We start from the raw sequence: 57,671 nt of genomic DNA, 5'->3' as shown, positions 1-57,671 counted from the left end.
GTAGTTCCACTGCCAATGTATCAAATGAAATCGTACGGTCCTCTGGTACCGGGTTCGGACTGAAAGATGCTCGTTCTGTCCGTACATGCAACCAGCTCAGATCGGTGTCGCGTAATTTTTTGCCATAATACAAGTGCACCAAATACCCTGAAGGCAGTACCTGAAATACGTAACTGGCCTCACGGGTCTGTAAATGAAACTGAAGTTTCTCCTGATTGATGTAAATGCTCATATGTCTCCTCCACCTCTATATATAAAAGTCTTTTGGGTAAACGGTTTCTCAGGTTTCATTATAACGAAAAGATTGAAAATGTTCTACGCTTTCATCAAGCTTTAATCAAAAGAGCGCACAACAGCCCGAAGGATGCCGTACGCTCTTTTGATTACAGTCTGAAATTAGTGTGTTCCCTTACAGGAACATCCATTGCCTACGGATGGCAGAGTAGTGTACAAGACGCTACCTGATGCCTTAAAAATCGATTAAACCAAGGCTGATCTGTAAGGCTTCGTTGACCAATTTCATGGTCTCCTCATCCAGATGGGTAATCTTGTCAGTCAGCCTCTGCTTATCAATTGTCCGTATTTGTTCGAGCAAAATAACCGAGTCCCGGTCAAAGCCGTGTGCCGCCGCATCAATTTCCACATGCGTTGGCAGCTTTGCCTTCTGGATCTGGGCGGTGATAGCCGCCACAATACAAGTTGGACTGAACCGGTTGCCGATATCATTCTGAATAACCAGAACCGGCCTGACTCCACCTTGCTCGGAACCGACAACGGGAGAAAGATCCGCAAAAAAAACGTCACCACGTTTTACGATCAATGTCTACACCCCGCTAACTAAGCGGTCCAGAGTGCTGTCCGCATCTTCCTCCGCATGAAAGGCTTCGGATGCCATGGTCAGATTTATTTTAGCCATCTCCATGTATCCGCGCTGCATCGTTTCACGGATGTAACGTTTCTTACGCTCCGTCAAATACAGCTTCATAGCCTGCCTAATCAATTCGCTGCGGTTGGAATTCTCCAGCGCTACGATGCCATCCACTTCCTGCAAAAGATAATCAGGTAAACTGATCATGATCCGCTTGGTGTTCTGCAAGTTGGCCACCTTTCTTCCACCCCCACAAACCTTTCGCCATTGTGAACCAGTATTACGTTTTTCCAGAACTTTTATACAAAGGAATATATATGCCCCGAGTATATCAAGTATGCTGTACTCCATTATAAACACGGGGAACAATATTCGTACAGACCAAACATCTCAATTCAGGAATTAAATCCTTACCGTCATACATAATTCGAGATGCTCCGACAGTTTTCCTTCTGTTCTGAAAAAAAGTTTATTGGTAATGACGTCCAGTTTACCTGTCAGAATGTCAAAAGTGGATTGATTCTGGCGACTACTGCGCCCCCGCGGGTATATACCCGTGGAATGCGGTGCGCCATCATGCAGATCACTTCATAAGCAATCGTACCGAGCTGGGATGCCACCTCGTCTGCGGTTATTACGCCACCAGACTGATGACCGATGAGGACAACCTCCTCGCCGACTTGAATTTCTTCCGCCTCTTCCGCGAAAGATTGTAACGACACCATACACTGATCCATGCAGATTGTACCGACGACAGGGACGCGGCGGCCGCGTACAAGCACTTGTGCTTTACCTGTCAGCATTCTGGAGAATCCGTCTGCATATCCGATCGGCAGGGTCGCTATTCGTTCGTAACCTTGCGTAAAATAACGGGTTCCGTAACTGATCCCCCAATGGGGTGGCAGTGTTTTGACCAGAACCGCTTTTGTCTTCAGCGTCAATACCGGGGACAGCTTCACCACCTGATGATTCACCTCAGCCGAAGGATACAGTCCGTACAGGCTTATTCCCACACGTACCATGTCATAGGACAATTCCGGTGTATCAATGGCAGCGGCGCTGTTCGCCGTATGTATAATCGGGATGGAACATCCCTGATCCCTGAGCGCATGAACCACGCTTTGGAACCGTCTATACTGCTCCAGTGTATAGGTTTTGTCTTCTTCATCTGCTCTGGCAAAATGGGTAAACATGCCTTCCAGCATCACCTGATTGAGCGAAGCTACTTCCTGAATGAAAGCCAATGCCTCATCGCCAGGCAACAGACCTAATCGGCCCATGCCGCTGTCGATTTTAATATGAACCTTCAGTTGGTTAGCGAATGTGCTGGCATCCAGATGTCGAATGGCGTCAAGCACTTCCCTGCTGAACAGTGTGACGGTCACATCATGTTGCCATGCAGCAGCGATCCCTTCAGGCGGCGTATAACCCAAAACCAGAATTGGAATCGTAATCCCATGTTGTCGCAGTTCCAGAGCTTCGTCAAGAAAAGCCACACTTAAGTAATCCACACCCACTCGTTCCAGTTCTCTGGCCGTCTCCACCGCTCCGTGTCCATAGGCATTAGCCTTCACACAGGCGAGGAATTTCATGCCCTGAGGCAGTGCCTCGCGGAAAGCTTCTACGTTAGTGCACAAATGATCCAAATTGATCTCCGCTTGGGTCGGCCGATATTGTCCTTGCACGTTAAGTCACCTTCTCTAATCATCTTAATCCGGCTCACGTCAGACTCCATCGTAATGCTCCAGCATGTGACTGTCAAATGAACCGAAGTTTCGCATTCCAAAACACATGCAAGGTGCGCCGTTTGAGGAATAGATGCGAACACAGAAGAAGACCGATAAGCAAGATTGTCAGGGCAAAATTTCACTCTCCACCCCAGCGAATATCTGCTTATATCGATTATTTACCCGGTTCCCTCTACATAGAAGCGCGTTTTGCATTATTGGTTGATCTTAGGATACGATGCATGCCTCTTCAGTCTATTTGTCGCACTTTGGACAGACGTTCCGGTCTTGTTCTGGATAAGAAAAACAAGCTCCAAGGATGTACATCCTTTACAACAAGCAAAGCACCGGAGAAAAGGTCTCCGATGCTTCTTAGCATTCCTTATGTTTATGCTACTATTCGTTCATTTGTTCAAAAATCATTTGCCTGACTCTTCCTGCATGGATGTTGCAATGCGTACCATTTCGTTATCAGGCAGGTCGGCACTGGTGATCCGATATTCTATGCCATCTGTCGTCCATGTCAGTGTCTGCAGTGCATCTCCGCTGACCATCCCTAGTGTGAATCCCAGATCCAGTACACGGGATGGGGCAAGCGACACAGCACGATCCTGCGGTCTGGCTTCGAATATCGTGTAATTGTAGGTTCCTTCATAACGAAGCATGACGGAATAGTCTCCTGCTTCCTCCAAAATCTGATCATCCTTGAGCTGCACACCTTCCGGCGCATAGGTCGGCTGAATCACACCAAAGCTGTCTGCACCTTCCGGCTCTGCGAGTGTTGGCTCTTCGCCTTCCTGACCTGTTGCAGCACCTTCTGTACCTTGCTGCTCTGTGTCACCACCTACACCGGTCTGTCCATCAGTGACAGCTCCGTCAGGCTCAGGCGCAGTCTGAGGATTGGCTGGTTCTTTGCTGCCGTCCTCACCTGTTTGCTCCGCAGGAGTCACACCGGAGTCCGTTCCTGTTTGGCCGCCTTTTTCTGTAGCGGCTGTCATGTTACGTTGCATGTCAAAGGCATCTTTTTCAAATTCAGTCCCGAATTTGAAGGAGTCGAATTTCACATCCACGACAACATTGGCATTGGAGTCGGATACCTCCACCTGTTTAGGTGCGTAATCCGATTTGTTCAGCCAGATTTTCTGTCTAACAAGTGCATGTGTATTATAATTGGCAGCTACATCAAAAACATAGCTCTCCTTCTCATCCGCAAACTGACGGGTTGTATCCCCTGTAATGCTCCGAATCAATGTTTCGTAGAGGTATACCTGTCCTTGGTTGTCTGGCCAATTGCTCTGAAAACGGAAGCTTTTGTTCTGGCTCGGCGTCAGAACAAACACACCCTCATCATTACGCAGTACAATCTGCGTTACATCTTTTTTTGCATTGGTTAACGCAATACGATAATAGGAAGGCTTCTGATGCCATACCTCGACCTTGTACTGCTGCGGCGAATCTCCGGTATGCAGCGTCATCACGCCTGCCCCCTGGTAACTTTCCATCTCTCCTACGACTTCGTTCAGATCTTTGACCACAGCTGCCGCATCCTTCTTCCCGCAGGCGGCAAGCAAGACCGATAAGACCAATACCATGGCAAGCATCCATGATATTCGGCGCATGACATCATCCCCTTTAGCACATGTTTTCACTTCAGGATTTTGCTTGCAGCAGAACCCCTACTTGATTAGTACATGTCTATGAGGGACTTGTTCGATATATGCGGACTAGTTTGACAAGCTTTCAGTGAAGTCAGTTAATACGGCATTGCTACGCTCGCATAGTCCTACCACAACGGAATATACACTGGATAACTCGTATCCTCTTCCTCGGCACCTGGGATTCTCTTCACCCACAATTGGCGCAGATCAGGCAAGCTATGTCCCGCGACACAATAATTACGAAGAGAAGCATGATGAGCGTGTTCTTCCCTGAAGCTGTATGTGGGCAGAAGCAGTGCCTCGTGAATAAGTCGATCTTCCAGTTGAATCAATCTATCCAACCGTTCAGCAGGTTCACGGATCATGACAATTCGTCCGCATTCCTGTTCCAGTTCATGTCTCCATGAATCATTCATTGCAATCAGAAATAGAGTATTCTGGAAGGTATACATGGTCACAAGACTCAGCATGACATGTTGATCGAACACTTCTCCTGTATAGATTAAATCACAATCCCTGAATCCATCCTGATAGACCGCGTGGACCGGGTCTCTCGGGATAATGGTTATATGTAAGCCGATTTGTGTACACCTCTCTGCAAACCAGATCATATCTTCCTCCATTTTCTCGCCTTCTTCCACCCACAGAGATAAGGTCTGTCCTTGGTAAGAGCTACGTCGTAATAATGCTGCGGCCCGTGCCAGTGAGGACTCCACGGAAGGTGCTGGTTCAGCAGAACCTTCGGAATGTTCCGATTGCGGTTTCCACAGCTCCCCTTGGTCCAAATTCTCCGTTAAATGCTGCTTCTGTACTCGTCCTCGAATCAAACTAAAGGCAGCCTGCGTATTCGAATTCCCGAGCGCCTCCGACAACTCATCTGCATTCAATAACTGTTGAACCGCCCGGCGAAAATTCACATCATGCTGTGGCCCTTCCTTTTGCATATTAAACGTCATATACATGCCACCTTGCATCTCATGCTGCACGGCACGAGGCTCCGCATCCGGAAATAAATTATGCTTGATGACGGACTCCACCCTCCCAGAGTGGGGAAGTTGCCATACTTCAACGCGGTCAATATATGCTCGGCCTCGGAAGTAGGAAGGGAATACTTCCAACACAAGCAGCTTGGAATCATGACGCGCCAACCGATAAGGTCCTGTTCCAATCGGATGGAGCGGGTTCATCTCCACATCCCTCGGTAAGATCGATGCAGACATACTGCTCATCAGATCCGGGAACATGAAGTTTGGCTTGTTTAACACAAAACGTACAGTCAATTCGTCCAACGTCTCTATCCTCTCAATAGATCCAAACAGAGGCCTGCACGGGTTACTATTGTCAGAGAGAATGCGATCAAAGGTAAACTTCACGTCCTCTGAATCCAATACCCTGCCATGATGAAATGGTATACCTTTGTGCAGATAAAAGGTCCACTCCCTCCCCTCCAAATGACTCTCCCATGCCACAGAAAGACTTGGTTCACAGACCTGGTGTTCAGCATTAAAGCGAACCAAACGATCGAAAACCTCCGCAATAATAAAAACTTCTCCCCACATGGCCGTCTGCGTGGGGTCCAATGTCTTAAAAGGGGTATTCTGTGGAATTCGCAAGGTGTCCACTCTGCCTCTGGCTCCTTCATTCGAACGTAGCCCGAATTGGTTCTGTAACTCCCGCATCAATTGTTCTCGCATTGTGAATGGCAGTATTGAAGTCAATTCGTAGGCGTCTTCCATTCTGTTCGTATTCAGGAGATGTTCAAACCGCTCACGTGCCACTTCAAGCAGCGGCACACAAAAGACAAGCAACGATGTTTTACCTCTGCCGCGCTGCGGGTTCCACCTTATCCATCCGTTATCCATAAATTTGTTCATAATCAGGTTCATATTACGCATGGTACAACACAAATGATGGGCAAGCTCACCCACTGTAGTATGTATTTCTTGTTCCTCATGTACATGTAGAAAGTTCAACCGCAGTTGAATGTAATGTTCTGAAACGTCCATATATGCCCTTCTTTCTTCTAACTTCTATCTTTCATCTTTCTGCCTCTATCTGCTAAAATACGAAATCCATTCGATTGCTTCTACAGTTTTTCTTCAGGTTTTCCTCCATTATACTCAGTAACAGCAACATGACCAGTGGGAAGGAAGAAGAACACTTATGAAATACGCCGATTTGCACCCGAACATCAGAATACGTATCATTACTGATTTTTTCACCGATCTGACCCAGAAATCCATCATCCCATTCATGGCGATCTATCTGAGTGTTCAGATCGGGGCAGGCTTGGCTGGATTATTGCTGACCGTTAATATTGTGGCTTCCATGATTATAGGATTGTGGGCAGGATATTGGTCTGACCGGATTGGAAGAAAGAAATTAATGGTGATTGCACAAACTCTGCAGGTCGTGGCTCTACTTGGTTTGGCCATCGCCAATTCGCCGTGGATGGATTCGATCATTGTCACTTGTCTCATGTTTCTGCTCAGCAGTCTAAGTTCAGGGATCACAGTGCCGATTGCTAATGCGATGATTATCGACGTAAGCAGTGAATATGAACGTCATTATGTGTACGGATTGCAATATTGGACAACAAACATCGCTGTGACCTTTGGTGCCCTGATGGGCGGGTTATTTTTCGAATCTTTTCGTTTTCTATTGTTTAGTCTGGTATGTATAGAAAGTATGATTACCCTGTTCATTCTGGTCTTTATGATTCGCGAAACAATGGACAAACGTGTGCTTGGTTATGGCGATGCTCCCATCCAGAGGAACATACTGAAAACGTACTGGGCGGTCTTTCAAGACAAACGTTTCATGATATTTTTCACAGCAACTGTGCTTGCCGTCTCCTTGGAATTCCAGCTTGATAAATACATCGCTGTCCGTCTAAAAGGTGAATTCACCTCACAACTGTTCGGTTTGGATCTTTCTGGTCTTCATATGTTCAGCCTGATCATGGTCATCAACACCGTAATGGTTGCCTTGGTTGCCATTCCATTCTCCAGATGGATAGGTCGCTTCCAGTCCCGATCTATTATGACTGTTGGTATGCTCCTCTATACCGCAGGTTTCACCGTACTTGCTTTCAGCAACTGGGCCTGGTTACTCATCTCATCTGCTATACTCCTGACCATTGGAGAACTAATGTACGCCCCTGTTCGTCAGGTCATGCTCGCTGGTATGATTCCCGATTCGAACCGTGCTGCCTACATGGCTGCTGATGGGTTAAGCTATAACGTGGCTGCACTCCTCGGAAGTCTTGGGTTAAGCATCGGGGCCTTTTTGCCTTCATACGCAATGGCTGTTCTCTATGGCCTAATGGGGCTTGGAGCGCTCGTCTATTTCCGAATGTCACTTCGGAAGGCAGATACACAGAATGAACATCTGACATATACAGATGCATCCTGATTTCACTTTTCCGGCAACAAAATAATCATCCAGGGGAGCCCAGCAGGCTCTCTTTTTCATGTCCATTATCAACGTTTAAAAGTAAATGATCATAAACATTTTGTATATTATAGTTTACATTTAGTTAAATATCATGTACATTATGTTCATGGAGGTGAGTAAGTGGAAGAATTACACAATCACGTTCGGGAGTTAAGAGCCAGAGACCGTCTGTCCCAAGCGGAACTAGCCAAGCTCATCGGCGCATCCCGTCAAACCATTGCCCTGATTGAACGTGGAGATTACTCTCCGTCGGTTGTCCTGGCACTAAAAATAGCACATGTATTTCGTGAACCAGTCGAAAAAATATTTGAATTGAAAGGTGGAGATTAGAATGAAAAATTCATCATCTTCGTCCATCAAAAAGCGGTTGCGTCTTCCCTTGTATGCAGCAGGTGGCGCTGTAGTTGGTTTTCTCGGAGCTAGCGGAGTCAGTAAAGTCCCTTCTGACTTGAACTGGACGTTGTCCGTGTACTATGACTATGATCTTTTATTCGCAATCCTGGCGGCTCTTGTGGTAGTTATGACGGTGTGGAACATCTTCAGTCTCTCACGCACGCCTTCTGTCCCTCCCAAGGAAGACGATGCTTATGGAGATACTGATTCACTAATCTCTCCAGCAGAGCGCTCCCTCGGAAAAGCGATGATACTCAGCGGATTCAGTGTTATTGTTACATTTACCTGGGCAGCACTTGCCTTGTCCTTGTATGCATCCAACCGAACGATGCCGAATTCTCCAGAACTGTTTAACCTCTTGAATCTCGTTGCTTCGTGTATCTCCATTATCATCGTCGTGGTAGTGCAAACTCTGACTGTGAAGCGATACAACCGTTATTATCCTGAGCGCACTCTGGATCTGAACTCGCGCAATATGAAGAAGGATCATTTTGAGAAGCTGGATGAAGGCGAGAAATGGCTTGTGTATCGCGCAGCCTATCGTTCTTTTCAGATGATGAATGTACTTCTTGGTGTCGGAATGGTCTCTATGGTTCTATATTCGATGCTCTTTACCTTTGCTCCATTCCCGATTGTAGTGCTCTCCGTGATCTGGATTGCCAACATTGGAATCTATTATCGTGAAACCTATCGGGCGAGTAATCAGTAATACATGGGTAGGTAACTATTTTGTAAATATTTTCATAAAGGAGTGTTTGCATGCATTTATCCAAACGAAACACCCGCTTCAGGTTCACCTCCCTAACAGGAGCTTTCATGGCCGTGGTTCTGTCTCTCAGTCTGTCGGTACCCGCAGTTCAGGCGGAGACCCCGACTTCTGTAGCTGCTGAACAGGGTAAGACGAAAGCGCTGACAACTGAATCGGCTACAACATTTCTGGATTCATTTTTCGATTTACCTGAGGCAAAGCCCCATTATGTGGGAGCCTCCGTGGTTGTTGTGAAAGATGGCAAAGTACTGGCGGAAAAAGGATATGGCTTCTCCGATGTGGAGAGCAAAACACCGATCGATCCGAAAAAGACTGCCTTTCGTGTAGCCTCTGTCTCCAAAACGTTCACGTCAGCAGCTGTAATGCAGCTGGTCGAGCAAGGTAAAGTTGATCTGCAAGCTGATTTTCAGACCTATGTGAAAGGGCTCGAATTCGATAATCCTTTTGACAAGCCTGTAACTGTGGAAAACCTGCTCACACACACGACCGGATTCGAGATCCGTGATCCGCAGCAGGAAGATATCCATACTGATTTCGACAAGTACATAGCGATGGAGGATTACGCACAGCAACACATGCCTCCTGTCGTTCGAGAGCCTGGTAGCGCCTACATGTACGATAATTTCTCGTTTTTGCTGCTTGGCATGATTGTTGAAAATGTAAGCGGTGAGCCCTTTGAATCCTACATGCAACAACATATCTTCAAACCGCTGGGAATGGATAACAGCAGTTTCATGCTGGACAAAAAGTTCCAAAAGCAGTTGGCTACTGGCTATGATGCGGCACACAATCCGCTTGATCTGTACACCATCGCTCCAACACCTATGCCTCAAGGCGGCATGTTGTCTACAGCAGAGGACATTGGGAAGTTCATGATCGCTTTCCTGAATGATGGCGTGAAGGACAACGAGCGGATTCTCAAGGAATCCACGGTGAAAAGCATGGAACAATACCGTTCTTCCATTCACCCATTGTTACCGGACACCACCTATGGATTTGAAGCAGCATTTCAGATTCCCGGTGCAGGAAGTAGTCCAAAAGTTATTACGAAAGCAGGCGACCTGACCGGATTCAGCTCTTATCTCTTCCTTATTCCCGAGCAAAATACAGGCGTCTTCCTGACGTATAATCAGAATGGAGCACTTCGTAATCTGTTCTACCCGGCATTCATTCAGAATTTCTTCCCGCAATATGCGGAGCCTGTGCAATTCAAGGAATACACGCCGCAATCAGCAGCTGAGCTGCAACGCTTCACCGGATTGTACGCAGATCTTCGACTTAGCACGATTGTAAGTTCCCTGAAAGGTGGCAGCGATAAGCCAGGACAACTGAGCATTAACGATGTGTTCCTCGGTCAACGCAACCTGATTCAAGTGGAAGATAATCTCTTCAAAGATGAATTGACTGGTCAATTCACAGCATTCAAAGAATATGCAGATGGTACCACATACCTGAAAGAACCTTACCTCAACCCTATGGGTTATGAGAAAAAAGGGCAAAAGCCTATGGGCTTCCGGGATGTTCGTGAGAACAGTCCTTATGCTGAGGCTATCAATGGATTACAATCACTCGGACATTATGTGAATGATGCAAGCGAATCCTTTCAACCAAAAACGGCAGTAACTCGAGCTGAATTTATTGAGAATGTCCTTAAATTGAGCGGATTGAAAGCGAGCAAAACGACACCACCTACGGGTACCGATTGGGCCGATCATGCTGCAGCTGGATATATTCAGCTTGGGTATGAATCTGGCATGATTACAGGCACGGATCAACTACAGTTTAAACCAGATCAAGTTATCACCAGACAGGAAGCGATGGTAATGATATGGAGATCTCTGCAACTGCAATATCCTAATGAACTGTTCACGGATGTCCAACTTGCAGGACACACGGACCCATGGGCTGTACCAGCCGTTCAGATGATGGCGAAACTTGGTATCCATGGACCTGAGGTGAAGGTATTGGAGGATGGTTCTGTTGATTTCCTTTCCCGCAAACCTCTAATTCGTCAGGAAGAGGCTGCGATCATGTATGCGCTGCTTACCCAACCAACAGATCAAATCGTCGCTGAACTGATGGCTGCTCAGCAGCCGCAAGCAGAACCTGCTGAAGAAGCCGAAGCTGCAGAGGAGACATCTGAAACTGCACCGGTTCCAGTACCAGCGCCGGTCCCTTCTGCGACTTCAACACAATAAAAATGAAACATCTTCATACCGATTAGATTTATCATGCTTATGATGGAAGAAAAAAACAGGCTTGTTCAGAAGGGTACGATCCTTCTTGAACAAGCCTGTTTCGTTCCTTTTCCTAACTTATTATAAAAATCTGTTACTCAGTTACATCCGTCTCTATTCGATCAACGAAGATACATGGCGATTCCCGTTGCGCTGATCAAACTTGGCTGCAGCGGTCTGAGCATGCTCCGCAAAGTAATCGGCCAGCTTGAGCAGGTCGCCTGGATCGCCTTCATACGGGAAGGACGCTGGCAGACGCAATCGGTATTTCGGAGATTCTTCCGCCCAGCGGCGAAGCAACGATGCTGCTCTGGCGTAGAACAACATTTTGGCGTAAGGATCTTCATGATCGGCAGCGAACACCAGTGTTTCCTCCAGCACATCAATACCTTTCGCCGGATTCGTACGTGTGAGATAATCCATCTGCTCCGCAAAACTCTGCACAAAATCGTTCTGGCCTTTAATCATGCGATATCCCTTGGTCTGATGTTTATCTGCTTCCGCAGTCCGTCCCAACCGATATAACGGCATCAAAATTTCAGACAAAGTCAGATGTGGAATCTCCGCACAGCTCATACGCCCTTTCAGGATAGGCTGTGCCACCTCCAACACCTTCTCATCGTCTCCTTTTAACAAGAAATAACGCATAATCTCATCCTGCTCACAGGCTTCGCAGTCACTCATAAAGTCACGATCCATCGTTCTGAATCGATCATAACTGCGTCCCGCTTCCTCCAGCTCCCCAAAATCCATAAAGATCCGGAACCGATAATACCAGTAAGAGCGTTCGCTGTAACCGTAGGACTTGAAACGCCGTCCGAAATCCTCCAACAGCTCCAGGATCTTCTCGCGTGATATTTCCGGGAAGTCGGGCATCTTGCCCAATATCCATTTGTACGACCACATTAACGTTTCTTCATCATATTCTTCGGGCTGTTGGTCGAACTTGCCCAGCTGCCAGGAAAAAGCAATCAGTGCTTTCATCGGATAACCGCAGAATGTTGCTGTCTCCACAATCTCCGATCTTGCTTCGTATGCCTCTTCCTCCATGCCGTTCACATCGGCAACTCTTGCCGCTTCCTCCAGCATACCGAGCTTCGCCGAACCATTGGGCAAGCCATAGGCCTCGTCCATCAGTTCTTCAAAATCCATCTCTGTCTTCATCAGGCATCCCCCTTACGGTCTGTATTTGCACGCAAACCCCAATCAATAAAACGAACAATGCCCTGATTTAACACTTCAAGCTCTTGCTTGCTCATGGCATAATGCCCCATCATCAGTGCATTGACATACAGCATCTCAATGGCAATCGGCGTCATCTGGGCATCCGGTGACGTTAACACACGCTGAATAACCGGATTGTTCACATTCAAGTACAAGGTTGAATATCCTGCCGAACTAATGCCAGAGGATAAGGAGCCAAGCACAGATGAAAATAATTCAGTGCTCTCTTCGCTCGCTTTTTCCAGCGCACGCAGGGTAGAGGATTCCTGAGACAGCGTGAACAACACCGGCAGATCCGATGGCTTGAAACCTTTGACCTCAGCCCGACATCTGAAACGCTGCAAAGCGGAATCAGCCAGTCGCAAAGCATCATAATACGGATTGCGTTCAGCGGGTGGCACATCGGTGAAACTCATCGAGACCTGATCCGGCTGTAGCCCCTCCGTGTGCACGTTGTGCACGGTCATCGGCAGTGTAGCCATCAAATCGCTGTCATAGATGTAACCACCGTTAATAACCAGCATCGATTGTGCGGATGCCACATGATGAATCTGACGGTACTCATCAACAGAGGACGTGAAATACAACGTCTCTCCTTCATCGATCAGCTCACCCAGTTCACGGTGACCCCTCGTACTCTCAAAAGGCAGCCAGCGATGAATCATCGCGTAGAATGCTTGATCCTGCACAGCCAGTGCCTTCATGGACAGAGCATGCAGGCGAATCAGCTTCTGCAGCCGTTCCGTCTGGCTCTCAGCCATGTCGGCCAGTCCCTTGCGAAGTGCGTCTCCGAGTTCGGAGCGAACTTCCTCCAGCTTCTCATTTTCATAAAAATGTTCCCGTGATGCCGTCGGTTGAAGCTCATCTGTCCAGATCAGGCATTTCACGAAGAAAGCCCACTCTGGCAAAATGTTCTCAGCCTTCTCCGAAATCAGCATTCGCTTCAGGTAAACCCGGTGAGAACGCTTGGCATTGAGATTAACCGCGTGTGGCAGTACAAAAGCAATACCTCCGGTACGACCTGAAGCTGTCGTCAACGGAATGAAGTCCTGGAACTGCTCGCCAAGCAGACGTTCACCAAAAGCCAGTACCTCCGCTCTGCGTGAACGTGCGAGTACAGGGTCCATCAGCCAGATCGGTGTCTCGCTATTCACCACATGTTGCGCACCGTCATGATGCAACGTGACTGGATACGGCAATAACGCTCCGTAATAGAACAGAGCTTCTTTCACATAATCCGGTTCAAAGTAGTGCGCCGCGTCCGGTGTGCAACGCAGATATACTTTGGTCCCTGGGGACAGTTGTGTATCCAGCTGACGGATCGTATACGTGCCATCCGGCTTGCCCCGCCACTCCATCGAAGGGCCGCCCTTCGCTGATTGTGTCAGCATGACGATTTCGTGACTCACCATGAAACAGGATAACAACCCGATCCCGAAACGTCCGATAAACGAAGACTCTCCATCCAGCAGCGCTTGCTGTCCGCGCTTCGAGGATTGTCCAATCATGGCCAGGAATTCATGGATATCAGCTTCAGTCAAGCCGATGCCGTTGTCCTCCACCATCATGGTCAGCTGGTCACCTGTTCCTGTCAATTCTACACGCACTGTACCCTGATATCCGGGCTCTGCCTCTGTTCGTGCAGTAATCGCATCCGTCGCATTCTGCATCAGTTCGCGCAAGAACACTTTCGGACTGCTATATAGATGGTTGGACAAAATCTGGATCATGCCGCTCAGATTCACTTGAAAACGATACTCATTGGATGCTGTCATGACTCACTCACCTTCCTCTACGTCCAAACACAATATGTACTCATATGATGTATTCATATGGATGTGTTAGACGAATTCATTATGTAATTGTTAGAAACAGACGTTCCCCGTGACAGGGGACGCCATAACATCACGTCAAGCCGGCCCTGGATAACCAAGACCGGCGTTAGATGCATATTTCAGGCATGCCTGAGATGTTAGCCCTTATATTTCATTACCACGTCAACATTAGCAATGAAACGGATATTCTATCCTTCTCATAAGGATACATGGTACAAGTCATAGTGAAAACAAACCATAGACCCGATTTGAAGGGGAATCGGGGATATGTGTGCACCCTCCATCCGGGACTATTGACGGAGAGATTCATCTTTTTTTATCATCCATTTGAACGATATGCGCCTACCGGACGTATAATCTCCAAACTCAGATCGGACGGTGAATGTACATGATCGAAGTACGCAATATATCCAAGCAATTCAAGGCGCATCAAGCACTAAATGATGTCAGCTTCACAGTTAAGCAAGGCAGCGTCACTGGGCTGATTGGCCCCAACGGTTCGGGCAAAACCACACTGATCCGTATCATGAACGGTGTCTTGGGTGCCTCAGGTGGACAGGTAACCATTAACGGATTGGACGCGGCTCGTGAGGCGGAGAAAGTGCTAGCCATGTGTGGCACCCTTACCGAACAAAGTGGATTATATGAAAATATGAGCGGGCGTGACAATCTGACTTTCTTCGCTGATGCATTCGGCCTAAAGCAAGCCAGAGAACGAATTGATGAGCTTGTGAACCTGTTCGAGTTGCAGGAATATCAGCATCGCAAAGTCGGCACCTATAGCACAGGCATGAAGAAACGCTTGGGCCTTGCACGAGTGCTCCTGCACCGTCCTTCCATCCTGTTTCTGGATGAGCCAACCAATGGCCTGGATCCGGATGGAATTCAGATGGTGCTTCGCATCATCCGTCAGTTAAATAAGGAAGAAAAGATGACGATTCTGGTCTCGTCTCACGTGCTGTCTCAACTGTCAGCTGTCTGTGATCGTTATATTTTCATGGAAAAGGGCCGCATTGTTGAGGAGGGTACGGAACAGGAGATTGTTAGCCGGTACCTGTCCACACCAAAGCTCGAAGTAGAAGCCAACATGCCTAATGGATGGCACAATTCAACCGATTATACGCCTGAGACAACATCCGCATATCAAGCGACGTATCAGCTTCCATCCCGTGAGGATATTCCACTGTTGTTACGGCAATTAACGGAGCACGGCCAAGTCTATCAGGCCCGCATCACGGGCAGTGATCTGGAAAGTATCTATTTTGCCATAAGGGAGGCACACCATCATGAATAACCGCCAAGCCATACGTGCACTGGTACGTAAAGATATCCGGTCCGTCACAGCCAGTGTTCAGCTCTGGTTGCCCATGTTAATCGTTCCACTGATCATCGGAATTATCATGCCCTCTGCGCTCCTGTGGGCGGCCTCCAGAATGGAACTTCGTTCTCTGGGCAACATCAGCTTTCTGCTCGAATCATTGGATACGTTAACCCATAGTGGACAGATTCCTCAGCTTGCTTCTATGCCTACAGATAATCATCGTATTGTCTATTATTTGGCCATGTATATGTTCGCTCCCTTGTTTCTCATCATTCCGGTGATGGCGTCCAGTATTCTGACGGCCAATAGTTTCGCTGGAGAAAAGGAACGTAAAACGCTGGAAGGATTGTTATTTGCACCGATCAGTATGGACACTCTTTTTAAAGGCAAAGTACTGGCTGCCCTGATCCCATCCATTCTATTATCCTGGGTTACTTTCCTGATCTACGGATTGATAGCCAATATTCTGATGTACCCCATGTTTGGAACGTTGATGTTTCCCAATCTGAACTGGATGATCCTGGTCCTGTGGGTTGTTCCTGCTTGCAGTCTTATGGTGATTTTGTTAAACGTGCTGATCTCGGCCAAGGTCCGCGGGTTCCAGGAAGCTTATCAACTCGGAGGATTGGTTGTCCTTCCCCTGATCGCCTTAGTCGCTGGTCAAGCCAGTGGCATGTTGCTAATCGGTCCTTGGATGTTACTCATGATTGGAGCTGTGCTCATGCTCATTAGTGTGGTTCTCCTTCGTTTCGTCACGCTATGGAATAGTCGTCAACAACTGGCGGAAAGTCAGATCTGACTGATGTACAGATTGAGAAATAAATATACGCAGGTTATGATGTGGAGATATATGCTTTGGGATGATTATAGAGAGGAATGGAACAACCGCATGGAATCCAAACTACTTCAAAAATTAAAATATGCTCCACAATTAACGGCACAGGAGAAGCATATTGTGGACTATATCCTGAACAATCCCGAAGTCGTGTTCGATTCTACAGCCCATGAACTGGCTCAGCAGACCTATACAAGCTCATCCACCATTGTTCGCTTATGCAAAAAGCTGGGTACCAAGGGGTACCCAGACTTTCAGTTAAAGCTTGCTCTTGAATATCAACAGATGCCTTCCGCGTTGCAGACGCTGGATGCTCCATTCGCAGAACAGGGCAACGTGCTGGCTGCCATCGACTCGGTTCCTTACCTGTATCAGCAGGCGCTGGATGATACACGCCGGATGTTAAACGCTCCTGTTTTGCAACGAATCGCGGGCTGGGTCAAACAATCCGGACGCATCGATATCTATGGCAGTGATATGAATTATTACCTGGCGCAACAGGCTTGTGCCAAGTGGAATGAACTCGGCATATCTGCGATTGCTCACAATAGTCCCAACATGCATTATTTGAACACGATAAACCCCAATAGCCTGACGCTGTCTTTTGTTATTTCTCACACAGGAGAGAACCAATCCATGAATGAAGCCGCCAAAGTGCTGAGCAACAAACAGATGAAAGTCATCGCGGTCACGGGCAACAACCATTCAACACTGTCCAAGCATTGTGACGAGACGCTGCTGGCTTATGGATACAATGAACAATTAAGGCTGTCCAAAATATCTTCGATGGTCTCTGTACTTTATATTTTCGACATGTTGTACATGGGAAGCATCAGCGACATGTATTAACGATTACCGTTGATCTGCTGCGAATTGAATTCCAGCATCCTTACGCGCACTCATGAGCACACTCATCACAGACTGGCTGTGTTCCAGCAGTTCGTAAGAACGTTCGAGATCTCCACTTGCATGGATATCCCTGAACGCTTGCCACTCATAGTACAGCCAATTGGATTTGGTCTGCGCATTATACGTCTCAGCAGGCTCATTTCCGATCTGAAGCTTGATCTCCCGGCAACCATTTGCTCCTCCCACAACCTGAAGATACCCCTTCTCTCCCTGAATAAGGACAAAGTTCATGCTGCTTGTGTCTTTGGCACCTACACATTCCGCAATAAACTCCGGATATTTAAGAACCACCACACCTGATGTATCAATGCCGTTCGCATGCTGATTCGCGGTATACGATACGGAATTCGGCCTGCCAAACAGATTCATGACCAGATGCAGATTGTAAATATTAATATCCATCAGCGCTCCACCAGAGAATTGTGGATTGAATACGTTCGGTGTCTCCCCTGCCAGCAGATCATTGTATTTGCGCGAGTATTGACTGTAGTTACACTGGATGAGTTTGATTCGACCGAGCTTGGGCAGTTGCTCCTGTATGATTTTAATATTAGGCAGATGAATGTTGGAAATGGCTTCAAACAGCAACAGATTTTTTTCCTTCGCAAGTGCAATCAACGTTTCTGCTTCCTGAAGCGTGGACGTGAACGGTTTTTCACAGACGACATGCTTGCCTTGTTGAAGTGCCTGATAGGCATGTTCGTAATGCATGCTATTCGGTGAAGCAATGTAGATGAGATCTACACTCACATCTGAGAATAGGGATTCCAGGTCCGTATAGATTGTACCGACCCCATACTTACCCGCAAGCTCCTGTGCTGTCTCTCTCTTCCGGGAGTACATCGCTGTACAAGTGACATCCTCCAGTTCATTTATCGCGGATAAAATGGCATCCACAATAGACCCCGTACCAATCGTTGCTATATTCATCGTATTATTTCGCTCCTGTCGTTGGTTTGTCAGTTGGCCTCTGCTCGGGTTGAGTGCTATGTTATCACGATCAAGTCAAGCGGAGAATGCTTTGGGACAGGATTGGCAGCAACATGCGTAATTCGATTTCAGGTTTGAATATGCATGAAATTCAATTTCATTCTCTCTTTTTTCACATTCGAGATCTAACATATCTTCCATTGTTTACCGATATAACATAAGGCGTTAATTACATACATATAGAACGAAGGGGACGATGAAAGAATGAAAACAGGGTATACATACTTACAACGCACCATCTGTACATTGCTGCTCATTACACTGCTTGCAGCAATGACATTGGGAGGCGGAAGCGCAGCCCAAGCAGCTTCACTCAGCCAATCCACAGTGTATTATGAGTCTGACGGAGTCTTGTACAAAGTATCCGCTGATGGCAGTAACACAACAGAAGTATTAATTGATTTCCAAGGTGTGGACTTGCTCGCAGCAGGCTCTTATCTCTACTACACTCAGACTGCCTCTTCTACAACCTTGCTTCGGGTTCCGAATGACGGGTCCAGCGATGCGGCAGAGACATTTGCTACAGATGTACTCAGCTATTATACGGATAACGGGTTCATCTATTATCTGGACGCAACAGGCACGATTTATCGCGCTAATGGCAATAGTGATGCTTCCACTGCCACCAAGATTGCCGACAAGGCCGATACCGATTTTCCGTTTCTCGTGGTCGCCAAAGGGCGTGCCTACTATAATGCATTAGTTAATGGAAACACATGGATCGTCTCCAAAACGTCCAACGGCTCTGGAGCTGTACAGCGCATTGCTGCAGGTGCAGTGGAAAGTCGTTATTTTACCAATCAAGCCAAAAAAGAAATGCAACTGATGGTCAATACCGACCCTTACGAGCAGTTTTACTCCACCAATGCTGTCGTTATGTATAAGGTGAATTACAACACTGGCAAGGCCACTGCGGTTAACCCAAAAGCCAAGTTGGATGTGAATGCTGTATATTCCGGTGGTTGGGGGAACAATCTTTACGTGTATAACAAAGGAATCGCGCTGGATAGTAACAAGGATTACAATTACGCCAAAGGCAAAGCGTTTGCGTTGACGACTTCAGCCAAAACACTTCAGCTTCATAACAAGAGCGTCCGGGAAGTAAGTTCACTCGGTACAGACAAGGTTGTAATTATTGATGCAGACAAAAAGGCTTATGCCAAAACGGTCTCCAGCAACAAAGTGACCAAGTCCGCCAACCTGAACTTGAACAATGTAACGTATGTTGCGAATCAATTGACCAATGGCACACCGACGGCTGCATACATCTCGGGCAACAACGGTCTCTATTCAGTCAACACAGCTCTCAAGGTAACCAAACTTACCAGTGACGAATGGGATGCATTCCATATCAGAGATGATGTTGCCGGTCTGTTCTACATCAATGCCAAAGATCAGTATCGCCTGTATCACGTGCAAACGGGGGGAACTGGCAAAAAAGTAATGAGTGACGTTTTCCTCGACAATATTCTATTGGTAACACCGTACTAACCTATACTGTGGATTCAGGCACATAGCCTATTAAACAGCCTTGTCCATAACAATGAGGATTACCTTGCAGCCATAATGGCTCTTGGTAGTCCTTTTTTGATGTCGAAAACTATTTTTTAAAAACATCTTCCATATGAGAATGATAATTGTTATCATTAAGAAAATAAGACAAAAGGATGGTCCGTATGACTGAACAGTTTCCTTTCATTGCTGAAACCTCATCTCTACCGCTCCTCTCCTCCATGTGCCGTGTGCGTCGTGGGAAGAACTTCCGTGTGCAAGGCAAGATGGTGTCCCGGCCCAAGCTCTGTCTTATTTTGCAAGGAGACGGTGTTCTGGTCCTTAATGATACAGTCTATACGGCTCAAGCCGGCAGCCTGTTCGTGTTGAATCCAGGTACAACCATTGAGGCCGCTGCACGCTCGAAAGTGACCGAATGTATATTGCTAAGCATGGATACTGTTCGTTTGCAGCAAGTCCGTGGTGAATGGAAAATGACCCCTACTCCTGGCTTCCCGCTGGATTGGCAGACAGGCAGATTGCTGGTGCGTCACGAACAGCAGGCTGTATCACGTTTGGAACAACTGTATGAAACCTTTCGCGGTCTTCAACCAGAACACTTTATCAGCATACATAGCCAGCTGCATGAGCTGCTGCAGTTTCTCTCGGAGAATCGGCTGGAAGCCAATCATGAGAAAGTGGACCCTGCCTTGGAACGCAGCATTATGTATATGCGACGCTTCATGAGTGAAGGAATTAGCATGGATCAGCTCGCCAAGATTGCTGGACTCACACCCAGTTCTTATTCTCGCAGTTTCAAGAAAGCCAAGGGCATGTCACCGACCGATTACCTGAACCGTTTACGTATAGACGAAGCCAAAAAACAGCTGACAGCGGAAACGTGTAACATCAAAGACGTCGCGATATCTGTCGGGTATGGCAACGAGTATTATTTTAGCCGCAAATTCAAACAAACCTTGGGGATTGCACCCAGTGTATATATGAAAAGAGATCAACTTCGAGTTGCCACGGCATCCATTATGGGATTCCACGAGAACCTGGCCTCGCTTGGACTGCATCCGGTAGCTGTGCTGGAAGGAGCCCTTGATCGCGATGCCGATGAACAAGAACGCAGATTAACCAGGCAATTCGATCAACTTCGGCAGGCGAAGCCAGACTTGATCATCGGTGACTTTTACCACCAGCCCTATTACGATCGGCTGAAAAGCATTGCACCTACCATCATTTTAGAATCAACAAATGACTGGAAAGAGAACCTTATTCGCATAGCCGAACTGGTTGGACGTGAGAAGCAGGCGTTGCTGAATTTCAAGGAACTTGAGTTTCGCAAGCTTGAGGCAAGCCAAAGCCTACAACTGTATTTCGAACAGGGACGTATTGCTCTGATGCACATTACGAACCAGTCCATCCGCTTGCAGGGATCAGGCGAGGACCCCTTAAATCAGTTGTTGTATGATGAACTGGAGCTCCATCCTGCCCAGCTTGTATCCCCCGAAATCTACAGAAATGAGTATGCGGCAGATAGCATCCCCGTGCTGGACACGGATTACCTATTTATTCATCGTGCTACGCTTCAGCCTGCCAGTGAAAAGGTGTTCCGACGCATGAAACAAACGGCATCGTGGAATCGTTCCCCTGCCGTGTTGCAAGGTAACGTTCACGATATTTCGAATTGGCAACGGTTATGCTGGACTCCGGCTGGACGGCTGCAGATTCTAATTGAACTGGAACAGATTGCCCAACAGTCTGTGGTCTTTTCTCATGCAGGTCTGATCGGACATTAGACGCTGAACATAAGTCGATACGTTGGGCAAGGTTATCTTTTACATCGTGTTCCTTCAATTATAATTCAGTAAGATATTGCACAGGCCAAAGGGCCCTCTCCTATAAAGGAAAGGGCCCTTTGCATGTAATTATGAGTGTTCCTTAATCTCTTCCTTCGGAACCAACTTGTATATCTCTTCGTCTTCCATGGTATCAATTAACCGATCCAACCATTTGTAATATGCTTCCGCTTGCAAAACCTTGTGTTTGTCTTCCATCAGAATGCGGATAAGTTCAGCATCTGCCTGCTCATCCAGATCTTCGACTAAGCGATTCAGTTCGTCAATGGATTTCCGCAGAATCTGAAGGTTACTCTCCACAGCTTTTCTCCATTTGATAGCAAAATAATCCGTAAACGTCTGATGCCAGTCATACTCCACTTCATATAGGTCTTTCCTGGAGCCCTTGCTCCATACTTTATTCACCATTTTCAAATCCAGCAGTGTTCGTACACCTGTACTCATACTCGTTTTGCTCATTTCCATTTCCCGTCCCATATCGTCAAGGGTCATTGGCTTGTCTGCAAAAAATAGCAATCCATATAAGTGTCCCGTTGACAGCGTAACGCCGTAAAGATCCATATTACGTCCAATGGCTTCAATGACGCGTTTACGAATCTTCAGCACGGTTGCCTGCTGTTCCTCTTGTAAATGGTCCAAGCCCATGCTTGCAACCTCCATTCTGAACATTCCACAGTCTTGGCAAAATAATTGCAACACTTTAAAAGTCCTGCTTACATGGGAAAGCATCCGGCCGGACATCCTATATGCCAGAGGGCTTTCTTTCACCCAATGTATGAAAATGGGAACTTTACCAGGCTACAATTGCCTATGACTTTCTTTAACCAAAAAATCTAGCTTCAATTCAGCTCATTTTCTATTGTAGGAAAAGCCTTATCAAATGTAAAGGAACCTCATTAGGCAGAATAAGGAGAATGGCGGAGCATATGGAAGGAAAACTTTGTACAGTTTTTCCTGTACAAACATTATGTACTGTTTATTCGGTTGATATACTGGTTAAGTATTGTTAGAATAAAAAACGTTACCCAGAAAGACGGGAAGCGAAGCAATAATTACCGGATTTCGTGGCTGGGCGCACAAGTGTATGGGCTTGTGGATGCTAAAAGCCGTTCGAAGTGCACAACACATCAGAAGGGGTGAAAACATGACCATACTTGAAGTGAAAAACGTAAGTAAATTGTTTGGACCCCAAACCGAGCAAGGTCTGCAATTACTGGAGCAAGGTTGGGGTAAAGAAAAGTTGGCCAAAGAAAAACAGATAACGGTTGGTGTCAACCGGGTCAACATGGAGATTAAGGAAGGCGAAATTTTCGTTATTATGGGGCTGTCCGGGAGTGGTAAATCCACATTAGTACGGATGTTCAATCGCCTGATTGAACCAACATCCGGAGAAATTCTGGTCCATGGTAAGGATCTTCGCAAGATGAACAAAGAACAATTGCGCGAAGTGCGCCGGAAAACGATCAGCATGGTCTTCCAGAAGTTTGCGTTATTCCCGCACCGTACCGTTCTTGATAATGTGGAGTATGGATTAGAAGTACAAAAAGTAGACAAAGACGTACGCCGTGAGAAGGCGAAAACTTCACTTGAGCTGGTTGGCCTTAAAGGCTGGGAAGACAAAATGCCAGATGAACTCAGTGGCGGGATGCAGCAACGTGTCGGCTTAGCCCGTGCGCTTGCCAATGACCCCGAAGTACTATTAATGGATGAAGCCTTCAGTGCACTTGATCCATTGATTCGCCGTGATATGCAGGATGAGCTGATCGAGCTTCAAGATAAAATGAAAAAGACGATTATTTTCATTACCCATGACTTGGACGAAGCGCTGCGCATCGGCGATCGTATTGCCCTTATGAAAGACGGCGCAGTCGTGCAGATCGGTACACCGGAAGAAATCATGATTCAACCGGCCAACTCTTATGTGGCCCGCTTCGTCGAAGACGTGGATCTGTCCAAGGTTCTTACTGCATCTCATGTGATGCGTCGCCCTGAAACAATTACGCTTGACCGTGGTCCTCGTGTTGCCCTCGAATTAATGCGCGAACGTGGTATTTCCAACCTGTTTGTCATTGACCGTTCGAAGAAACTGCTTGGTGTTATTACAGCAGAAGATGCTACCCGTGCGATGCGCGAAAACAAAGTATTGAACGACATTCTGATCACGGACGGACCGACGGTGTCGCCTGAGACCCTGATTCATGAATTGTTCGAAATTGTAAGTTCAGCCCATGTGCCTCTCGCTGTTGTTGGTGAGAATGGCCGTCTGCAAGGTGTTATCGTCCGCGGTGCCCTGCTGGGTGCACTTAGCGGTGAAGTTGCAGTAAAGGAGGAACTTGTGAATGATTCCCAAAATACCACTAGCATCGTGGATTGAATCCATCGTTGACTGGATGAGCTCCTCGCTCTCCGGATTGTTTAACGTAATCTCTATTGTCATTCAGGAAGTGGTCGGATTCTTCTCCGGGCTGTTCATGCTGCCACATCCACTCCTATTCATTGCGATATTGGGTGTTCTTGCGTTCCTCGTAGGTCGACTCCCACTTACACTGTTCACGGTGATCGGGTTCTTGCTCGTAGACAACTTGGGCTACTGGTCCCAATCGATGGACACACTCGGACTGGTTATCACTTCAGGTTTGGTTTCGATCCTGCTTGGTGTACCGGTCGGAATCTGGCTCGCATACAGTAAAACTGCGGCGCGTATCATTACACCGCTGCTTGACTTCATGCAGACGATGCCTGCATTTGTCTACTTGCTGCCTGCGGTTACGTTCTTTAGCCTTGGTGTCGTTCCAGGTGTTATCGCGTCCGTTATATTTGCGATTCCGCCAACGATTCGTCTGACTCACCTGGGTATCAGACAGGTATCTGGCGAATTGGTTGAAGCAGCCGATGCATTCGGCTCAACTTCCATGCAAAAATTGTTCAAAGTACAGCTTCCACTCGCTTTGCCTACCGTGATGTCCGGTATTAACCAGACCATCATGCTGTCACTGTCCATGGTTGTTATTGCATCCATGATTGGTGCACAGGGTATTGGTGCGGAAGTATATCGTGCGGTAACACAGCTGCAAATCGGTAAAGGTTTTGAAGCCGGTCTTGCTGTTGTCGTACTCGCGATTGTGCTGGACCGCTTTACACAAAATCTGTTTATGCCTGGTCGCAAAAAGACCTCACGCATTACAACCAAGCAAAAAGCGTGGATCACTGCTGCCGCAACATTCCTTGTGTTAGTAGCTGGTTTCTCACAATACTTCGTTGGTGGCACGACTTCCGCTGGCGGCAACAACTCAGGAGCCAATGCTGTAGGTGAAGAAGTGAACTATCAGATTATTGGTATCGATCCAGGGGCTGGTATCATGAAGTCCGCAGCAAAAGCGATCGAAGACTATAACCTGACTGACTGGACTCTGATTGAAGGCTCTGGTGCAGCCATGACGGCCACGCTGGACAAAGCGATCAAAAATGAAGACCCAATCATTATTACAGGTTGGACTCCACACTGGATGTTCAACAAATATGATCTGAAATATCTGGAAGATCCAGAGAAATCTTTCGGTGATGCTGAAGAAATTCACACCATCGCCCGTAAAGGTCTGAAAGAAGATCACCCTGTTGCGTTTGAATTCCTGTCCCGTTTCCAATGGACCTCGGATGAAATGGGTGAAATGATGACTGCTATCCAGGATGGCACATCCGCAGAAGAAGCAGCTAAAGCTTATGCGGAGAAACATGCCGATCAGATTGCTGAGTGGACCAAAGGTCTGACTCCAGTGAACGGTGATGCATTCAAACTGAGTTATGTGGCTTGGGATTCCGAAATCGCAAGTACCAACTTGCTGAAATATGTGATGGAAAACAACTTGGGTTATAAAGTTAACGCTCTGCAAGTCGAAGCCGGACCAATGTGGACGGGTGTTGCCTCAGGCGACGTAGATGCCTCTCCAGCAGCTTGGCTGCCATTGACACACGCTGACTACTGGGAACGTTACAAAGACCAGGTGGACGATCTGGGTGCCAACATGACGGGTGTACGTACAGGACTCGTGGTTCCTAGTTACATGACTGAAGTAAATTCGATTGAAGATCTGGAGACAGGTGCTGCTTCTTCCACTCCATCGGCAAGTGCTAATGTGGGCGAAGAGGTTAATCACCAAATCGTTGGTATTGATCCAGGTGCAGGTCTTATGAAAGCTACGGCAAATGCGATTGAGCATTATGAATTGTCTAATTGGAATCTGATCGAAGGCTCTGGAGCCGCGATGACTGCATCGCTCGATAAAGCTTATAAAAATGAGGAGCCCATCATCGTTACGGGTTGGACTCCACACTGGATGTTCAATCAGTATGATCTGAAGTATCTGGACGATCCCGACTTAATTTTTGGCGATGCAGAGGAAGTTCACACGGTTGGACGTAAGGGAATCAAAGAAGATCATCCCGTTGCCTATGAGTTCTTCTCTCGCTTTAATTGGACTGCGGATCAAATGAGTGAAATCATGGTAGACATTCAAAAGGGCGTTTCGCCTGAAGAAGCTGCCAAGACTTATGCAGAAAAACATCCGGACCAAATTGAAGAGTGGACCAAGGGGTTAACCCCTGTTAATGGTGACAATTTACGTCTCGGTTATGTTGCATGGGACTCTGAAATTGCGAGTACCAATCTGATGAAGTATGTGCTGGAGACGGATCTGGGTTACACCGTCAAAGCCCTACAAGTCGAAGCTGGTCCAATGTGGGCAGGCTTAGCAGCAGGCGATATCGATGCTTCTCCAGCCGTTTGGCTCCCACTTACACATGGAGACTACTGGAAAACATATGGAGACAAGATTGAAGATATCGCTGTCAGTATGACTGGAGTCAAGCAAGGTCTGGTTGTTCCAACGTATATGGATATCAACTCTGTTGAAGACTTAAAAGTTAATTAAACCAGATTGAGATGAATAAACCTGAATTTGGTAGAAAGGCCACCGAAATTATTCGGTGGCCTTTTTCTGTCATCTTTTTTCTTCTGTCTTCCTCTGGCTATCTTGAACTACGTGAAATTACACGATTCTCTCTTACCGTTGTCCTGCCTTGCTTGGAACGAAAATTCGGAAAAATCTGCTTCCTTCGGAGTTTTTCAGACACGCCCTAGTAAAAAAACAGCTTGCAGATGGAAGTCTGCAAGCTGTTCTAAACCGTCTGTATCATACGTCTTTACTGCTTTTGCCACTCGCTTGCCGACAATAGCAGGGTCACCACTTCAGCACGCGTTGCTTCTGCGAGTGGGTTGAACCTATTCTGCCCTGTTCCTTTCACCAGTCCTGCATCATATGCAGCAGCGATATATGGAACAGCCCAAGCGGGTACTTTATCTGCATCCGCAAAGCTCAGTGCAGGATTAGAATGTACCGGAAGACCGAGTGCTCTTACGAGCATAACCGTCATCTCTACCCGCGATACTTTGCCCGATGAACGGAAAGTATCATCCGTATACCCGCTAATGATGCCTTGCTCCACTGCCTGAGCAATAAAGGATTGCGCCCATGTAGGTATGCCAGCAGCATCCTTAAACGTCAATGCCTTGTTGCTGGCTGGGAGTTCAAATGCTCTTGCCAGCATAACAATGAATTCGGCGCGTGTGGCTGGTGCATTCGGACGGAAATTACCATCCTGATACCCGTTCACAATTCCCCGGGAAATGGCCTGTTCAATGGCAACAGCTGCCCAGTGATTCCCGATGTCCTTCAGGTCTACAACCGGAGTGGTTGGAGTAGTTCCTCCTCCATTACCCGGAACGGTTGGCGTAGTTGGGTTCGTAGGATTGGTTGGTGTAGTCGGTGGGGTTGGAGTTACAGGCGTAGTCGGTGTTGTAGAACCTCCACCACTATTACCACTGCCCGGATCACTTCCATTATTCCCGCCACCATTACCAGGGTTGCTGCCATTTCCGTCTCCTGGAAGTGATGTTCCTTTCAAATCCGTACTACGTCCTTCCGTCTCTTGGTTCACTGTACCTACACGGTCCAGATGTTCATGGAAGATTTCATAATCGACCAGATTCAATTCGTAGAATCGATTATCATCTTTTGCCGTTCTCATAGCACGATAGAAATCTCCACCGTTAGCCATGAATGAATTGGTAGCGACGATATAGTACCCGTTCTGATCGATATCCGAGTACGTACCATCTGCCTTCTTAATCTGAACTTTGACCACACGTTGACCGACTTGGGTCACGGTGTTGTTCGTTGCATCCATTTTCTCGCCTGGCTTCGTAGAATCGTAGTAGAACCGCATGCCTGCCACTTGCGGGAAGCGTCCTTCTCCCGTTTCCACACCACTAACGCCATTTTCCAGCGCGGCTGTGATTTCCTTGCCTGTCATTTTCAGCGCAGACAGGTTATTACCGAATGGCATCACAGTCAGGAGATTGCCCAGCGTAATATCACCTGTCTGGAATGAAGCTCGAATACCACCGCCATTCTGGATCGCGACGTATCCTTTGACATCGTTTTCCTGCACAATGGATTTCACTTTCTCCAGCATACCGTCTGTCATCAAGTTTCCTAAATTGGTTTCCTGTTTCCGCACAGTGCCACGTTCTCCATCCAGGAAGACATTCGTTTTACCAATAACCGTTTTCTTGAACTGTTCCAACTGAGGGGCATATTCATTCAACTTGTTCGCGGCTTCCACATCATCAGCATAGATGAATTGGTTGGCAGCATCTTTCGCATCCAGACTCAACAATTTGCCGTTCCACTTCTTCAATATACCGGCTTCATCAAACGTAACATCCAATTGACCAAGAGAGACGTCATATTCCCCGGTTTGCACAACCAATGTTGGCTCATCTTTGCTGCCTACAACAATAGGTTTCTTCAGAATGGTGTGTGAATGACCACCTACCACAATATCGATCCCTTCTACGGCTTCAGCCAATTTTAGATCCTCTGAGTAGCCAAGGTGAGTTAAAGCAATGATTTTATTGATACCTTCATTTTGCAGCATCTGTACAGTCGCTTGTGCACTTGCCTTGTAATCCGCAAACTTCAAGTCATCTCCCGGTGAAGAAAGAGATACTGTGTCCGGTGTCGTCAGTCCGAAAATACCGACTCGCTCACCATTCACTTCCGTGATAATCGCCGGATAGATTTCGGCTTTTTCACCCGGATCACCGATGCTATTGTTGTACAAACCACTCAAGCTCGCATCTTTTGAATAATCAATATTGGCACTCACGAACGGGAAATCTGCTTTTTCAATAAATGCTTTCAGTACACTTGGACCTTTATCAAACTCATGGTTACCAAAAGTCATGGCATCGTATCCGATCATGTTCATGAATTCCAGATCAGCCAGACCGTTAAACAGATTGAAGTACAATGTGCCTGAGAAAACGTCCCCTGCATCCAGTACCAAAGTGTTATCATTGCGCGCTTCCTTAATTGCCGTTACTCGGCGCGGGATGTTATCCAGATGCGCATGCGTATCATTCGTGTGAAGTACGCGCAGGTTGAAGTCCCCTTCTTCCACGGGATCTCCAATACTTAATTGTGCGAGTAGTGGATCATGGTCGCTCACCCGTCCATCCGCTGTCTCAAAATCGGCATTCACATGTACCACTTCGATGGCTGCCGTCTCAGTCAGGTTTTTACTCACCAGAATGTGATCCAGTGTCTGAGAGTTTCCATCATAGATGTAGGAGTAACGCTGATTCTCTGGCAGTTGGTTTACCAAGTTGTCCAGTTCATTACCTTCAACAATGTTCAAGGTATTCGAGAATTGGAAGTCGTTAAAATCGCCAAGTACAGCGACATTTACGTCAGGGTCTTTGTTCAGTAACTCTTTCACAAAGCCATTGACCAGCGCAGCTTGCTTCGCACGTTGAACTTCACTGCTTCGAGTCGCAGGTTGTATGCTTCCAAAAGGTTTCAGGTCTCCACCTTTGGAATTGAAATGGTTGGCAATCACGACTACACGTTCACCATTGAATTCAAATTCCGCTGCGAGCGGTTTGCGAGAGCTGGCGAATGCCTCATCCTCTGGTGCAATACGACCCGGATTATTGGAGAGACTGCCGTCAGCTTTGACTGTGATCGCTGTCGTAGCATTACCTTTTCCGATACCCGTAGCCAAGGATACACGGTTAGGTTGATAAAGGAATCCTACACGAATATTGGCACCCGGTGCCCCGCCATCCTTGTTATTTTCCGGAGAAATCTCACTATATCGATATGTTGGTCCGTTGTTCGCTTTGATTGCATCAATTAGAGTCTGGAAACTAGCATCTGCCACTGTTGTACCTGTATCGGCATCACCATCGTTATCCTGAACTTCCATAATGCCAATGATGTCTGGCGTGTTCAAATTATCCACGATGATTTTGCCGATTTTATTGGCTCGTGTTGCATCCTTTTTGCTGAAGTTCTCCACATTAAACGTGGCAATAGTTAGTTTATCTGCTGCCTTCTCAATGGAAGTAGTCGCTTGTTTCGTTTCTCCTGGGATGACTACTGGCAAATTCCCTTCAGGACTCACCTTGAAATTGCCGCTAGAGTATGTCATTACTCCGATTACATTACCATCCAACTTATCGCCTGTTTTTACTGCTTTGGAAGGTTTCTTACTGATAAATAGACGCTGCGGATTGAGATCACTCTCATTCATACCTTTCTTGTTATCGGTCAGAATAACACCACCATTAGGCGTGCGAAGTGGATTGTTCTCACCATTATCCACGACAACGGCCAGACCCGGTTGACTGGAGTAAGGACCTATAATCTCAGGCTTTTCCAATTCAACGCGCATGCCTTCGAGACTTTCATAAAAGTCTATGGCATCCTTCTCTGGGTTAAACTCTCCAAAAGAGTCCGAGTCAATGACTGTTGGAATGATTCGTCCATTGACACCCAACTTCACAGGTGCAGGCAGTTCGACTTGATCTAACACTTTTACAATGTTACTCCCCGTAATTTGCGTGGTGGTTAATTCGTTAACCGCCCCATATTCCGTAACTTTCCCAGATACCTTCACCTGGTTGCCAACGATAACTCCATGACTCGGTTTATATACCTGAATGGCTTCGGAGGTCCGATCATCCTCGTCAATCTCATCCGTAAGCTCTTGCATGTAAAAACTGCTTGTACTGACGGAGGTAACAATACCTTCGATATCTTTAACATCATATCCGTTAAAAACAGAGGTATGTCCTGCACCCTGAATATCATGGATACGCAAGTTTTCTTTATCAGGAAGTACTTGATACATAAAGGTGTACACTTCACTAGATTGTCCATTAAGAATGGCAACAGCTTTGATTACGATGTCTTGATCAATCACCAATGGGCTGTTATACACGGCAGAAGAAGAAGTAGGTTCGGTTCCATCCGTTGTGTAATGTACGACTGCACCCTTTGCTGGAGAGGTTAATGTGACTTCATTGTTTCGGGGAATCCCGCCGGACGGAACACTTACTATCACAGACAGGCTATTTTCTACAACATCTGCGGCTGTTCTAGGCAAAATCTCTAATCCGTAATTACTGTTGAACGTGAGAACACCTTGCACATATTCGTAGGTTTTGCCGACAGTTAGCGCGTTAGGGAAGTTTTTGGCATAGATCGTCATCTCAGCACCATGACTATCCGTCGCGTAGAACGTCGAACTACTGCCACGTGTTACCTGAATATCTCTTACTTCGACAAACATTCCCTCATACTTTTCGCCCGCACCCTTGTTACTTTGGTCTGCTGGTCTGACAAAGTCTGTGGACACCATATTTTTGGGTCCGGGGAGTGTTATATTTTGCTCAGTTACCTTCATGTATCCTTCGGTAAAACCTGACTTATCCTTCTCGATCTGGACGAGTCCGCTGTAGTGGGTAATTGGACCATACACTTCAATGCGATCCCCCACGTCAACTTGATTCTTCGCTCGGACTACAATGCCAGCTTCTTCGTCTTGAATATAATAATTCGTGAATTCTCCGGAGAGTTCACTGTACGTTACGACACCTGAAACGGCTACATTTGTATTTGGTGCAAGTATTCGCGCATCAGCAATGGGTATGATTCCAGCCCCGTCTGCTTCCTGCACTTCTGAGTTATCCGCCTCAGCTGGTTCCTCACTTCCAGTTCCATCCAAATCATCATCTTCGTTAGTCGGTGACTCTAGGTCTGACGATTCTTCAGTTGGGACAGCATCCGGTATGGAGGTCTCCTGATCACTTGTTTGCGGCTGTTCCGTTACTACATTTTCCTCATCAGCATATACGGTGCTACTTAATCCACCGATTGGTGCCGCACCTGTAACGACAAGAACGAAAACCAGAAACCTTTGTGCCCAACGTTTCACTTGCGTGTTGTTCATTCGTCCTACCCCCATGTTTTCAACTTGGCAATCATTTGTTCAGCCAGCTTGTACATTAGTTCAAATATAAGATAACTGAATAACAGAGTTGTGTAAACAATAATTCTTCGTTATGAAAGAAAATAGAACATGTACATTACAAAAAGAAACCATTTTCTATTATTCAAAGCTAAACAGGACTAATTCCAGATCGAAGTTATGTCTTTTTGATCTTTTTAAGTCATGTTCATGTGCACATCAAATCATTTGTGTTAGATATTCTAACATAACGATTTGAATTATTTAGTTTTTCGACAATTAGTGACGGCAACTATCTATCTCTTTTCAAAAAAAATCAGACTTAAGGCTTATAGCAAATTTCAAGATACAGGCATAGCAATGCGACGATCAGGACTGATCGCCGCATCTTTATTTTGATATTAACCTACTGTTACTTCTTCACCGTGCTATTATATTGCGCAATCTTGTCTGTAATTTGTTTAGCTGCTGCATCCAATGCTTCCTGTGGTGTACCTTGTCCATTCAGGACCGTTTCAATCGCTCCTTCGACAAGTTGTCTCGCTTCAGGGAATACACCCATTAATGCCCCGGAAGTTGCTGTCGAATCCGCGGAAGCGTGCAATTGGTCGACTGCTGTCTGGAATTGCGGGTACTTCGCCATATTATCCTTTAATACTTGCTCTTCGTAAGCTGCTGTCGTAATTGGGAAGTATCCTGTCGCAACGCTCCAGTTCGCTTGTACCTCTGGTGTAGCCAAGTACTTGATGAACTCCCATGCCGCTTGCTGTTGTGCTTCCGATTTGTTGTTCATGATGTACAAGCTCGCTCCACCCACCACAACGCCGCCTTCTTTGGCATCCGCTGGACGAGGCAGGAAACCTGTTCCCAGTTCAAACTTGCCACCTGAACCTTCTACGATTTTGCGCAGGCCAGCTGTGGAATCCATGGTCATACCGATTTGTTGTGCTGTAAATGCTGCTGTCGTATCGTCTGTGCTACGCCCCAGATTGGAGAGGGTTTTCTCGTCGATCATCTTTTTCCACCATGTTAATGTCTTCACTCCAGCTTCCGAGTTCAACAGAGACTCTGTAGCGGCTTCGGTTCTTCCGTTTCCATTGTTTACATAATCTGCATTCTGGTTCGCAAAGAATTGTTCCATAAACCAGCCGTAGATCGCCATGGATGCGCCTGGCTTACCGTCTTTCGCCAATGCTTTCGCTGCTTGTTCAAACTCTTCATATGTCTTCGGCGGGTTCTCCGGGTCCAGACCTGCTGCTTTGAACATATCCTTGTTGTAGTAAAGGATCGGGTTCGATGTGTTAAACGGCATGGCGTTCAACTTGCCATCAATGGTGTAATACCGGATAATGTTTGGCTCCAGTTGGGACAGGTCGAACTGATCCTTGTCGATGAACTGCTGTACTGGCGTAATCATGCCTGAATCGATCATGAACTTGCTACCAATCTCGTAGACCTGGATAATGTCTGGACCGCTGTCTGAGCCCATGGATGCTTTGAGTTTGTTCAGACTTTCATCGTACTTCCCTTGATAGATGGGCTTCACCTGAATGTCTGGATGACTTGCGTTAAAGTCGGAAGCGAGCTGGTTTATCGCTTTTTCCCCTGCACCCGACATGGAGTGCCACCACGTCAATTGTGTTGTTTCAGCTGCGGCCGCTTCTGCTGGTGCTCCACTTGCCGGGCTGCTTGTTTCTGCTTTCGTTCCGCAAGCGGAAATGACCAACATTAGAGCAGCCAGCATGAATGCGAATGCACCTCTTTTTTTCAGACGAAATCCGTTCATAATCGCTCTCCTTTTATATGGCTCGCTTCAGAATAAATCTGGAGATTGACACGGCGTGGCCGTTACGGTTACGAATCGTTCTTCTGATTGCTGTTATCCCCGGATTTTTTTATATCCCCTTTTAGAGGGGAAAATCCGTGTATAAAGGCAAACGCTTTGCTTCTTCAGAATCGATTTCGTCCCCTCCACTACTACCGTGGTTTCTCTCTTAAGATCTTATTTCAAGACGCGAGCCTTGTTTATTCGCTCCTGGTAACCAAACCGTGGACCTTGTACGAAGATACAAGGTTTAATTCAAAACCTTTTAAACTTCCAGTTCAATTAAATAGTATAAAAACTTACTCTACTTACCCCTTCAGCGCGCCTGCGGCCATACCGCGGACAAGCTGTTTCAACCCGAAAATCAATAACAGTAAGGATGGTAGAATGACCATCGCTGTTCCGGCAAATACCAGATTCCACGCCGTGGATTCCTGGAACTCCAGCATCGAGATCCCGATCTGTGCGGTTCTCATTTCTGGTGTGTTCGTCACCAGCAGCGGCCAGAGATACGAATTGTACATACTTAAGAATGAATAGATTGCCAGTGTTCCAAGTGCCGGACGGGACAAAGGCAAGACGTGCGATATAAAATAGCGGATATGACCACAACCGTCGATCTTCGCCGCCTCGAACAATTCCTTGGGTAGCTGCATGAAGAACTGTCTTAGCAGGAATGTACCAAACGCCGTTGCCAGAAACGGCACGGTAAGCCCCTGGTAACTATCCAGCCAGCCCCAGCTGCGAACCGTCAGGTAGTTGGGGATCATCGTCACTTCCCACGGAATCATCATGGTTGCGACAAACATGCTGAAGATGACGTTTTTGCCTTTGAACTGCATTTTCGCAAAAGCATAGGCTGCCATACTCGCTGTAATCAATTGACCAAGCGTCGTTAGGCCTGCGACAAGGAAGGTGTTGCCGATAAATCGCCCAATCGGAACAATATCGAATACTTCGCTAAAATTGGACAGATCGATTGAATTCGGAATGATATGCGGCGGATAAGCGCTCGCATCTTCCGGCGTCATGACAGCCATGAAAAAGGTGTACATCACCGGATACAGCACAAGCGCTGCACAGATCGTCAGTAATACATATAACAGTGTTTTGGTCCATGTCGCACTCATTGGTAATGCACTTTCCTTTCTACCCATTTGAACTGGATCAGGGTCAGCAGCATAATCACCACGAACAGGATCAGTGCCTGTGCACTACCTGTACCAAAGCGGAAATTAACGAAGGCTTCCTGATAGATGGAATAAACGAAAACATTCGTACTGTCCATCGGGCCACCCCGGGTTAGAATGTTGATCTGACCGAACGATTGAAAAGCGCCAATGATCGATACGACCGTAACAAAGAATAACGTTGGTGACAGGAGCGGCATTGAGATTTTACGAAACGTCAGTAATGGTCCTGCGCCATCAATTTTGGCACTCTCGTAGATCTCATCCGGAATGCCTGCCAGACCACTGGATAGAATAATGTAGTTGAATCCGAGGTTCATCCAGATCGTCATAATGGAGATCGAGATTAACGCCCAATCCGGGCTGGTAAGCCAAGGAATTGGATCAATACCTACTTTGCCAAGCAGATAATTCAGCATGCCCAAGGTCGGATGGAATAGAAACTTCCAGATCACCGCTGACGAACCGACGGATAACACTACGGGCAGAGAGAATACAAATTGGAACACACGCATTCCCTTGAATCGGTTGTGAGTCAGTGCAGCCAGAATAAGAGCAGCCAGCATACCCGTAGGCACCGTAAACAGGACAAATAGTAACGTCACTTTCATCCCCTGCATAAACAGTCCTGATTGAAATACGGCCTTGAAGTTGTCCAGCCCCACGTAAGCCGCAATCTGTCCCGTCGGATCTGTGGAATGAAGACTCAGATACACGGACTTAAACATCGGGTAAAACAGAAACACTGCAAACAAAAGCAGCGATGGTGCCAGGAAACCATAGGCCAGCATATTCTCCCGCATTCGCTGCACGCGCAGCGAGGCTGTACGACGCTCACTCGTACCTGATACGCGCCGTTTGGCGGCGGGCAAGCTGATCCGGTTATCAAGCTCACTCATCGGATTTTCTTCCCCCTTGATTCACGCATTCAGTGTGTGTGAAATGCTGCATCAACTTCAGCACCACGTTATCTAGTGTAAGAGTCGAATGTCACAGCAAAATCTTTTCTGAATCAACGTAACGTTAATCATGGACAAGGGGCTTTACGAAATCAGGGATCAACTCTACGCCGGAATTAAAATTAGATTTCAAGACAAAAAACCACAAGAACTCCCCTGTTTGGAGATGTCCCTGCGGTTCGATGTGTAAATGGAATATGAACGTTTGTCTATTCATGAAAGTGACTCATTTTACAATAATCTGTAAATCTCCCAACTCCGGTTAAGCGATTAACCGTTCGAGTTAACGATTAAGATGATATGGCACCGTGGTGACAATCACGTCTTTGTAATTGATCAGATAAGCCCGAATCATGAAGCTGGTCTGATTGTGCAGTACATTTTGCCACCAGTGCTTGGTGATGAATTGCGGAATCAGGATGGTGATATGATCGGTCTCGGCCGTTTTCCACTCTACGGTATCAATGAATTTCTTCAGCGGCCCCATAATACTGCGGTACCTCGATTTGATCACGACCAGACGGACCCCTGGGTTCCACTCCTCCCACTTCTGCTCCATCTTGCGTATGGCCTCATCATCGAAGCCAATATAGAGTGCGACCACGTGATCCGACATCGTCTGGGCGTAACTGATCGTGTTCATGACGACCCGCGTAATGCCTGCAACAGGAATGACAATCGTATTACCTTTTTGCGCTGGCTTATCGACCTGAATATCAATGCGCAGCTCATCCGCAATGTTGCAATAGTGACGGTGAATACGCATGAACACATAGACAACGAGTGGCAAAAAGATAAAGATGACCCATGTCTGCGTGAACTTGGTGAAAATAAAGATCAGGGTAATCGATAGCGTAGTCAGCATACCGACTGTATTAACCAGCAACTTCATCTGCCAGCCAGACGGCTTGACTTTGATCCAGCGAATCATCATGCCGAGTTGCGATAGCGTAAATGGAATGAACACGCCTACCGCATAGAGCGGAATCAGGCTTTCGGTATTTCCTTTGAACCCAACCACCAGAAGCGCAGACATCACACTGAGAAAAATAATACCGTTCGAGAAGCCAAGCCGGTCTCCTCGGACCATGAACATATGAGGCATATATTTATCTTTGGCCATCATGAAGGACAACAACGGAAAGGCAGAATACGCTGTATTCGCTGCCAGGAACAGGATCAGTGCCGTCACACCCTGGATGATAAAATACATCCATCCTCGGCCAAATGTAGCTTCGGCAATCTGGGATATGACCGTGGCATGGGGATCAGGCTTCACCCCATAACCGAAGGCGAGCAACGTGATGCCAATGAACATGGCTCCCAATATACAACCCATGAGCAGTAACGTACCTGCGGCATTTTTCTCGGCAGGCTGCTTGAAGTTCGGGATCGCGTTACTTACCGCTTCCACGCCAGTCAGAGCCGAACAGCCGGAGCTGAATGCTTTCAACAGCAGAAAGATACTCACATGGGATAGACTTGTTCCGAATTCAGGTGCAGCTGCTTCCATACCCCCGGCAAGAAATTTGATTCCGCCCGAGATGATCAGAACTGCAATCGAAAAGATAAACAGATAGATGGGGATCGCCAGCACAGACGCTGACTCCGTCACTCCCCGCAAATTCATAATCGTTAGAAACACAATCATAATGAGTGCAATCACGACACTGTAGTCATGCAGCATTGGAAACGCCGACGTTATTGCATCCGTGCCTGCGGACGAACTTACGGCAACGGTCAGAATATAATCGACGAGCAGAGATCCTCCGGCAATCAGACTGGAGGTGGTACCCAGATTATCCTTGGCTACGATATAAGCGCCGCCCCCTGTTGGATAAGCAAATATCGTCTGACGATAGGAAAAAATTAAAATGACGAGTAATCCCAGCACGGCGATGGAAATCGGAACAGAGTACCACAGGGCGGCGAATCCGGCCGCAACGAGCACCAGCAATATCTGTTCCGTACCGTAGGCAACGGACGATAGGGCATCCGAGGACAGGATGGCGAGCGCCTTCCATTTCCCCAATTTTTCTCCATCCAATTCAGCCGATTTCATGGGCTTGCCTATTAAGATTCTCTTCATTTTGCCAAGCATGATCATAACTTCCTTCCGTCTCTCATCTGTGAAGCATTGTTATTATGCAAAATCGCAGAGCCATTGACAATACGTCATTTCACCCGAAATTCGCCAGCGCGTGATAATGCATTCTACGATTCAATAATCGATAACAAAGCCATTCTTGTTCAGCAATTTGAACTTTTTTGAACCAAAACGACGTTTGTTCGTCAAAAAAAAGGAAGTGACCTTCGGTTCAATGAACCAAAGACCACTTCCTTGATCTATGCGTTGACTGTATTGCAATAAAACATCCTTTAACTGCCCAAAATGCCGGGACGAGGGGTAACACCGAACGCTTGCGCCAGTGTAGTCAGCTGTTCATCGGTAATTCTCTGCCGGATCTCGTGACCAGCAACCAGCATATACACTTGGGCTGCCTTCTCGATGGTTTCAATCAGACCAAAAGCCTCGTCAATCGTTGTGCCCGTTCCGAAGATGCCATGTTGCGGCCAGATCACCGCGTGGTATTCTTTCATTTTCTCAGCCGTTTCGCGCCCAATCTCATTCGATCCAGGGATCATCCAAGGAATAATGCCGATCCCATCCGGGAATACAACCACACACTCCGTGCACATCTGCCAGAGGGTCTTCGTGAATTTTGCTTCATCCAATTCGTGGATAAACGTCATCGCCAGCACATGAGTCGCATGATTGTGCATAACAACACGGTGGTTCGGGTCCAATTTCAGACGTTCAATATGGCTCATGAAATGCGTAGGTAATTCACTTGTTGGATTCGCCCCCGACTCCAATCCCCAGAGCACTTCCAGCTCCTGACCATCTTGCGATACACGCAGCAACCCCAGGTTGCTTTCGGGATCAGCGAGTACATTTTTGAAATATTTACCCGATGCTGTCACGATAAAATACTTGCCTGCCAGCTCTTGCACCGAAAATGCCGGTTTGATCTTGCGAATCACATGCTGAATATCGATATATTGGGCTACTTCCTCTTCCTCCAGCAGATAGCTGACATTACCACCATTGCGCTCATCCCAGCCATTTTTCCACATATGTTGAGTAATTTCAGCCATCTCACGGACAAATGGAATATGGAAACTGGCGGCCTGTGTTGTTTCGTTTGTAAGGGTCACGTTCATGATCAATCTCTCCTTATATTGAAAATAATATGGCTTGCCACGTACATAGTAAGTTCCTTTTTTCACATTCATTATACCTTTGTTTATCTTTGATGGTCAATAATAAACACAGAATTAATCTTTTATTTATTTTTGTTTAGTTTTGTTTATTTGAAAATAAAACAAAAAAATACCCTACCGGCGCCCGGCAGGGTCAGTCACACATCTATTTAACACGAGAAGGGGTTTACAAGAATTATCATACCTCTGCTACCTTAATAGAAGCTGAAAGCGAAATAAAAAAAGCATGAAAATCAGGTTAATATACCGTAGACCACATTTCTCATATAAATGGATTCACTGCATTAGGATAGCCCATGGCCTGTCCCTATTCGAAGCATATTTACGGTTTTTTCAGCACATAGGACGGATGCATTAATCCTGTCGGTTCATACTGTTCATCACCTGTGTATTCGAATCCGAGCTTGATCAGGATGTGACCCGACACTTCATTATCCGGATGATGCTCCGCAAACAGTGCCTTCGCCTTCATTTCGTCAAAGGCATACGCAATCACCGCACGCGCTGCTTCCTGGGCATACCCTTTGCCCCAGTGATCCCGGGTTAGATGAAATCCCAGTTCATACATATCCTTTTCTGAAGAATACGGACGCAGGCCACAGCAGCCCACAAACACCTCGGACTCTTTCTCAAAAAAGGGCCAATATTGCACCCCCGCTTCCTTCTGTCTTTGAATCTCCTGTGTTAATCTCGCTTCTACTTCATCTTCACTTAGAAATCCCTTGCTGCTAATCCACTTCGAAATTTCATGATCGCCCCACAGCGCAAACGCCAGCGCACGATCCCCTTCGTTCCACGTCGCACATTCCAGCCGTTCGGTTTCAAATAAAATGGTTCTGTTCATCATCGACTAACCTCCTGTATGCCAACACAAGTCTGCGTGCCGCCTATACCTTAAATTAATCGAATAACCATCACGGTAAACAAAGTTCATAATCTGTTCATGTTCATACCTTCTAATGACACTTATAATTGCTTAGCCAATTTCTCAAATTGATTGATGTGAGGCTTGATCTCTTTTTCTATACTTTTTATAAAAGAACTAAATTGCTTGGGATTATACTCATCTCCAACACCAACACTTTTATATACTTTTCCTTTTTGATATGTAAATGAGAAGAAATAGTTATTCTTTAATCCATTCAAAATATTTCCGGCATCTCCCCAAATTTCGAGGCTCAATTTTGAATCTTTATAAAGAAACGAATATGGCGGATCATATTCTCCATTTCGTACATCATAGCCTGCGATCCACTGATCTTTTGCAAATGTCCCCGTTTGGATTCGTGATTCCAACATTTCTCCAGTCAACGCTATTTCATTAACCTGAAGTTTACCTTTACCATCCTTCTTGTCATTCTTCCAGTTCCCATCATACTTGGACTCTGTAATTCTGTCCTCACCGCGTGTTATAACTTTATAAACACCATGTCCTGAACGTTTGCCCTGTGTCCAGCTTCCTTTGTAGGTTTTGGTTTTCCCCCAGGTCATGGTTCCATTCCCGTGAGGTTTTCCATTTTTGGTCTCTCCATAATATGTAGCCCCATTGCCATACTCCAGGGTGGTCATCTCAGTCGCCGCCTGAGCAACATGTGGTGACAGGATTACAGACAATCCGAAGGTTACCCCCAATATGTAGATGAACATCTTTCTAAACATCCAATCTTCCTTTCTTTCTCGCTGCACAAGAAATTCATTCTTATAACAGCCTATTAAATGAATAAACACCTTAGTAATCATATCACTTTCTATCCAGATGATTCTATCAAAAAAAGAAAGACCCCTGCCGACAACATGTCCGGCAGAGGTCAATTAGACCCGCAACAACAATTAGAAATCAGATGTTGCCACTTGAATCGTACCTGTTGAAGCACCAGCTGCACTAGTCAATAAGGCAGCTACGAGCAGCAAGTGTACAGACAGTGTAAGGCTGTTGCCGGCAGGAATTAAATACGTGATGACAGGTGCATTCACGCGAGTAACAACCAAATCGACTGCAAACGGACCAAAGTTGTTAACCGTGATGCTGGCATTAGTGCCCCCAGCCAAATTCTCATAGTAGGATTTGCCCACGCCTGCTGCCAAATTATAAAACTGTTGTGGTAAAAGGATGGCCATTGAAATCACCTCCTTTTGCTTTGATACGGTATTCTATGTTGGAAAACTAGTAAAGCCACGGTGAAACGACCGTGTTATAACGTCCATTTTTAATAGATAAGATAGATTGATAGACAACTGTACACAAAAAAGCCCCACCGAAACATCCGATAGAGCTGATAAAGCATATTATATTTAACAAGGTTAGCTATGCGTACAGCATGAAAAAGTTCAATTCATGTCCCTGCTGTTTAAGATAGTTGTACAATTGCGAACGGTGATGGAATACATGCGTTACCGTTTCAATCTGCCATTGAACCTGCAGATGTCCATGTTCCATATAGAAAGCTTTCGTCGAACGATTCAAAAAGTCATCTTCGCTCAATCCCGTGATATATGCTTTGTAGGATTCGAAATTGCTCCACAACGTTGCTTCCAACTTCTCAATATCCTGAATCCCGGACAAGCTATTCTCCACCAGCCCAACCTTAACTTCACCTTGTTCCTGCATGATGGCAAGATCGGATGCGGTAATTTGGATAAAATGATGCACTAGCTCCACCAATGAACGCATATTCTCCTGTGGACGATAAGACCAATCCTCCGAACGGATCAAGCGAATTAACGAAGCCCCCGTCCGTACGCCTGTTTCTAATTCATTCAACAAATGATCCCGAATCTGTAATGTTCCATTCATATATGATGTCTCCCTTATCTTTTATTCTCACGACTTCAGTATAACCGAAGGTGCTACAGATCTATTGTACAAATCGGACAACATTCTGCCATGCTCCCTGGCCGCTGTCAACGGAGTCTCTCCATAAAACTTGCGAAATTGCCGAATCAGATGGGCTTGGTCAAAAAATCCATGATTCTGGGCAAGCATTGCCCAATCTGTCGTATGCCCCTGATGAATGCTGTCCAGCACACGATGAAAACGAACCACCTCACTGAATCGTTTGGGACTGATTCCAATCCATTCCGAGAACTTGCGATGCAGCTGCCGCTCACTGACCACCTCACGCATGGCAAGCTCCTGTACACTCATACGTCCCCCATCCTTAAAGATGCGGTGCAGCACGTTTTTCATCAGATCGTTCTCATATGTACTTGCCTGCACCGACAACGGACTCAAATACGCATTCATAACCTCTACTCGTTCTGCAAAACGATTCGTTTCAGCCATCCGCGCCTGAAGCTCGTTCAGCTTCTCGGGCCAACATTCCTGAAGTGCAATTCGCTTATCCGTAAACCACTCCAGAGGCATGCCATGGAAGACATGTGCCCCACCCGGGAAGAACCGCACTCCAAAGGTATAATCTCCAGGAGGAGCATCATCGTCAGATGACTCCGGTACAGCGAAGGGCTGTGTATAGTTGCCGCAGTAGGCATAGGAATGTACTGAACAGACCGGGTCGTATGTAATCAGCATGTCCGTGCAACCATCCGGCAATACCCGGGAAGGGACAGTCATCACCGATCGCTCTCGACCTTCTCCCGAAGCAACATCTCCATGCGTGTTCGGAAGAGATCCCGATTCCCAATAACAGGCCACATAAGCCATCAAGCCGGCAGCAGGTATTTTCTCAACATAATAACTGTTAGGGTATGTCCCATTTATCTGAATAGGCTTAAACAACGGATGCAGGCTGTGATCCACAATTCTTCCCTCCGATCACTAGAGTTGTTGTACGCTATGTATTCATCTATCATACCATCAACCGAACAAATGGAGAAAAAAAGTGCCCTACCGGAGGACAATCCGATAGGGCCAGTCACACATCTATTTAACACGAGAAGGGGTTTACAAGACTTATCTTACCTTCACAACCTTAATGGAAACTGAAATTGGGATGAATAACAGATCAAAATTACTATTTTTTTAACTCAGCCCATGCAATTTTCGAAAACGTTCCGGACTCATGCCTGTGTGTCTTTTGAACATTGCACAGAAATAACTGGCGTTCTCGTAACCCACCCGATCAGCCACTTCATAGATTCGCAGCTCTCTCTCACTGAACATGAGTTGTTTGCTCCGATTGATCCGTTCCTGGTTCACGTAAAACACAGGTCTGGTATGAAGTGCCTTCTGAAACAGCCTGCACAGATATTGAGGAGACACGACAGCCACTTCGGCCAGCTCCTTCAGCGACAGTGAACGATCCAGATGCTCTGAGATGTAACGCAGCACAGGCTTCAAGCGCTCCAGTTCATCATTATAATTGGCAGATACGATGAGTAATGGCTTGAGATCTAATAGCAGTGCATATAATTGTTTGGAGCATTCAATATCGTAATCTGCATACGCCGTATTGCCTGTGTTCTCCCCCCGAACCAGAAGTCGCTCCAATCCTTCCATCAGTGTGGGGTTTCTAAGCCTGCATACGCGTGAACCGGTTATCCCCGCATAAGCTAATAACTGGCTGGCCTCTCTGCCCTGGAACGACACCCATGCCAGCTCCCAGCGGTCACTTATGGGCATGTATCGATGCGGAACATCAGGATACAGAAAGAAAACGTCACCCGGTCCGACGATATACTCGTCTTCTTGTATAATCAGCCTCCCCTGGCCATGAATAATCTGATGGATCTGATAATCCGGGAATCCTTCTGGACGCTCGGTTTCATATTGGTGTTCCCAGTAACCAACTGTGGTCATATAGATCGGCAGGCGAGCAGCTTCTTCTGTTTTACCAAAAAAGATCCGAGTATCCATCCAGCACACCACTTTCTCCATCGTTGGTTTCATATTGTGATATATATGGGCAATATTCTTTATTCTCTATGTCTCAATTCAATTCTATAATGTCAATATTATAACATTACAGAAGGAGCTGCTGTTATGCGAAACAAACTTATACATACCCCTCCGGCTAATGGTTACCCGGAATGGAACAACAATCCCGAGATTTTTCAACTGGGCCGTCTACCGGCTCATGCTTCTATGATAGCGTTTCCATCCATCTCAGAAGCATTGTCGAGTGAATCCAACGCATCACCATGGTACGAATCACTGAATGGTCCGTGGAAGTTTGCCTTTGCGGAGACACCGGAGCAACGGATTACATCCTTTTATGAGAACGACTATGATGCCAGTAACTGGGACGAGATCGCCGTTCCTTCCAACTGGCAGCTACAAGGGTACGATTATCCCCAATATACGAATATGACGTATCCATGGGTCGAGCGTGAACCTGAATTGAAGCCACCATTTGCACCAACGAGCTATAATCCTGTGGGTTCGTACATCCGTACGTTTACTGTTCCTGCAGATTGGAAAGACCGGCCTGTTCTGCTTCACTTTGAGGGTGTTGAATCCGCCTTCTATGTATGGGTCAACGGGGAGCTCGTGGGTTATAGCGAAGACACGTTCACACCAGCAGAATTTGATATCACTCCGTATCTGACCGAAGGTGAGAACAAGCTGGCTGTGGAGGTATATCGCTGGTGTGATGCGAGCTGGCTGGAGAATCAGGATTTCTGGCGGTTAAGCGGCATCTTCCGTGGTGTATACCTGCATTCACCTTCGCCGGTTCAGATCGCTGATTTCTTTGTTCGTACCGAACTGGATGACGCTTACCAGGATGCGGAGCTACTGCTGGATTTGAAGTTATTTAATCATAATGCCTCGCAGAGTACTACCGGATTATCCGTTCAGGCACAGCTCTATGATGCACAGCAGCAGACTGTATTGAAGCAGCCCCTTACTGCGGCCGTTACTTTCCAAGGCGAGGACGAACTTTCGTTCAATTTATCTACACAGGTTATCCAACCGCTCTTATGGAGCGCCGAGTTCCCTCATCTATATACGCTCGTGCTTTCCATTCAGAATGAATTGGGTGATACGCTGGAGGCTGTTCGCAGTCGGATCGGATTCCGCAAGTTTGAACTGAAAGACGGCCTGATGCAGATCAATGGCAAACGCATTGTGTTCAAAGGCGTCAATCGTCATGAATTTTCCCCGGACACTGGTCGAGCCATTGGGCGGGAAGACATGATCCGCGACATTGAGCTGATGAAGTCCTATAACGTTAACGCCGTGCGAACATCCCATTACCCGAATCAGTCTCTCTGGTACGAACTGTGTGATGAATATGGCCTCTACGTCATTGACGAAACGAATCTGGAAACTCACGGTACTTGGTACTATGGGCAAAAAGAAATGAATGAAAACAACATTCCCGCGAGTAAGCCGGAATGGCGTAACAACGTAATAGATCGCTGTAACTCGATGTTCCAGCGGGACAAAAACCATGCGTCCGTTATTATCTGGTCTCTGGGTAATGAGTCCTTCGGCGGCGATAACTTCATCGCCATGTACGATTATCTGAAACAAGTCGATCCAACCCGTCTCGTTCATTATGAAGGGACTTTCCATTATCGCCCTTCCGATTCGGCAAGCGACATTGAATCCACAATGTATATCAGCCCTGAAAATGTGGAGAATTATGCTCGTATGCAGGGACCCAAGAAACCTTATATTATCTGCGAATACAGCCATGCCATGGGTAACTCCTGCGGAGGTCTGCATCTGTACTGGGATTTATTTGATAAATATGATGTGTTGCAAGGTGCTTTCATCTGGGACTGGGTTGATCAATCCATTCGTACTACTACGGCAGACGGTGTAGAATATTTCGCTTATGGCGGCGATTTCGGTGAATCTCCTCATGATGGCAATTTCTGCGGGAACGGACTGATTCTGGCCGATAAGACAGTTACACCGAAGCTGGAAGAAGTGAAGAAATGTTATCAAAACGTTCGTATGCAAGCTATCGATGTAAAAGAAGGCCTGCTGCGCATCCGAAACCAGTTCCTGTTCACAGATCTGAGCGAATATTCGCTCGTATGGACAGTAACACACGATGGAGTATCCGTAGAGAACGGCTCGTTGGATATCGCGGTACCTCCTGGCGAATCGGTTGAAGTCCGTATCCCTTACACATCATCGTCCGATCTATTCCAGGAAGCGGTGCTGACTGTATCTCTGGTTACGAAAGTTGCAACCAAATGGGCAGGAACAGGTCATGAAATTGCCTGGGATCAGTTCGTGGTATCTCCACGATTGCGTCCAATCCAACCAGTGAAACAAGGGCAAGGCAAGGCACCGCAGGTACAGGATCTACAAGAGGAATTGAAAGTAGCTACAGACCAAGTCACGTTGAGCTTCAATCCAGCTACTGGCGCACTCACGTCCTATCAGATCAACAATCAGGAGCAATTGCTCGCACCTGTCCGGCCGAATTTCTGGAGAGCCATGACAGACAATGATATGGGGAACCGGCTGAATGAGCGTTCGGCCTTCTGGAGAGATGCTCATGCTACCAACAGATTAATTCGCTTTGAGCACCATGCAGACGAACAAGGCATTCTCGTAACGACCGATTATACGTGGGATTCTCATCCGGGATGCACGCTGTCCATCACATACCGAATCGATCCAAATAGTGTGCTCGAAATCAGTCAAACCCTTATTCCAGGCGAAGGCCTACCCGATCTTCCGGAATTCGGTATGCTGCTGCAGCTGAATAACAGCCTGGATACGATATCCTGGTATGGCAGAGGGCCGCACGACAACTACGCAGACCGCCTGACCAGTGCACGATTGGGATATTACACAGGTGCGGTTCGTGATCAATTCGTTCCATACCTAAAACCACAAGAGTGTGGTAACAAAACCGATGTACGCTTCGCTGAAATTACGTCAGCGGATGGTCAAAGTGGTCTGCATGTTGAAGCCACCATACCCTTTGAAATCAATGCGTTGCCATGGACACCTGAGGAACTGGAAGCAAATGACCATGTGTACAAATTACCTCAGAGCACACAGACTGTTGCTCGCATCAATTACAAACAAATGGGTGTCGGTGGGGATGACAGTTGGGGCGCACGTACCCACGCTGAATACACTTTGCCAGCCAATCGTGCGTATCACTTCACCTTTACGGTAAGACCTGTATAACACCAAGCAAGCACTACTGGCAGTATGCCGGCAGTGCTTTTTTTGTAGGGCAGTGAGTAGTGAGAGTTTGAAGTTTTCCAAGGGAACATTATAATGAATGGGGTGCAAGAAAGATTTTTACCAGCTATTACTCTATTACGAGGTGAGACTTTGCAATATCTGTTTACCACTCTCTTCATTCTTGGCTTTATTGCTTTTTTGGTATTTGTTGTTCTGATGATCTTATCTATTCGCAAAGGAAATACGTTGCCGATCAGGTATATTTTTCTAACGTCGGCCTGTTTTGCGATTGCTTCAATAGGGTTGTATGGCATGTTGAATTTATCTTCGAACTCTACTCAGCCTGCAATAGATCAGACTCCTTCCCCACAGATTGAACTTTCTGGCCTCCACATGACTACCGATGAATTTAAAAACAAGTTTAATGGCGCCGTAGGCAAATACCGACTGAATGGTTTGAGTATCACCCACTTAAATATGAAAGACACTTCCGAGCAGGGGATTGGCACTTTCAAGTATGTATTCAATGACGAATTGCGCTTGGTTGGTACAGTGAATGCAGACGAAAGCGTACAGGAAGTCAGGTTATACGGAACTGGTGATACGAGCAAACCAACGGGTGGAATGTTTTTGACTGCTATCGCCACGCTCATTCTCACAACCAATAGTGAGTATACGTATAACGACGCACAAGATGTCATCCAGGATATCGGTCTATTAGATCGCGATGTGAATCAACGTGATTTTGATGGGGCGACAGTTCGAAATGGATTAGAATATCGCTTCAGCGTACAGGATCCTGATCACTCTACTTTTGAAATAACTGTTGCGAAATAAGATGCGATTGTGCAAAAAGGCCACTCCATGAAGGAACGGCCTGACGTGTGATATGTACTATAGAATGATTCAGTAATTTACTTGTACTCTCCTCTTCTTAGGGATTAAAGAGTCCTAATATCAAAGTAACCACGATACAAAAAAGCGATACAGGGTACAACATCCATTTACTGATCCTGTCTTTAAACGTGATCATCAAACAAATAATGCATATCCACGCAATTAATAGTTGCCACCAAACCAATGATGAACACCTCCACCATGCGAGAGTTACTCAAAAGTTACAGTCTCGCTTTGATTGTTCCAACTCATTTTAAAGGTAATCGGTTCTTTCGTTTTCTCCGCCTCAGTAACCGTTCCCGACATACTAAACGGGACCTCTTGTTCTTCAAGCGCTTTCCCCTGTTGTTCTATATTATTGCCGGTAAGGTCAAACACAAAATCTTTTATACGCTTTTCATCACCAATGTAGGTGATACTATAGTTCCCTGTTGATCTCTGAAGAGACACGTCCCAGTTATCGCTTTTTCCGTGTATTATATCATCTGCACCACAAGCTGAGACAATAGATAAAAGTACTATAACACAAAGAATCAATGGCAGTTTAAATAATTTCATAAAATCCCTCCGATATAATAAAATAACCAAAAATTGAAAAATCAATCTCGATAATCGGCTGATACACCAATTGGCTAGATTATCAGATCAGAGCTACGCCACGTTACGTGTGTTAAATCATGTGTAACCTATCTTGTGTATTGATCAATATCATCGATCGCAGACTGATGCTCTCTTCTATGATGATCCTCATGCTGACGGACGTCGTTCTTTAACTTTGCTAAGAATCCCCAACCCATAAAAGCCAGTAAAAGCACGGTAATCAGTGCATAAGCGAAGCTATATAGATTCATATAAAAGTTAATAAAAATTGCAGCGAGCATCAAGCCCAGAATCCATAATGTCCACTTTGTACCCTTTCTCAAATCATTTCCTCCTCAAGTCGTTACTGATAAGCTCTCTATGTATCACGGTACTTACGAAATCATAGAAGCAAAGTTTCAATCTTAGGGCTTCCTATTCAGACACCCTATCTAATTATATAAAAAAGGCTCCCTCTCGGGAGCCTTCCATCTAATCGGCATTACAAAGGTTTTTACACCTTTATTACATCATGCCGCCCATTCCATAATAGTCTGTAATATGTTTAACTTAAGGGTATATAATGGCTGTACCGTAGGTGTGACCAATAGTTTATCTGTAACATGTTTAACTAGAAAATATATGCGTTAACACCAGTTGGTTAACAAGCGGTTTACATGTTAACGGTTTTCATGACTTTCATTCCCGCTTCTATATCCTGCAGCATATGCCACCAAACAATAGAGTTCCCCTTTTTCCACATAAAGGCTCTCAATCTCTGAAAGTAATTCTTTTCTCACTCCTGGAACATCCCATAGTTCATTGATAATCCCCGCCAGCTTCTTGTGCAACGAGTCTTCTGCCTTTTCGCAGTGTAATAGTACCTGTTTTATTTTTTCCTTATTTTCATCCTCACTGCTTTTTGTTTTAGTCATTGCAGTTTCTCCTCTTAGATGTACGTTTTTCAGTTCACAGAACATTTACCTGTAAGTATATTGGTGTTATAATTTCCCTCGAAATACCCTATGCAAGTTAAGGAGCATTTGTTGTGGCTAAAGTCTCCCGAGGGAGATGCCGACTTAAACAACTACTCAAAGAACGCCGTATGAAACAGATTGACCTATCCACAAGAACAGGATATAGCCCACAGCTTATATCTAACTGGGCAAATAATCACGATAAGATGTCATCTGACGTGATGTTCCACATTGCCTATGTTCTGGACTGTCATGTGGAAGAATTATACGAGCTAGTTTTTGAGTGAGCCGGTCGGCTCTCCCTAGGGTTAATCTATGGTTCAGCCATAGTTTTCTCGATAGCCTCTAACCTCCTTCTTATTGATTTATATATGTAAATAATACCTTCTTCCTATGACATTCGGTGTCGCATTGTGTCGAACGTCCCGAAGGTAAAACTTTACATCTGCTGGCTTCAGCAAACGATGAATTTACTTTGCATTAAAGATATACTTCACATTATACACGGAACACACGTTCTTGTTAATGGATATTATATTGTCGAATACAATCTGATTTTAATATGGATTCCAACGGTGCGAGGTAGTATAAGGGGTGGTTTTTCGGCTGATTTAGGACAAAAAGGAATCCGCCAGGCTGCCCTGACGGATTTTAATCTCATAATGAAGCTGCAGTAATCTCTTCAATCCTGATCCAGCTGTAATCCTCTTCAGCCCGAACAAGCTTGATTCTCCTGTTCGACTTGTCAATTGTCGCAACGACTCCCCTAATATGCTCATCATCAAATGGATTAAATACGGTCAATGTTACAGATCGGCACTCCTGGTATGACTCCAGGATCGCTTCCTCGATGAGCTGCATCTCCTGTTCGTCCAATACAGGCTTCCCACGCCGCCTTTGTAACTCTTCCTGAGCCAAATACGCTTCACGATGTTCCGGGAGGATCAGCCTCGATCCTTCATAAATCCCATTCTCACTTAATTTACTCGCCATAGATATCATCCTCCGTCATAATTTTAATACCTCGTGGAATCGACTCGGACCGTTTAATATAACCCTTTTTCTCCAAGCGATCCAGATATCCGTGGGCTGTGGATGAAGAAGACCAGCCCAGCATATCGCTAAGCTCCCTGGTGGTAGGTGGATATTTGTTATCCCGAAAAAATTCTTTGATTGCCTGTAACGCATCCTCTTCCCTGCGACTTAATCTTTGCATGTCTGTGAACCTCCTTAGCTGCTGAACAGGAACAGATACATTGGTATCATTATATGCGATCACACGTTCCCTTATCAACACATAAAAAGAACACACGTTCTTGTTAAGATGCAAAATAACTTGTATGATAAAATTAACCAAACACAGGAAAGGACAGTCACCATGAACCTATATAAGTTTGAGATTACGGTAAACGGATTCTTGCTTAGGACTCATTTCAGTTCGAGCGAGGGGAGCGGGCTAGCTTGGTGCAAAAAGTACGCATCGAAGTTTCAAAAAGAAGTAGCTAACCTGGAGATCAAAGTGGCCATACACAAAAGAGAGAAGCAGAAGAACAACTGGGAGTATCACGGAAAGCCCTACATATACGATCGGACGATGAAGAAGCCTGCACGTAAGCCTAAAGAGAAAAACCCACCGGAATGAGCTGGTGGGTTCAAATATTCATTCATATGGTCTATACTTCTCACGCAACTGTTCCGCCTCTCGCTTACGGTCCTCAACATCCGATTTGAGAAAGAGACGAACTGACCCGGACTCTTTGACTGGCTGCAATTTACCACGCTGAACTAAGGACAGTAAGCTTTGTTTGGACACGCCAAGCAGCTCCACTGTTTCAGCAGATGTTAGTACGTTCTCTTGTATGATGCGGATCAGATCGTCCCGTTCCATCAAATCACCTCGTAATCAATATTACCATTGTAGCGACACTTAGACCCAGTGAAAGCAAACTGATGATCAAAGTCACTTTAGTTATTTTTGACATACTCATGATTATACATGCTCCCTTCTTGTCATGCTATACTAAGGGAAGAGAAGGATTAAGGAACTCACACGGTCGGCCTTTGGGATTAACCGACCGTGCTACCCTCAAGTCCCGCCTAACGGCGAAGGACTATGATGAGGTTGACTACTGCGGTAAGCAAGCTGACAATGGCCGTGAGAAGCGTAACCAGCTTGTCCACCGGGAGTTCCTTTTTCTTTCTCCTTTTTTTCTTCATCCTTGTTCTCACCTCCCATAAATAATATACCATATCTATTTACTTAGGTCAATAGGTTATATCCTGTATGTCTATGTTTTTATGAACGCAAAAAAAGGCCCCGCCAGTGCATAACCGGTAGGGCCTTTGGTATTCCCAAACGATTGGGATTATTCAATTGTAAGCGTAGCGGTCTTAGATTTATTGTCCCAGCCGATCTTAGCACCAATAGATTCTCCCACGGCTCTTAGCGGAACAAATGTCTCCCCCTTGATCAACACACCATCTTTGATCTTCTTCCCATTCACAATAACGGTTGCCTTATCCATAGCAGCTTCATCCTCCTTCTGTTTATCGATCTGCCCAAGCTTCACATTAACTGCAGCCTTGAATAGGGACCAGCCTGTCCATTTACCGCCGTCATACATTAGACGTGGGCAGATCTTGCCGGACCAGTCAAAGTGGCGTCTCAGCCGATCCACGCCCCATCCACGTTCCCTCAGCATCTTCGCCACCAGATCTGTGGCGTTCTCCAAGGTCTGAGCATAGTCGCCAGACTCGCAGATCTCTAAGCCAATCGATGTCCGGTTGCCTGAAGCTACTGCGCTGCCATCTCCAGCATGCCAGGCATTCTCAGTGAGTGGAATGCATTCAATTGCTTCTTTCTCGTCCACAACGATATGGAAACTGGCCTGCCGAGCATTGGTAGGGTTAGTGAGCCAAGCACGCTCATTCGCGGCCGAGCTCTTGGCATTCCCTGTATTATGAATGGTGATTGTTGTTGGATTCATGGAGATCCCCGAACGACGACTGTTTGGTGTGGATCTCGGAATATAGTCTTTACGATAGTTCATTATGATTCGACCCCTTTTTCGTCTGCTTTACCAACTGATTCCCGTAAACCGCCACAGCGCCCACTAGAACGCCCTGTACCACGCTCTCCACACTCAGACCAAGCATCAGGATAGAAAATACAATAGCTACACCAGAAACGATATAAATGATAGTCCAATCCTGTACCTTCGGCGTTGACTTCAATACATACCCGATAACCCAGCAGGCTGCCAATACGATCAGCAGCCGGCCATCAATCAACCCTTGAATAATGTCCCATTCCACACTACATTCCCCCTAACTTAATTCCGGCCCATACAGCCGCGATAAGAAGTCCAGTCAATCCAGTTAATGCCGCACCATACACGGTACGCTTCAGCCACTTTTGATCCTCGTCATGCTTATTTAAACGTGTCAGCGCATCTGCCGCGTTGCGCTTGGCTTCATGGGCTACATCAGTTGTCTTCTTCAGTTCAGCTTCAAGTTCAACGAGTCTCAAAGCCGTTTGCTGCGCTGTCTGCAAGGCTTCTTTGGAAATCTCTCTAACCTCTGCTACACCTGGAGCCAAAGCCGCCAAAGGTTTTAAGGCTTCTTCAATCCGGGCCAGTTGTACCTTCAAATCCACAATCGTATTTACATCCTGCACCTGCATGTCATTCACACCTCCTGGTATGGCTTCCATACGCCAATCCCCCGTCTCTATCTGAATATATGGAAAAGCCCCCTGACCACTCCAGAGGGCACAAAAATAGCGCTCCACATGGGAACGCCTGTTACTCAGTAATCAGAAACTCCAAACCGCTATCGGTCAGGATCTCTTTCACGTCAGGTTGCAGTGTAGTGGGTACCGCTTTGTACTCAGTTTTACCCAGGATTACACGTTGAGCAAAAAACATAGCCATCATAGTTGTGTCACCCCCTTTCCAGAAAAGCCATATAAGTAATCTCCAGATCACTGGTAGACCTGAGCTGCCATTTCGGCAATGACATCCTCAATGAAGTCAGCTCGTTCAGTCAAAGCGGCGTTCTGAGCTTTCAGCAAAATGTTTTCCTGTTTCAGCTTCTCCAAATCAGAAGGTTCTTCTGGTTGCGGCTTGGTCAATTCGTCAATCTCTTCCTGGCTTAACCCCTCGCCCCACAGGTCAGGAAAACTTTCCTGCGGTTCGGTCTGCACTACGTCCTGGTATGCTTCCCAAGCAGGCAAATCAAACCTTGGCCGGAACAGTCCAGCAGGAACCGGCACGCCTACGATATACCCCGTAATCTCCCTGTCTACCTCTTCCTCGTCCTCTTCCGGCACATCAGGTTCCACAGGCTGTTCAGGCGCTTCTGGATCAAATACCACTGGCTCAGGATCGGCATAAAAAGGGACGACACCGGAAAAGGCATCGTCCACCAACTCGTCCTCTAAATAGAGTCCGTCTGTATTTACTTTTGGTACGGCTTTCATGTAATCCCTCCTTAATCAATTGAGTAAGATTCCCCTTGGAAACACACCACGTTATGTTCTCCTCTCGACAAAACAACACGACCATCTGCATAAATGTCAACTATCGCCACGCCTGTTGCATGTGTCGATGTGCTATATTGCCCTAATGTGAAGCTTATGGCCCTCTTTGGTCTAAATGCTAAAGGTAAGGTAAAAAGTGTTGGCCCCGACGTGATGACTCCGTTCAGAATCGAGCCTTTGAAAAATACTCGCTTACCTTCAACACGATAGCCTATTTCAGATCCTGCCCACCCGTTAAGCAACGTAGGCGCTATCCATGCAGGAGCTTCGTTCTCAGCCTTTTTTGACTCTACAACGCTAAGACGTGCCGAAGCTTGTTGAACATCCTGCACCAAGTCCGTAAGCAACGCCTTTTCGTTCTCAGCTACCGATCCGACGAATGGAGCAGCCGGATACTTGTCCAGCATTAGGTACGTTACGGTGTACGTGGCTGACGCGTCATATTGAGATAGTTTAATATCCGCGTATTCTTCGCCACCGCCAGTAATGCCCGCGCCTGGTTTAATGGCCCAACCATTATCCACCGACCCGTTCTTGTATATTGTTCGGAGTTTCCTCACCTTAGTTTTTAACCCTGTTCCCGGATAGTTTGGTGAACTAGGAGCATTAATACCTGCATTATCAATAGCAGCATTGGCGTAAGGATTAACCTTTTCACGCAACACGATCCCCGTTCCGACTTCAACTTGGTTATTGCCTTCGATTAACGTCAATTGTCCTTCTGACGTGATCGGTTCGACAATTGGCGTCGCAAGCTGGTATAGGAGTTGGTATGGAGTATATCCTGTTGCTGGTGTATTAGGCGGCGACGTGTAGCCCCACGCTGTGTTATCAAGAGAACGCCAAAATTTCGTACCCGTAGTGTATGGAGTGTTGCGCGTTGTACTTGCGTCTGACGCTGTACCATCATACATCCTCCATCCCATGAAATACGCCTTAATCTCGTCTGCTGTCGGTGTGTATGAGTCTCCCCATCCGCTATCTGTGTTGGAAATTGTGAAATGTGGTTCTTTTGGAACGACAGCAAATTGATCACCTGCTGTAAACCCTTGCCCTTCAGCGACTCGCGTTAATACCGATCCGTTATATTTTGTTGCGTATCCTACATTTAAAATAGCCGGGGCAGAGAGTGGAAACATCACCTGCTTATACCCAGTAAAAGATTGGAAAATCCCCCATGAGAGGTTCCCATCCAGAACAAGTCGCTTCCACTTCGCCAGCTTGAAATACTGCCCATCCTTCTCGAATACTTCATCTGCATTCAACCCTGTTACCGGATCAGCGTATAGATCCGTTTGCAATGCGAGCATAGCGTCCTCACGCGGTTTGAACGGTTTGGCTACGTTGCCGATTATCATTGAAGCTTCTGTAAAGACTGCCGTACCCGTAGCTTTATTGTAGTTTGAATCCATTGTATTAAGTGCTACTTCGAAGTAAACCGTTTCTTGAGGCGGAGTTATTGTCCCAAAATTAATTCTCACGTTGTCAATCCTTGTTTTGTCTCCCCGGCAAAAGTAACCGTACGCCCTTGCGTTTGCTCCTTGAGCTGTCACGGCTATTGTATATTGTTGTGAAGGAATGACGGGAACATAGTATCTAATGAAGCTCCCACCAACTGTCGTCGCGTTAATCGTTACTTTGTGTGGATTATCAATGGACATGTTATCGCCAGTTGCAATGCCCGTTTCCCATTCGTAGAACGGCGGCAACAAATTCTCACCATAACGAATCGCATACGGATTTCGCACGGGTTGGATACTATCCACGTAAGGGAGATAATTACGGATATTTGACTCAGTGATATCCACTCCAATGCGGTCATATAAGGCTTTATCCACCTCATAAACTCCACCGCCATCAATATTGATAACCGACCCGCTATTTACATAAGGGAATACCAAGTCGAATGCTATACTATTCAAACCTATAAGATCAGCAGGGCTTAATTTAACATAATGCAGTAGATATGAGCCTTTGGCCGTTTTTGGAGTGCTGGATTTCAGGGTTACACTAAAATCAGGCTTCATCACTCGTAAATATGCCGATGTTGCGCTGGTGTTATTTACCTCTACGATAGCAACGATGTATTTTGTATTATTTACAGGGATAAGTGTTTTACTGCGTACCAAGCCAGAAGAATTAGTGCCTGTTGCCGTGGCCTTGCCTGAACTGTTGCCATATAAAAAGCTTGTGTTATCAAGTGTTAAATTACATGAAGCTACAGACCATCTACTCGTATCTTCAAAATTCCCATCACGTCCTAACAAATTCACCAGTGTCCGACCCTGCAAGCCTGCAAGTTTAAACGCTGCATCCTGATCTGTCTGAACTACGTGGATACCTGGTTGGAGTGTAATAGCTGCACGCTCAGGCGTGTCCAATCTGCTCTCAATGTAATCCTTAACCTCGTCTGCCTTTGCTTGTGCCCCTGCCTTCGATTCCCCGTCCAATCGGACAAACTTCGCATCTGCACCGCTCATTAGGCCGCTGGCTCCGTCTGTCACAGCATCAGGAATCACGTCAGACCCACCAGTAACGTGGGATGATGCATGAGCACCAGGAGTGGCGGTTCCTGTGGATGTCACAATTACCCGTTTAGTGGCCGGATCAGTTGTAACGGTGATTCCAGTACCGCCTGTCAATTGCAGAGTATCGGACTTGCTGGAAGCTTCCACGTCATTAATCACCGCGAATGCGTTCTGATTAACCTCAGCACCTTCAGCGATGCCATCCAACTTGGCATGGTCATCAGCAGTAACGTGGATATCCGTATCCGCTGCATGGCTTTCCAGATTGGATTGTACGGCGTCTGTCTCTGCCTTCCGGGCAATGTCATCCGCTTCCACTGGAGCCGTCACCTTGGCGCGGCCTACTGCGTCACGTTGCATGAGAGTGTCAGGTGTTGCCGCACTGGTGCTGGCATCAGATTTGAGCTTGTCAGCAGCCGACATAAAGCCTGCTGCATTCCCTTTTGCTGTCGGGTGCTCATCTGCCCCGCGGGCCTTGTGGGCTGCCAGATCAGCAGAAGCCGCGGCAATAGCAGCCGCCTCAGCTGCATCGGCTTTAGCCTGGGCATCTGCAGGAGTACCCTTGGTGTCCATTTCGGCCTGAACCCGATCAAATCCGATGTTGATGTTATTAAAATCCTCACTGATCTTTCTTGATCCGACTAGGTTCGTGTACCTGTTGGCCATCTGTCTCAGCTCCTTCCAAAAAATTATCTACGTCCATCTTGATTAACCGAAGTAAACCAAGCTTTCCATCTAGGGTTGGCATTGTCTCCAGCAGAGCCTTGAGCACCTGGGGTACTTCGTTTGCAATGTCCTCAACGTCAATTGCCAGTTCAAGCACTTTCTTAATCCTCACTTGTGCCACCCCAATTCATATTCTTCATGATTCCAAGCATGG

Annotated in this window: 51 protein-coding genes (2 of these 51 only partly in view); 15 read left to right on the top strand and 36 right to left on the bottom strand. The window is 46.4% G+C overall.

What is annotated here, in order from left to right; translation table 11 throughout:
* The 6 genes from WFI24_RS06130 to WFI24_RS06105 form a co-directional block, all read right to left on the bottom strand.
* Positions 1-232: the beginning of an alpha-galactosidase gene (locus WFI24_RS06130; RefSeq protein ID WP_336759530.1), read on the bottom strand. It extends 1,958 nt beyond the left edge of the window; 232 of the gene's 2,190 nt are visible here — the first part of the coding sequence; its start codon is at positions 230-232; the stop codon falls past the left edge of the window.
* A gap of 237 nt (positions 233-469) precedes the next feature.
* Positions 470-820 (bottom strand): type II toxin-antitoxin system PemK/MazF family toxin, encoded by a 351-nt coding sequence (locus WFI24_RS06125; protein ID WP_024630714.1) that lies wholly within the window; start codon positions 818-820, stop codon positions 470-472.
* 3 nt (positions 821-823) lie between these two features.
* Positions 824-1,105 (bottom strand): CopG family ribbon-helix-helix protein, encoded by a 282-nt coding sequence (locus tag WFI24_RS06120; protein WP_017690037.1) that lies wholly within the window; start codon positions 1,103-1,105, stop codon positions 824-826.
* Between the two features lie 260 nt (positions 1,106-1,365).
* On the bottom strand, positions 1,366-2,553 hold the full coding sequence (gene alr / locus WFI24_RS06115; protein WP_336759527.1) for an alanine racemase: 1,188 nt from the start codon (positions 2,551-2,553) through the stop codon (positions 1,366-1,368).
* A gap of 461 nt (positions 2,554-3,014) precedes the next feature.
* Positions 3,015-4,214, bottom strand: a complete 1,200-nt coding sequence (locus tag WFI24_RS06110) for an outer membrane lipoprotein-sorting protein (RefSeq protein WP_336759525.1) — start codon at positions 4,212-4,214, stop codon at positions 3,015-3,017.
* Between the two features lie 164 nt (positions 4,215-4,378).
* Positions 4,379-6,259, bottom strand: coding sequence for an ABC transporter substrate-binding protein (locus WFI24_RS06105; RefSeq protein ID WP_336759523.1), 1,881 nt, complete (start codon positions 6,257-6,259; stop codon positions 4,379-4,381).
* Between the two features lie 157 nt (positions 6,260-6,416).
* On the opposite strand from WFI24_RS06105, the gene WFI24_RS06100 reads away from it, so the two are divergent.
* The 4 genes from WFI24_RS06100 to WFI24_RS06085 all read left to right on the top strand — a co-directional run bounded on the left by WFI24_RS06100 (position 6,417) and on the right by WFI24_RS06085 (position 11,069).
* The gene (locus WFI24_RS06100) at positions 6,417-7,667 is read left to right on the top strand and encodes an MFS transporter (RefSeq protein WP_336759521.1); all 1,251 of its coding nucleotides are present in this window, start codon (positions 6,417-6,419) and stop codon (positions 7,665-7,667) included.
* A 162-nt stretch (positions 7,668-7,829) separates the two neighbouring features.
* Positions 7,830-8,039, top strand: coding sequence for a helix-turn-helix transcriptional regulator (locus WFI24_RS06095; RefSeq protein WP_017690042.1), 210 nt, complete (start codon positions 7,830-7,832; stop codon positions 8,037-8,039).
* A 1-nt stretch (position 8,040) separates the two neighbouring features.
* Positions 8,041-8,811, top strand: coding sequence for a DUF3169 family protein (locus WFI24_RS06090; protein WP_336759517.1), 771 nt, complete (start codon positions 8,041-8,043; stop codon positions 8,809-8,811).
* A 50-nt stretch (positions 8,812-8,861) separates the two neighbouring features.
* A complete protein-coding gene (locus WFI24_RS06085) occupies positions 8,862-11,069 on the top strand; it encodes a serine hydrolase (protein WP_336759515.1) in 2,208 nt (735 codons plus the stop codon).
* Between the two features lie 153 nt (positions 11,070-11,222).
* On the opposite strand, the gene WFI24_RS06080 is transcribed toward WFI24_RS06085, so the two are convergent.
* Together WFI24_RS06080 and WFI24_RS06075 are read right to left on the bottom strand one after the other, a co-directional pair.
* The gene (locus tag WFI24_RS06080) at positions 11,223-12,272 is read right to left on the bottom strand and encodes a hypothetical protein (RefSeq protein WP_336759513.1); all 1,050 of its coding nucleotides are present in this window, start codon (positions 12,270-12,272) and stop codon (positions 11,223-11,225) included.
* A complete protein-coding gene (locus WFI24_RS06075; protein WP_336759511.1) occupies positions 12,272-14,107 on the bottom strand; it encodes an HSP90 family protein in 1,836 nt (611 codons plus the stop codon). Before WFI24_RS06075 ends, WFI24_RS06080 begins: the two co-directional genes overlap by 1 nt.
* A gap of 448 nt (positions 14,108-14,555) precedes the next feature.
* Between WFI24_RS06075 and WFI24_RS06070 the strand changes: the two genes are divergently transcribed.
* The 3 genes from WFI24_RS06070 to WFI24_RS06060 all read left to right on the top strand — a co-directional run bounded on the left by WFI24_RS06070 (position 14,556) and on the right by WFI24_RS06060 (position 17,172).
* Positions 14,556-15,461, top strand: a complete 906-nt coding sequence (locus tag WFI24_RS06070) for an ABC transporter ATP-binding protein (protein ID WP_336759509.1) — start codon at positions 14,556-14,558, stop codon at positions 15,459-15,461.
* Positions 15,454-16,287 carry an ABC transporter permease subunit gene (locus tag WFI24_RS06065; RefSeq protein ID WP_336759507.1) on the top strand — a complete coding sequence of 278 codons (834 nt, stop codon included), beginning with the start codon at positions 15,454-15,456 and terminating at the stop codon, positions 16,285-16,287. Before WFI24_RS06070 ends, WFI24_RS06065 begins: the two co-directional genes overlap by 8 nt.
* Positions 16,288-16,377: 90 nt before the next feature.
* The gene (locus tag WFI24_RS06060; protein ID WP_336759505.1) at positions 16,378-17,172 is read left to right on the top strand and encodes a MurR/RpiR family transcriptional regulator; all 795 of its coding nucleotides are present in this window, start codon (positions 16,378-16,380) and stop codon (positions 17,170-17,172) included.
* A 3-nt stretch (positions 17,173-17,175) separates the two neighbouring features.
* Here WFI24_RS06060 and WFI24_RS06055 read toward each other — a convergent pair whose 3' ends face one another.
* Positions 17,176-18,162: a Gfo/Idh/MocA family protein gene (locus WFI24_RS06055; protein WP_336759503.1), complete on the bottom strand. Its 987-nt coding sequence runs from the start codon at positions 18,160-18,162 to the stop codon at positions 17,176-17,178.
* Between the two features lie 264 nt (positions 18,163-18,426).
* On the opposite strand from WFI24_RS06055, the gene WFI24_RS06050 reads away from it, so the two are divergent.
* Both WFI24_RS06050 and WFI24_RS06045 read left to right on the top strand, forming a co-directional pair.
* Entirely contained in the window at positions 18,427-19,713 is a 1,287-nt protein-coding gene (locus WFI24_RS06050; RefSeq protein ID WP_336759501.1) for a DUF5050 domain-containing protein, read from the top strand.
* A gap of 185 nt (positions 19,714-19,898) precedes the next feature.
* Complete coding sequence (locus tag WFI24_RS06045) at positions 19,899-21,518, top strand: helix-turn-helix domain-containing protein (RefSeq protein WP_336759499.1); 1,620 nt, start codon at positions 19,899-19,901, stop codon at positions 21,516-21,518.
* Positions 21,519-21,647: 129 nt separating this feature from the next.
* Here WFI24_RS06045 and WFI24_RS06040 read toward each other — a convergent pair whose 3' ends face one another.
* Entirely contained in the window at positions 21,648-22,223 is a 576-nt protein-coding gene (locus tag WFI24_RS06040) for a GbsR/MarR family transcriptional regulator (protein ID WP_336759497.1), read from the bottom strand.
* Positions 22,224-22,722: 499 nt separating this feature from the next.
* Between WFI24_RS06040 and WFI24_RS06035 the strand changes: the two genes are divergently transcribed.
* The gene (locus tag WFI24_RS06035) at positions 22,723-23,952 is read left to right on the top strand and encodes a quaternary amine ABC transporter ATP-binding protein (RefSeq protein WP_336759495.1); all 1,230 of its coding nucleotides are present in this window, start codon (positions 22,723-22,725) and stop codon (positions 23,950-23,952) included.
* Positions 23,918-26,506 carry a glycine betaine ABC transporter substrate-binding protein gene (locus WFI24_RS06030; protein WP_336759493.1) on the top strand — a complete coding sequence of 863 codons (2,589 nt, stop codon included), beginning with the start codon at positions 23,918-23,920 and terminating at the stop codon, positions 26,504-26,506. Before WFI24_RS06035 ends, WFI24_RS06030 begins: the two co-directional genes overlap by 35 nt.
* A 271-nt stretch (positions 26,507-26,777) precedes the next feature.
* Here WFI24_RS06030 and WFI24_RS06025 read toward each other — a convergent pair whose 3' ends face one another.
* The 12 genes from WFI24_RS06025 to WFI24_RS05970 all read right to left on the bottom strand — a co-directional run bounded on the left by WFI24_RS06025 (position 26,778) and on the right by WFI24_RS05970 (position 44,024).
* On the bottom strand, positions 26,778-31,934 hold the full coding sequence (locus tag WFI24_RS06025) for an S-layer homology domain-containing protein (RefSeq protein WP_336759491.1): 5,157 nt from the start codon (positions 31,932-31,934) through the stop codon (positions 26,778-26,780).
* Between the two features lie 430 nt (positions 31,935-32,364).
* Positions 32,365-33,738 carry an ABC transporter substrate-binding protein gene (locus WFI24_RS06020; protein WP_336759489.1) on the bottom strand — a complete coding sequence of 458 codons (1,374 nt, stop codon included), beginning with the start codon at positions 33,736-33,738 and terminating at the stop codon, positions 32,365-32,367.
* A 347-nt stretch (positions 33,739-34,085) separates the two neighbouring features.
* On the bottom strand, positions 34,086-34,907 hold the full coding sequence (locus WFI24_RS06015) for a carbohydrate ABC transporter permease (RefSeq protein ID WP_336759487.1): 822 nt from the start codon (positions 34,905-34,907) through the stop codon (positions 34,086-34,088).
* The gene (locus WFI24_RS06010; RefSeq protein ID WP_091033725.1) at positions 34,904-35,866 is read right to left on the bottom strand and encodes a carbohydrate ABC transporter permease; all 963 of its coding nucleotides are present in this window, start codon (positions 35,864-35,866) and stop codon (positions 34,904-34,906) included. Before WFI24_RS06010 ends, WFI24_RS06015 begins: the two co-directional genes overlap by 4 nt.
* 343 nt (positions 35,867-36,209) lie before the next feature.
* Complete coding sequence (locus WFI24_RS06005) at positions 36,210-38,027, bottom strand: APC family permease (RefSeq protein ID WP_336759484.1); 1,818 nt, start codon at positions 38,025-38,027, stop codon at positions 36,210-36,212.
* 278 nt (positions 38,028-38,305) lie between these two features.
* Positions 38,306-39,151, bottom strand: coding sequence for a rhamnulose-1-phosphate aldolase (gene rhaD, locus WFI24_RS06000; RefSeq protein WP_336759482.1), 846 nt, complete (start codon positions 39,149-39,151; stop codon positions 38,306-38,308).
* Between the two features lie 382 nt (positions 39,152-39,533).
* Complete coding sequence (locus WFI24_RS05995; protein ID WP_336759480.1) at positions 39,534-40,058, bottom strand: GNAT family N-acetyltransferase; 525 nt, start codon at positions 40,056-40,058, stop codon at positions 39,534-39,536.
* A gap of 119 nt (positions 40,059-40,177) precedes the next feature.
* Complete coding sequence (locus WFI24_RS05990) at positions 40,178-40,951, bottom strand: hypothetical protein (protein WP_336759478.1); 774 nt, start codon at positions 40,949-40,951, stop codon at positions 40,178-40,180.
* 90 nt (positions 40,952-41,041) lie between these two features.
* On the bottom strand, positions 41,042-41,329 hold the full coding sequence (locus WFI24_RS05985) for a hypothetical protein (RefSeq protein ID WP_336759476.1): 288 nt from the start codon (positions 41,327-41,329) through the stop codon (positions 41,042-41,044).
* 187 nt (positions 41,330-41,516) lie between these two features.
* Positions 41,517-42,005 carry a DinB family protein gene (locus WFI24_RS05980; protein WP_336759475.1) on the bottom strand — a complete coding sequence of 163 codons (489 nt, stop codon included), beginning with the start codon at positions 42,003-42,005 and terminating at the stop codon, positions 41,517-41,519.
* Positions 42,006-42,032: 27 nt separating this feature from the next.
* Complete coding sequence (locus WFI24_RS05975) at positions 42,033-42,968, bottom strand: helix-turn-helix domain-containing protein (RefSeq protein ID WP_336759473.1); 936 nt, start codon at positions 42,966-42,968, stop codon at positions 42,033-42,035.
* 222 nt (positions 42,969-43,190) lie between these two features.
* On the bottom strand, positions 43,191-44,024 hold the full coding sequence (locus WFI24_RS05970; protein WP_336759471.1) for an AraC family transcriptional regulator: 834 nt from the start codon (positions 44,022-44,024) through the stop codon (positions 43,191-43,193).
* 126 nt (positions 44,025-44,150) lie between these two features.
* Here WFI24_RS05970 and WFI24_RS05965 point away from each other — a divergent pair, with 126 nt between their 5' ends.
* A complete protein-coding gene (locus tag WFI24_RS05965) occupies positions 44,151-47,270 on the top strand; it encodes a glycoside hydrolase family 2 TIM barrel-domain containing protein (RefSeq protein WP_336759469.1) in 3,120 nt (1,039 codons plus the stop codon).
* A gap of 93 nt (positions 47,271-47,363) precedes the next feature.
* Positions 47,364-48,107, top strand: coding sequence for a hypothetical protein (locus WFI24_RS05960; protein WP_336759467.1), 744 nt, complete (start codon positions 47,364-47,366; stop codon positions 48,105-48,107).
* A 270-nt stretch (positions 48,108-48,377) separates the two neighbouring features.
* Here WFI24_RS05960 and WFI24_RS05955 read toward each other — a convergent pair whose 3' ends face one another.
* The 3 genes from WFI24_RS05955 to WFI24_RS05945 form a co-directional block, all read right to left on the bottom strand.
* The gene (locus WFI24_RS05955; protein WP_336759465.1) at positions 48,378-48,725 is read right to left on the bottom strand and encodes a hypothetical protein; all 348 of its coding nucleotides are present in this window, start codon (positions 48,723-48,725) and stop codon (positions 48,378-48,380) included.
* A gap of 128 nt (positions 48,726-48,853) precedes the next feature.
* On the bottom strand, positions 48,854-49,090 hold the full coding sequence (locus WFI24_RS05950) for a hypothetical protein (protein ID WP_145320513.1): 237 nt from the start codon (positions 49,088-49,090) through the stop codon (positions 48,854-48,856).
* Positions 49,091-49,426: 336 nt separating this feature from the next.
* Positions 49,427-49,681, bottom strand: coding sequence for a hypothetical protein (locus tag WFI24_RS05945; protein ID WP_079350858.1), 255 nt, complete (start codon positions 49,679-49,681; stop codon positions 49,427-49,429).
* A gap of 113 nt (positions 49,682-49,794) precedes the next feature.
* On the opposite strand from WFI24_RS05945, the gene WFI24_RS05940 reads away from it, so the two are divergent.
* Positions 49,795-50,010 (top strand): helix-turn-helix domain-containing protein, encoded by a 216-nt coding sequence (locus WFI24_RS05940; protein WP_079350860.1) that lies wholly within the window; start codon positions 49,795-49,797, stop codon positions 50,008-50,010.
* 370 nt (positions 50,011-50,380) lie between these two features.
* On the opposite strand, the gene WFI24_RS05935 is transcribed toward WFI24_RS05940, so the two are convergent.
* Positions 50,381-50,716 (bottom strand): YolD-like family protein, encoded by a 336-nt coding sequence (locus tag WFI24_RS05935; RefSeq protein ID WP_336759462.1) that lies wholly within the window; start codon positions 50,714-50,716, stop codon positions 50,381-50,383.
* Positions 50,706-50,939, bottom strand: coding sequence for a LexA family protein (locus WFI24_RS05930; RefSeq protein ID WP_336759461.1), 234 nt, complete (start codon positions 50,937-50,939; stop codon positions 50,706-50,708). The genes WFI24_RS05935 and WFI24_RS05930 overlap by 11 nt, the downstream gene beginning before the upstream one ends.
* A gap of 162 nt (positions 50,940-51,101) precedes the next feature.
* Between WFI24_RS05930 and WFI24_RS05925 the strand changes: the two genes are divergently transcribed.
* Complete coding sequence (locus WFI24_RS05925) at positions 51,102-51,365, top strand: hypothetical protein (protein ID WP_336759460.1); 264 nt, start codon at positions 51,102-51,104, stop codon at positions 51,363-51,365.
* A gap of 18 nt (positions 51,366-51,383) precedes the next feature.
* Here WFI24_RS05925 and WFI24_RS05920 read toward each other — a convergent pair whose 3' ends face one another.
* From WFI24_RS05920 to WFI24_RS05880, 9 genes are all read right to left on the bottom strand, one after another.
* Positions 51,384-51,611: a helix-turn-helix domain-containing protein gene (locus tag WFI24_RS05920; RefSeq protein ID WP_336759459.1), complete on the bottom strand. Its 228-nt coding sequence runs from the start codon at positions 51,609-51,611 to the stop codon at positions 51,384-51,386.
* A gap of 478 nt (positions 51,612-52,089) precedes the next feature.
* A complete protein-coding gene (locus WFI24_RS05915; protein WP_336759457.1) occupies positions 52,090-52,773 on the bottom strand; it encodes an N-acetylmuramoyl-L-alanine amidase in 684 nt (227 codons plus the stop codon).
* Positions 52,760-53,038 carry a phage holin family protein gene (locus WFI24_RS05910; protein ID WP_336759455.1) on the bottom strand — a complete coding sequence of 93 codons (279 nt, stop codon included), beginning with the start codon at positions 53,036-53,038 and terminating at the stop codon, positions 52,760-52,762. The genes WFI24_RS05915 and WFI24_RS05910 overlap by 14 nt, the downstream gene beginning before the upstream one ends.
* A gap of 1 nt (position 53,039) precedes the next feature.
* A complete protein-coding gene (locus tag WFI24_RS05905) occupies positions 53,040-53,435 on the bottom strand; it encodes a hypothetical protein (RefSeq protein WP_336759453.1) in 396 nt (131 codons plus the stop codon).
* A gap of 91 nt (positions 53,436-53,526) precedes the next feature.
* Complete coding sequence (locus tag WFI24_RS05900) at positions 53,527-53,658, bottom strand: hypothetical protein (protein ID WP_336759451.1); 132 nt, start codon at positions 53,656-53,658, stop codon at positions 53,527-53,529.
* Positions 53,659-53,705: 47 nt separating this feature from the next.
* Complete coding sequence (locus WFI24_RS05895; RefSeq protein WP_336759450.1) at positions 53,706-54,203, bottom strand: hypothetical protein; 498 nt, start codon at positions 54,201-54,203, stop codon at positions 53,706-53,708.
* Positions 54,204-54,214: 11 nt separating this feature from the next.
* Entirely contained in the window at positions 54,215-57,457 is a 3,243-nt protein-coding gene (locus tag WFI24_RS05890; protein WP_336759449.1) for a hypothetical protein, read from the bottom strand.
* Entirely contained in the window at positions 57,411-57,629 is a 219-nt protein-coding gene (locus WFI24_RS05885) for a hypothetical protein (RefSeq protein WP_336759448.1), read from the bottom strand. Before WFI24_RS05885 ends, WFI24_RS05890 begins: the two co-directional genes overlap by 47 nt.
* A protein-coding gene (locus tag WFI24_RS05880; protein ID WP_336759446.1) for a hypothetical protein crosses the window boundary here: on the bottom strand, positions 57,619-57,671 show its final stretch. The gene runs 109 nt beyond the window's last position; only the last 53 of its 162 coding nucleotides appear in the window; its start codon lies off the right edge, out of view; the stop codon is at positions 57,619-57,621. The genes WFI24_RS05885 and WFI24_RS05880 overlap by 11 nt, the downstream gene beginning before the upstream one ends.

Source organism: Paenibacillus sp. USHLN196 (assembly GCF_037144955.1).
GTDB lineage: Bacteria > Bacillota > Bacilli > Paenibacillales > Paenibacillaceae > Paenibacillus > Paenibacillus xylanexedens_C.
Note: the sequence above shows the minus strand (reverse complement) of the source record. Positions and strands in the feature narration are given on the sequence as shown.

Excerpts from the sequence above, each read along its gene's own strand:
- WFI24_RS05970 (WP_336759471.1), bottom strand. The coding sequence starts at position 44,024 with ATGGATACTCGGATCTTTTTTGGTAAAACAGAAGAAGCTGCTCGCCTG.
- WFI24_RS05995 (WP_336759480.1), bottom strand. The coding sequence starts at position 40,058 with ATGATGAACAGAACCATTTTATTTGAAACCGAACGGCTGGAATGTGCG.
- WFI24_RS06015 (WP_336759487.1), bottom strand. The coding sequence starts at position 34,907 with ATGAGTGCGACATGGACCAAAACACTGTTATATGTATTACTGACGATC.
- WFI24_RS06030 (WP_336759493.1), top strand. The coding sequence starts at position 23,918 with ATGATTCCCAAAATACCACTAGCATCGTGGATTGAATCCATCGTTGAC.
- WFI24_RS05890 (WP_336759449.1), bottom strand. The coding sequence starts at position 57,457 with ATGGCCAACAGGTACACGAACCTAGTCGGATCAAGAAAGATCAGTGAG.
- WFI24_RS06020 (WP_336759489.1), bottom strand. The coding sequence starts at position 33,738 with ATGAACGGATTTCGTCTGAAAAAAAGAGGTGCATTCGCATTCATGCTG.
- WFI24_RS06075 (WP_336759511.1), bottom strand. The coding sequence starts at position 14,107 with ATGACAGCATCCAATGAGTATCGTTTTCAAGTGAATCTGAGCGGCATG.
- WFI24_RS05900 (WP_336759451.1), bottom strand. The coding sequence starts at position 53,658 with ATGATGGCTATGTTTTTTGCTCAACGTGTAATCCTGGGTAAAACTGAG.
- WFI24_RS06045 (WP_336759499.1), top strand. The coding sequence starts at position 19,899 with ATGACTGAACAGTTTCCTTTCATTGCTGAAACCTCATCTCTACCGCTC.
- WFI24_RS05935 (WP_336759462.1), bottom strand. The coding sequence starts at position 50,716 with ATGGCGAGTAAATTAAGTGAGAATGGGATTTATGAAGGATCGAGGCTG.
- WFI24_RS05945 (WP_079350858.1), bottom strand. The coding sequence starts at position 49,681 with ATGACTAAAACAAAAAGCAGTGAGGATGAAAATAAGGAAAAAATAAAA.
- WFI24_RS06010 (WP_091033725.1), bottom strand. The coding sequence starts at position 35,866 with ATGAGTGAGCTTGATAACCGGATCAGCTTGCCCGCCGCCAAACGGCGC.
- WFI24_RS05920 (WP_336759459.1), bottom strand. The coding sequence starts at position 51,611 with ATGGAACGGGACGATCTGATCCGCATCATACAAGAGAACGTACTAACA.
- WFI24_RS05990 (WP_336759478.1), bottom strand. The coding sequence starts at position 40,951 with ATGATTACTAAGGTGTTTATTCATTTAATAGGCTGTTATAAGAATGAA.
- WFI24_RS05915 (WP_336759457.1), bottom strand. The coding sequence starts at position 52,773 with ATGAACTATCGTAAAGACTATATTCCGAGATCCACACCAAACAGTCGT.
- WFI24_RS05980 (WP_336759475.1), bottom strand. The coding sequence starts at position 42,005 with ATGAATGGAACATTACAGATTCGGGATCATTTGTTGAATGAATTAGAA.
- WFI24_RS06090 (WP_336759517.1), top strand. The coding sequence starts at position 8,041 with ATGAAAAATTCATCATCTTCGTCCATCAAAAAGCGGTTGCGTCTTCCC.
- WFI24_RS06050 (WP_336759501.1), top strand. The coding sequence starts at position 18,427 with ATGAAAACAGGGTATACATACTTACAACGCACCATCTGTACATTGCTG.
- WFI24_RS05895 (WP_336759450.1), bottom strand. The coding sequence starts at position 54,203 with ATGAAAGCCGTACCAAAAGTAAATACAGACGGACTCTATTTAGAGGAC.
- WFI24_RS06005 (WP_336759484.1), bottom strand. The coding sequence starts at position 38,027 with ATGCTTGGCAAAATGAAGAGAATCTTAATAGGCAAGCCCATGAAATCG.
- rhaD (WP_336759482.1), bottom strand. The coding sequence starts at position 39,151 with ATGAACGTGACCCTTACAAACGAAACAACACAGGCCGCCAGTTTCCAT.
- WFI24_RS06080 (WP_336759513.1), bottom strand. The coding sequence starts at position 12,272 with ATGAAGACAGAGATGGATTTTGAAGAACTGATGGACGAGGCCTATGGC.
- WFI24_RS05905 (WP_336759453.1), bottom strand. The coding sequence starts at position 53,435 with ATGGAAGCCATACCAGGAGGTGTGAATGACATGCAGGTGCAGGATGTA.
- WFI24_RS05930 (WP_336759461.1), bottom strand. The coding sequence starts at position 50,939 with ATGCAAAGATTAAGTCGCAGGGAAGAGGATGCGTTACAGGCAATCAAA.
- WFI24_RS06085 (WP_336759515.1), top strand. The coding sequence starts at position 8,862 with ATGCATTTATCCAAACGAAACACCCGCTTCAGGTTCACCTCCCTAACA.
- WFI24_RS05965 (WP_336759469.1), top strand. The coding sequence starts at position 44,151 with ATGCGAAACAAACTTATACATACCCCTCCGGCTAATGGTTACCCGGAA.
- WFI24_RS05955 (WP_336759465.1), bottom strand. The coding sequence starts at position 48,725 with ATGAAATTATTTAAACTGCCATTGATTCTTTGTGTTATAGTACTTTTA.
- WFI24_RS06040 (WP_336759497.1), bottom strand. The coding sequence starts at position 22,223 with ATGGGCTTGGACCATTTACAAGAGGAACAGCAGGCAACCGTGCTGAAG.
- WFI24_RS06100 (WP_336759521.1), top strand. The coding sequence starts at position 6,417 with ATGAAATACGCCGATTTGCACCCGAACATCAGAATACGTATCATTACT.
- WFI24_RS06060 (WP_336759505.1), top strand. The coding sequence starts at position 16,378 with ATGGAATCCAAACTACTTCAAAAATTAAAATATGCTCCACAATTAACG.
- WFI24_RS06055 (WP_336759503.1), bottom strand. The coding sequence starts at position 18,162 with ATGAATATAGCAACGATTGGTACGGGGTCTATTGTGGATGCCATTTTA.
- WFI24_RS06035 (WP_336759495.1), top strand. The coding sequence starts at position 22,723 with ATGACCATACTTGAAGTGAAAAACGTAAGTAAATTGTTTGGACCCCAA.
- WFI24_RS06110 (WP_336759525.1), bottom strand. The coding sequence starts at position 4,214 with ATGCGCCGAATATCATGGATGCTTGCCATGGTATTGGTCTTATCGGTC.
- WFI24_RS06070 (WP_336759509.1), top strand. The coding sequence starts at position 14,556 with ATGATCGAAGTACGCAATATATCCAAGCAATTCAAGGCGCATCAAGCA.
- WFI24_RS05925 (WP_336759460.1), top strand. The coding sequence starts at position 51,102 with ATGAACCTATATAAGTTTGAGATTACGGTAAACGGATTCTTGCTTAGG.
- WFI24_RS05985 (WP_336759476.1), bottom strand. The coding sequence starts at position 41,329 with ATGGCCATCCTTTTACCACAACAGTTTTATAATTTGGCAGCAGGCGTG.
- WFI24_RS06105 (WP_336759523.1), bottom strand. The coding sequence starts at position 6,259 with ATGGACGTTTCAGAACATTACATTCAACTGCGGTTGAACTTTCTACAT.
- WFI24_RS06065 (WP_336759507.1), top strand. The coding sequence starts at position 15,454 with ATGAATAACCGCCAAGCCATACGTGCACTGGTACGTAAAGATATCCGG.
- WFI24_RS06025 (WP_336759491.1), bottom strand. The coding sequence starts at position 31,934 with ATGAACAACACGCAAGTGAAACGTTGGGCACAAAGGTTTCTGGTTTTC.
- WFI24_RS05960 (WP_336759467.1), top strand. The coding sequence starts at position 47,364 with ATGAATGGGGTGCAAGAAAGATTTTTACCAGCTATTACTCTATTACGA.